The organism is Novipirellula herctigrandis (assembly GCA_007859835.1).
Taxonomy (GTDB): Bacteria; Planctomycetota; Planctomycetia; order Pirellulales; family Pirellulaceae; genus Novipirellula_A; species Novipirellula_A herctigrandis.
The window spans coordinates 2,166,431-2,224,101 of sequence record SJPJ01000001.1 but is presented as its reverse complement, the minus strand read 5'-3'; the positions used below and the strand labels follow the sequence as shown (position 1 = coordinate 2,224,101).

Sequence of the window (57,671 nt, the reverse complement as noted above, 5' to 3'; positions counted from 1 at the left end):
TTCAACTTCGTGTGCAAGTTGGTCGGGACTCTTGCCCTCATTGATACCTCGAACCGTTTGGTCATAGACGCTGCGAATTGCTTCACTGTAATCGTTCAGTACCGCGGTGGCGGTTTGTTCTCCTCGGATGGGCATGGTGTGGCCGGGAACCAAAACGTGTGGCTTAAGTTCTGCCATTTTCGCAACGCTTTCGGACCAACTCAGCACGTCGCGATAGGCCGTCCCCCGAATCGCATATAGATTGGGAAAGGAACTGTAGAAATTGTCGCCCGCGAACAGTACCTGGTTCTGCGGGAGCCAGATGAACATCGCGTCGTCGGTCTCCCCTGGGCCGATGTGGAATTCGATCTCGACGCCCGCGATCGTCGTTTTGAGACCACTGTCTGGAACCTTGACGGTAGGAGCAAGGAACCCTTTTCCACCGTCGCTATCGTCTGTATTGGCAGGAGCAACACCGCGGTTGGTGCTTTCGGACGGCGAGAGCTTCCGTCCGAATTGACGCACATTTCGTTTCGCCTTGACCGGGGCCACCGCTTTGTTCACGCCTTCGGCCGAACCAAAACTCTCTGTGGCGTAGATGTCCGGTCGCTCATCGCCAATGAATGCACTGGCGCCACCGATATGATCGCCGTGACTGTGCGTGTAGATGATTGCCTTGACCGGCTTGTCGCTGTACTTGCGAAACGCCTCGGCCGCTTTTGCGGCACTGGTCGGCCCTTTCAGCGTATCGATGATAATGACACCGTCCGTGCCGACAATCATCGACGTGTTGGCTCCGTGGAACCCAACGGCCGTATAGACGTTGTCGGTGACTTTCACGACCTGCTGTCCGAATTGCTGTTGTTGTGCATTGAGCATCTTCAATGCGATTGTCGGTTCCACCTGGGTGTCCGCGTTAGCAGCTCTGCTCGCAACTCCAAAAGCCACCGCCAAGCCTAAAAGTAGACAGACTGTTCTTGTACTTACGTGCATCTTCTGGTTTCCTTTTTTGGGGGCATCGCGTCCACGTTCACCGAGTTGACGACCTGCCGAAGGTGGGTCGCAGCGGCGGATACCATTGCGGTAGCAACCCGCCGTGTAGCCCGTTCCGAGTGCAGGTCCAGCTCGACTTCCGTAAACGTTTTGGTGTTGGGTGTACCGTACACGCAAGTGAGTGTATGGTACACTCATCGGGGCGTCAATTCTCGCAGAGTGTTTTGTGCTGATTTTTGCCTTCTTGTTTTTGATCGAGAGTTCTTATGACGAACCACGAACGACCTGGATTTCTGATCAGTCGCCTGGCCTATCTGTTTCGGTTGCGAATCGAAGATCTACTGGCGGACAACAATTCTGAACTTTCGGCTGAAGAATCCGCCTTGCTGATGGTTTTGGTTGAGTCTGGGAAGCCACTACGGCGCGGAGAGTTTGCTGGAATCATGTTGCGTGACAAGACGACGATCACGCGTCAGTTAGACGGGTTGGTCGCAAAAGGGCTTGTGCGACGAGAGCCGGATCCAAGTGACGGCCGCGCATTTTTGATCTATCCAACGTCCAAGGGGACTCGGCAAATCAATAGGCTACTGCCCCATGCCAAAGCGCTTCGGCAAAGTCTGAAACGTGGATTGACCGCCGAAGAATGGGCGATCGGCTTGAAAGCCATGGGGCAAATGAAGGACAACTTGATAGCGATGGAATCAAAGAAGGATGCTTAGAATTTGAGGGCTAAGAAGGACGACAGTCCACCGCTTGCCCTGATCCCATGGCTGGTGACTTGAAAGGCGAGATCCGTCAGAACGCTTTGGGGTCGGTGCTAGCTTCGCCCGATGTGGTTTCGATGAGCACTACGGGAAGATCGCAATCATAATAATTGTCACCGCTGGCAATCCGCTTTGATCGCTGCGCACATTCAATGTTCGATAGGTTCGTGCGTCATCATGCTGCCATATATAAGCAAAGCCACACACGGCAAATTCTATTGTGATTGGTGCGGCGACAACGAATGGCAGCATTCCAGTGATCGGATCCGAAATGAACGCTCGCGTTGCCTTTACGCCGCTATCTCAACCTTGCCACGCTTGATCTTAGCGTATCAACGGAACAGTGACGAGAGTTGAAGATTTGCTGGGGCTATGTCTGCTCACTGGATTCCGATAGCTTGTGTCATTATGTTACACCGCTACCGAATACAGTTTCCGCCAGCCGATTCCGAGAAGCTTGAGCAAGATGAAGTCTTCTTTACTCTTGTCGAGGATGGTGAATCGAAGCGTCTGCGATTTCACGATTACGACGAAATTTACAAGCGGCCCGGCTTGTACGAACAGCTTTTTTACGAACGGCTTCGCTGCACGTCTCCGGAAAAAGTAGCCGACCTGCTGCAGCGCGCTCTCGAGACCGTCCGCGAACCGATTAGCGAATTGCGTGTGCTCGATTTGGGTGCTGGCAATGGGATGATGGGCGAAGTGCTCAAGCGAAATGGTGTTGCCCGGTTGGTGGGTGCGGACATTATTCCGGAAGCCCGTGACGCTGCGTACCGGGACCGATCCACGGTCTACGACGATTACTATGTCGCCGACCTAGTGAACCTCGATCCCGACAAGCTCGAGCAACTCCGCGAATGGCGTTTTGATTGTTTAACTTGCGTTGCTGCTCTCGGTTTTGGCGACATTCCCCCACGAGCTTTCTTCAATGCGATGAAGTTGGTGCGAACCGATGGTTGGCTGGCTTTCAATATCAAGCATTCCTTTCTTGATCATAATGAGCAAGGCGGATTTTCACGTCTTGTCCGCGAATTGATTTTCTCGAAATACCTTGATGTCTATCATCTCGAGCTCTATCGGCACCGTCTCTCGATGGAGGGCACACAACTGTTCTACTACGCCTTGGTGGGACGCATGACCGCGTCGATCCCCGAGGACTTTCTTGAAAAGCACGGCATCGAAGAATGAGCCTTGTCTTTATACCGTACGCTTAGGTCTTGAAGCGTAACCTAAGCAGCCTCGCGATTGACTTTCACGTGGGGCGACGCACGATATGCCAGAAAGAGATTGATGCTGCCAGGCCGACCATTGCGGACAAAGTGAGTACGGTAAAGACGTATTGGTGCCCGAGTTCACCGGGCCATCGATCCAGCAGGATTCCCATCAACGGTCCCATGAAGACGTCGGGTGTGTATCCGACGACGGAAACGATGCCCACCGCGCTACCCGTATCTCCAAAAGGCACGCGTCCTGCCTCCATCATTGCATAGTACAGGCCGCGCAAAGCAAATACAGCGGCACTGGTGGCGATCAATGTGATAAAGAAGAACGCGGTGATGCCGGGGCGAAACGCTCCCGCAGCGATCACGGCGCTGCCAATTCCGAACACCAGTAGACTCAACATCGTCATCCGGGCAACGCCAAAGCGATCGGCCATCAGACCCGCAGCGATCGCCGCGAAAGGCCGAACCCACATCGAAAGTGTGCCGACGTGGGCAGCCTGAACTTCGTCAAACTCCAAGACTTCGTGTGCGTATAGCGAGACATCGTCTAAACCCTTGTAGCCGATGTACGCGCAAACCACGACGATTGCTTGAAGCCAGACTGTTGGCATTCGCAATACACGTCCCACTCCGCCCGGTTCGTACCTATTCGGTGAGTCATCGGACGGTTCGTTCGGCGGAGGTAAAGCAAACCACACAAGTCCGGCCGCAGCAAACGTGATCCCCGAAAACAGAATGATTACCTGGCGGAACGCGTCTGCCCGCTGGTCGAACGATGCATTTTGGACTTCGGCCGGCAAGAAGAAGGAGAATAGTACAACCGCCCCGCTGCCAATGGCAGCAGCAACCAACCCACGTCCTCCGTCGAGTATTCCAAATGCGCGACCCGGTAGCTTGGTCCCGCCCCAAGCACGCGTAGCTCGAATCAGCGGTGCCCAAAACAATAGAATTGTGGTGATACCCCAAAAACCATACAGCACTTTTAGCCCCGCCAAGGAAGGTAGCGTTGCCAACGCAAACCCGCCGATAGACGTTGCGACCAACGCAAAAGACATTAGTTTCCGAGCCGAAAACCGATCTGCGATTGGCCCGCCTGGGAAGTACGCCAACATGGCAACCATGCCGTAAACCGAGAAGGCGATCCCCAACTGAACGTTGGTTAGGTGAAATACCTCCAACAGTGTCGGACGGAAGATGCGAGGAAGCACAAACGGTAGAAAGAAGACGGCTTCGCCCGCCACAATGAGCGCAAACATCGCAATCGTTCGATCAGCAGCCGACAATTTTCGATGGAAGTGTTGCACGTTCTGCACCAGTTGAAAACAAGCAATTGGGCGTTAACCATGGGGCTCCAATCGGAAAAAGTCAATCACATTGAAAAGCGAATTGTTTTCACTCGTATTGCCACGAGAGTACTTGCGATCTCGTTTCACAAGTTTCCAGTTGTCATTCAACGGATGTTTTGAGGCGTGCGCAAACCGGCCCTTCTTCGAATCAGAAAGTTGTTGCGCGCGGTGAGTGCATCGACTTCACATAAACCATTTTTGATTCCAACGACTCGTATCGGGCTAGGTCTGCTTCGTTCCACATCACCGACGGCCAACCCAATCCAGACTTCTCCGCAGACGCAACAGCGTGCAGGAATAGAAAGTTTCCGCAAGAAAAGAAGGCAGATTATCGAGGAGGTACCAATTTCAGACTCTCTGGGTGACGTGTCATTTGCTTCGCAAACGTTCGTTTCGGTAAGTATGTCTTTAGACACAACATCGTCGTGTCAACGCTTATAACCCGCACAAACAGAAACGGCGGATTCCCGAGACTGACTTTGGCGGCTTCTTTGGCTTCCAATCACCTCTTTCTTGACGGTTACTCGGAAAATGAATCCTAGGTTTCCTAGGTAGCTTTACTTAGAGAGGTTCTGCATGTTCATACTGACAATCATTGTGGGCGTTTTCGCCCTGATCGCCTTGGCCATGCCGGATTTGGTACTGCTCAGTTTCTTGCTGATCGTGCCAGGGATCGTCTTGATGATGGCCCCCACCGTTTTTGTCTACCTTGCCGCAGCAACCGCAATTCGCTCGATCCTTCCGTACGGCACGGGCGTGACGGCGACTTCTTTTGCACTCTTTGCTGCCGGCGTGCTCGGCTATTTGGTCGCGTGGCCCTTTCAAATGATGGGTGAACGTGAGTATCGAGCGTTGATTCAAGAGGACGTGGTTAGTGCGACGCCGCTAAAGCTGCTTGGACATGTTCGCTTGGAACGTCGTGATATCAGTCACTGGAAACGTGATCAAGAAAAGGAATGTGATCACCTTTGTGCGGCTCTGCTGCTGACACCAGGAGTCAAAAGCGTCACGCTAGCCAAAGGCAAGGATCTACAACAGGTTACGAATTGGCAGCTCGTGCCGCGTGGCAGCGTTTCCGACACAGGGCTGGCTCCCACCAAGCCGGAAGATATTTTTCATCAATATCCGGCCAAAGTGAATCGCGATTTGAATGGAGTGTCGTTTCATGAGTTTAATCAAGCTAGACGAGAACAGCTCGCGGCGGAATGGAATCTTAGGCTTGCGACTCGCGAAACTCTGCTGGCCAGCGATACGGCTCCCGTGCCGGATATGACCATCGCCATTACCCACCTTCGTGAAAAGTCACAGCCGAGCGTTCAACGCGTCGAAGTGCTGGATAAAGCAGGCGTGATGCTCTTTCGCCGGTCGTTGATCAAGCATGCCGTAGTACAAGCACCTTTCTATATTACGTTTCAGGCGAACCTCAGCAACTCTCACTTCGCCATCGGTCGCAAGTTGTTTTCGACCGGAAAACGATACGAGAGATTTAATCCAGTCACCGAATTGATCCAGCACCTATCCGGAATTCGCCACACGCCGTCCGGCGAAGCGCCGCAGCAGGTGAAGCAACTTCTCCAAGCTGCCCTGGACAATCTCGAAGGTAGCCCTCCTGAACTCGCGTTGGCTGTGCCCTGGCTTAGCGGAATAGACAACAGAGCACTATCCGACGAGGACGCCGTACTCGTTCATCGGGTTGTTGGCGATCTTCGGATCCAAAATGTAGGTGAAGCGCTGCGACACGTGTATCCAAAGAAGACGCCATTAGAATTTCGCTCGATTCTTGTGCAGCGGATCATCGCCCCGGAAACCAATGCGACAGACCGGGGCCACTTTGCCTATCTGTTGTCCAAGATGCCAGCGGGTACTTTTGCCGACATGACCGAACAAGAGTGGCAGATCATCAACGATCCGACACTTCGCAAGGATGCCTTACCGTTCGTAGAGCGGCTAGCGGATTTGGGGAAGTCCGGTGTCGAGCCGTTGTTGATGATCCTGCAACACGCCGTAACAACGATGACACATTGGTACATGCGAAGGCCCACGATCGATGTGGTCTGTCGCGGGTTTACACGACTTGGCGCGGACGGAAAAGAGGCATTGCCAACCATTCAATCGCTGTTTGAGCAAAAGCGTTCACCGATCACCAATAGCGCCAACGACGCGTTCGCATGGCGGGTCGCCATGGCACGCATGGGATTAGCAATCGACGAACTGCCTTATCCACCAAGTTGGAAAGAACAGAGTATTGCGAAAATGCGAGAGAAAGTAAGTCGACGTCTCGCGGATTTTGATTCCGATGAATTTAGCAAATAACGTCAAGGTACTCGTTGGCTTCGATCTGCGGGTTTCTCGCACGGTGATAGACGCCTTGCTATAGTGTGCAGTGGACTTTCAAAAAGTGCTGTCGACGTGCCGTGGTATCGTTAGGCGTTGCCGTCAGTTGCAGTGTCACGTGCGTCTCCGATCTTTTAGGGCCTGTACGCTGTAGAGCCAGCAGGATTTTCCGCGCCTATTCTAGTCAACATTCAAGGATGACCTTGGAAGTGGCCAATACCATCGATCTCTCCATTCAAACATCAGGAACCTAAGGTGCAAGTAAAAGAAGCCATCCATGCACGCCGCGCGATCAAACATTTTGACGCCGATCACAAACTGACCGACGCCGAAGAAAAGGAGTTGCTAGAAACGACGATTCAGGCTCCGACCAGTTTCAACATCCAGCACTGGCGTTTTGTAATCCTTCGCGACTCGGACCTGCGAACAAAAATTCGCAAGGAGTATGGAAACGATCAGGCACAGATGACCGACGCTTCGTTGCTGGTGCTGTTCACTGCTGACATGAAGGCTTGGCAGAAATCGCCCGAACGCTATTGGGTAAACGCTCCCCAGGAAGTTGCCGACCTGCTTGTTGGTTGGATGGGACCATTCCATGAAGGCCGCGAATGGTTGCAGCGTGATGAGGCTCAGCGGTCGATTGGCATGGCGATGCAAACGTTGATGCTGGCGGCCCAAGGCATGGGGTACCAATCGTGTCCTATGATCGGTTTCGATATCGAAGCCGTCGCCAAGCTTGTCAATCTTCCTGACGACCATGTCATGGGCCCAATGGTTGCCATTGGAAAAGGAACAAAAGATGCTTGGCCGAAGCCCGGCCAACTTGCCCTTGATGAAGTCGTGATCGAAAATGGCTTCGGGGGCTAGCGAGATGCATTGGCGAGAATGGTACGACGGTCTAATCAAACCGGCTTGGACTCCCGAGCCGACCACGATCGCGTTGATTTGGCAGATTCTGTATCCAATTATCCTGGTCAGTTTCGGCTATGTTTTTGTACAAGCCATTCGCAGGAAACTGCCGTGGCAAGTCTGCATTCCGTTCGCGATCAACTTGATTGCAAACATCCTGTTCACACCGATTCAGTTTGGCCTGCGAAACCTGCCGCTCGCCGCAGCAGACATTCTGATGGTCCTGATCACCATTCCGGTGATGATGTTCTTCGTTTGGAGACATCACCGCTGGGTCGCGTGGGCACAGGTGCCATACCTCGTTTGGGTATCCATCGCCACGGCACTACAACTTTCCATCACTTGGTGGAATTCCTGAATGAGCCGTGTCTTTTAGCGCGTGTCCTGTGGAAGAATTGACCAGCAGGACTCGTGCTGGTTCATTCCAATGTGGGGATAATATGTTTGCGCGGCCGGCGCTGCGAGCAGGATCAACCGCGTGTCCAATCCCGCTTTTTGATGAACCAATCGGATCAGCTCGCGGCCGATACCATTGCCTTGGAAAGTCACGTCGACAGCCAAATCCGACAGATACGTGCAATACGCAAAGTCGGTGATTGCCCGTGCCACACCGACAAGCAACCCCGCTTCATTCCTCGCTGTTACGACAACGTCCGCGCCCGACAGCATCTTCGCAATGCGTGCCGCATCATCGACCGGTCGCCGCTCAGCTAATGTCGAACGACGGAGCACAGCAATGAACTCTGTTGGCGCAACATTCGCTTCGACCGCAAAGTGTATCTGCTTGCTCATTTTAAACCTCGACGACGAATCCGTTGTTCTTCAATTTTACGGCAAGGTTACAGCACGAGCAGTTGATGAACTGAGTCGCGCCGCGTGTAAACATGCCGTAGTTGCTGATGCCTTTCTCGTCGTGCAAATGCCCAAAGGCGTGAATCTTTGGATTGATCCGTTCATCAACGTGTCGGCGCAAAGCAGCACAGCCGACCTGAACGAGTGCCTTCGATTCAACGTCGTGCGTTAGATCCAAGACGCCTTTCGGCGGACCATGCGTGACGAGAATGTCCACATCCTTGGGAACCGATTGCCAAACGACATCCAACCGCGTTCGCTTCTTCATGTACGCCCAATCGTGGAAACGAGGCGTGTAGGGCGAACCAAAGATCTTCAAACTATTCCGCTGAATCATGTCATGGATCAAGAACCGAACATCGGGATACTCCTCGGGACTAATCAGTCCTTGTTCCACTGCGGTCGAGTGATTCCCTGGAACAAACACTTTCGTTTCGATCTCCAATCCGGAGAACCAATTGAAGAAGTCTCTCGCTTCGGGTTCATTCAACCAAGCATTTCCATGCGTCGACTCATCGCCACAGTGGATCACGGCATCGACATCAGGAACTGTCAATTCCCGATGTAGATTGTGAGTGTCAGAAATGAACCAGATTTTCATACCTGTCCTGCGAGAGCGTGACATCGCTAGAGGGCAGCGATGTTGGTGATGGTGAGTTTATACGATTCCGTCTTGATGGCAGTGGGCCTGACGCAGAAAGTTCTTCGTGAGTTCGCATGGTGGTCCGGATCGCAGAGACAAATGGTTGCAGTGTTTTGGGCGATATCGATTCCGAACAGTCTTTCAATCGTCTTGATCGCGTCAGGGGCCGATAAGGATCGGCTCTGTAATGATGAGATGCGACTTTGTGGGATAGTTTCTGTCTTTTGTTCAGTTGGCCTTGTTCGTTGCGGCGTGGTGATCCTACTTTGTTTTGACTTGCAATTGCCCGTCGATAGCGTTCAACGCGTCGCTTTGTGTTGCGTGTTACTTTTTTCGCTTGCGGTGCCGTCGACACGATAACATGCCGCAAACGAGACTGGTCAAGGCTAGTGTGCTTGGTTCGGGCACCGCCGTTGCCATGCGGAGGGTGATCTGTCCATTCTCGAGCAATTGAAAGCCGCTAACGGAAGCCATTTGTCCGTCCAGCATCGCTTCGATTTCGTAGGTCCCGTTGAATAGGCCTTCGGGTGCCATCCATTGGCCTTGACCATCCAGGGTGAGGTCGAACAATTCTGGTTTCCATTCACCTTGGACCAAATCGAACCAGGGACTCGCTTCCTCTTTGATGACCCAGTCTTCATCGAACAGCGGTCCATTGCCGCGCCAATGTCCTGGGTCCCAAAAGCCCCACATGTTGAATCCCATTACTGACTCGTGCTCGAAAGCGGAAGTCAACATGTCTTCGAATATTTCCGCTTGCCTGGTGGCCGAAACGGGGGTGACGTCGTCGCGGATGTCGAACTCGGTGATTTCAATGGCGAGTCCCGTTTCGGCAATGATATCGAGCCGAAGGTCAATCGCCTCTTTCGACAGACTGGTAAACCCAACATGAGCTTGAACGCCGATCCGGTCGATTTCGGCACCCGCCGCTTGTAGGTCATTGATCAAGTTGCGATAGGCGATGGCGTTATTGTCGTTCTGCGAACTTAGAATGTTGTAGTCGTTGATGACCAGGATCGCATCGGGTCTGATTTGTTTGGCCCGAATAAAGTAGTCGGCCATCGCCTCAACATTCGACTGATAGATATCGGCATCAACGAAAGTATTCATGTAGTAATCTTCGTGCAAAGGCTCGTTCAGCACATCCCATGTCGTGATGTTGGGGCCTGCACCGGTGCTGCTGTAGCGAGCCATGATTCCGCCTGAACTTAACCGATCGTTGATCAAAGCGTCGTGAAAGCCTTGAGCGGTTGGACTGCTCGCTGATCGGAATTCGTTAGGGGTTGGCCAGCCATCTTTTTGCCAAACGACCGAGTGCCCTTTTGCCGTCATACCATTCGCGTACGCAACGTTGATAGCAGCATCCGGATTGTTGGGCCCGCTGTTGTTGTAAGCTGTCCATTGCATCCCGTTGGTTGGAACAATGTGATTGAATTGTTCGAGCACCGTGGTTCGGTAATTCACCGTGTCTTGCCATGTGGGCGTGTACCGAGCGACACCAATGGAGGTCAAATTGGGAAGCAAGTTCTGTTTTTGCGTTTCCGACAGTCCGTTGAACTCGGACTCTGAAATCGTAAACAGCCTGTCCTTTACCTGGGTTCCAAATTGAAAAGCGTGGCGAGTCATTCGAACATTGATCGTCGCCTGCGAAAGCGGATTTCCTTGGGCATCCTCTACGCTAACGGTGAGCGAAGATTTACGGTGGGCCAAGGGGCCGGTGACCATCTCGGCACACACCAATCCACCTCCGCAAAAAAACAGAAACGCGAGAAACAGACGCGACGACCCTGTCAGGTGTGAAGTCCAACATCGCATGGGGCGAGATCCTTGGGAATGAGTTGGCCGAGGCGGGGTTCTCGGCAATCGGCCGAACATCGATAGCAGATTACTGAAGCGAGCTTACCCAATTTTACTAGAGCGGTTCCATGATCTCTATAGTTGGATGGGGCGGAAATAAATCAAACCTCATAGTTACGCCATAAAGCAGTGCTATGCCAGACGCGTTGAGTATCGATTTACGAACCGCAAAGCGTCCATCTCCGTTGTAACACCTTGGGCGATTGCCATTAACGAAGCATCATCAGTATGCACGGTATTTTGAATAGGTTTTGGCAAAGTACCGTTATCAATACAATAGGGAGGATCATGAATTGCTTCGCGTGGCAGTTGGCACGAAAGACGGTACCGGTGATGAGGTTTTCTGCGAACAAGCCAATCGTCATTGATGCAAAAAAGCGCGGCTAATGCGTACTTCTTCGAATATTGAACGTTTTATGGAATTTAAAGTTAGGGGCAACCTTGTTGACGTCCATCAAGGCGAAATCTTTGCGGCTGAAGTCTCGGTTGCCGATGGACGAATCACGGCGATTGATCAACTTGACCACGCGGTCGAGAATTATTTGTTGCCCGGGTTCGTTGATTCACATATTCACGTCGAAAGCTCGATGTTGCTTCCGGGGCAGTTTGCTCGAGTCGCCGTAACACATGGCACCGTCGCTACGGTTTCGGATCCGCATGAAATTGCCAACGTTTGCGGTATCGAGGGTATCGAACTGATGCTGCGAAACGCGGCTCAGTCGAAATTCAAATTCTGTTTTGGCGCTCCGGCCTGTGTGCCCGCCACTCCATTTGAAACGGCAGGCGGCCGTCTGGATGCGGATGCTGTCGCCAAACTTCTTGCGGACGACCGAATTGGTTACCTCAGCGAGATGATGGATTTTCCAGGCGTGCTAAATCGTTCAACCGAAGTGATGAAAAAAATTGCCGCTGCTGCACACAACGGCAAACCGGTGGACGGGCATGCTCCTGGTTTGCGTGGCGATGAAGCCGCTGCATACTTTGCGGCAGGGATCACGACCGACCACGAATGCTTCACACGAGAAGAAGCCGAGGATAAATTGGCGGCTGGTTGCAAGATTGCTATCCGCGAGGGTTCCGCAGCGCGAAATTTTGACGCTTTGCACTCTCTAATCGATGACTATCCCGATGCCTGCATGCTGTGCAGTGATGACAAGCATCCAGATGAGTTTTTGGAGGGGCATATCAACCGACTTGTCGTGCGGGCAGTTGCCAATGGTTTAGATCGGATGAATGTACTGAGAGTCGCCTGCGTCAATCCGGTGGAACACTACCATCTCGATGTCGGGCTGTTGCGCGTCGGCGACCAGGCGGATTTTATTGTCACAGAAGATTTAACCGAATTCCACATCTTGAAAACCTACCTCGATGGCGTCTTGGTTGCGGATCAAGGTAAAAGTTTGCTCGCGGTCCCTCCGGCCGAAACCGTTAACAACTTTACGGCGACTCCAATTCAGCCAAGTCAGTTGCAAGTGGCCGCATCCGGGACAACGATTCGGGTGATGCAAGCCATCGGCGGGCAACTGTTTACGAATCAGATTCAGCGACCGTGCCGAGTTCAAGACGGAAATGTGGTTGCCGATGTTGCACGCGACATTTTGAAAATCGTTGTCGTCAATCGGTACAAAGATGCTTCTCCTGCAGTCGCGTTTGCTTCAGGATTTGGGCTAAAGTCGGGTGCGTTTGCGTCGTCGGTTGCACACGATTCCCACAATATCGTTGCCATTGGAACCAACGATGAAGATTTGTCAGCGGCAATCAACGCCGTCATTAACGAGCAGGGCGGTTTGTCAATTTCTGCGGACGGCCAAACGGATGTATTGCCGCTGCCGGTTGCCGGTTTGATGTCAACCGATTCTTGCGAGTCGGTTGGAAAGGCGTACAGCAAGATGGACCAGCGATTGAAAACTGAATTGGGGTCATCGCTTCGTGCACCCTACATGACGCTATCCTTTATGGCATTGTTGGTCATTCCGTCACTAAAGCTGAGCGACAAAGGCCTTTTTGATAGCGACAAGTTTGAATTTGTTCCGTTGTTTGTTGAGGAGAAACCAGCCAAGTGATTTCGTCTTAGCTCGTCTCCTTTCCGGCGTCGCGTTGCTCCAGCATCTGGGCGACGATGCTGATGGCAATTTCGGCTGGCTGATTCGAGCCAATGGGCAAACCCATCGGACAAATGAACTGCGATGCAAGATCGGCATCAATTCCACCTTCCTTTAACTCCCGCACAATAGCTGCTTTTTTCGACTTACTTCCAATCACGCCCAGGTATGCTGGCTGAATGTTGTTTTTGAAAATGCACTCAAGAACAGGTCGATCAGTCGAGTGCCCCATCGTCATACAGACCACAAAATCTTTGGAAGAAAGGTTTTCTGCGTACTGTGATAGTTTGGGGGTGCAGATCTTTGTCAGTCGTTTTTGGTTTTCAATTTTGTCGATCCATTCTTGTCGGGGGTCCAGGCAAGTCACTCGACAATCAAGCGTCAACAATAGTTGGATCAGCGATTGTGCCACGTGCCCGGCACCAAATACAACGATGTGCCAATCTCTGCGGTTGTAGACTTCAAAGAAAAGTTTTACCAATCCCCCACAAGTCATTCCAATGTCTCGTTTGAGGTGCCAATCAACGATCTGGCGATTTCGCGAAACATCGTCGATCATGGATTTGGCGAATTCGATCGCACGGTGCTCTACTTTTCCTCCGCCAACGGTGCCATGAATTAAACCCGTTTCATCAACCAACATTTTTGATCCCGCATCTTGCGGTGTGCTGCCGGTTGATTCCACCATCGTTATCGCAACAAACGGCGCACCAGTACCGGCAATTTTGGAGAGCGCTTCGATGTGGGTTAGTTTGTTTTTCAAAGTTGAATTGCTTTCGACGTTCTGGCCAGGACCCTAGGAAAAGTCATGGGCTCGCTCTCCGTGACGCGTGGGGAAGTACGTTGATTAAGATTACTGTGTAACCACCGGCTTTGAAATGCAGGGATCTGCAAGCCTTTCTATCAACATTCCATTTCCGTTAAACAACGCAAAATCTCTTCTCCGGTTGCGGGCAACTTTAAGTTAGGATCCTTTTCACTCGGTAAATACGTCAATGCATTTTTGACTGCGGCCCAAACGGCAATTCCCAACATTAGCGGTGGTTCACCGACCGCTTTGCTACGACGAACACAATGCAAATTGTCGTCGTTGGGGAACATCGCACAGCGGAAATCAATGGGAAGATCAGTGATGGCCGGAATTTTGTAAGTCGTCGGGGAGTGCGTCAAAAGTCTTCCGCCGTCGTCGTAGACAAGACTCTCAGCCGTTACCCAGCCCATGCCCTGAATGAATCCGCCCGTTATCTGGCCCATGTCCACTTTGGGGTTAATTGATTTTCCAATGTCCATCAGCAAATCCACGCGTTCGACCGAAAGCTCGCCCGTGAATCGATCAATCGAAACCTCGGCGACTGCGGCGCCTTGGGTGTAATACAAGAAGGGATTGCCGCGTCCCGTTTCGCGGTTGAAATCGACACCGGGTGTTTTGTAAAACCCTCGCGCGCCCAAATCGATTCGCTCCATGCGAGCCTTCCGCGTCAGTTCGGCAAATGTCATCCCCGCGTTAGGTTGACGACGATCGCGAACCATTCCGTCGGTGAAGGCAATGTGTTCGGGCGAAGGAATCAAGCCGTCTTTCGGCGAAGCAAGCAATTCAGCAGCAAAATTGGCCAAACGTGATTTGATGATGCGGCACCCATCCACAGCGGCCGCGCCGTTAAGGTCGGTGCCCGCCGAAGCCGCTGTTGGCGACGTGTTGTTGTTCTTTTCGGTTGAGGTCGGCATCACAATGACGCTTGGGAACGGAATGCCAAACTCGTCGGCCACGAGTTGCCTAATCTTGGTGTTAAGCCCTTGCCCCATCTCGGTTCCACCCGTGGAGACTTGAACCGTTCCGTCGGTGTAGACATTGATCAGAGCGTTGGCTTGATTGAGAAACTTGGTCGTAAACGAGATGCCGAATTTGACCGGAGTCATCGTGATTCCATGCAGTCGCAGTGAATCGTTCTTGTTCTTTTGGTCTAAGCCCGCAATGCGATCACGATAATTCGACGTTTCAGCCAGCGTCGTCATGATCTCCGTCAAATGGTTGCCCGTGTATAGCTGGCCATACGGAGTCACGTTGCGATCTGTGTCTCCGTAGACGTTTATCAAACGCAAATCGAGCGAGTCGATTTTTAATTTTTCCGCAACTCGCTCGATGATATTTTCCATCGAGGCGATCGCTTGTGGTCCGCCGAAGCCGCGAAACGCAGTGTTGGGCGGGAAGTTTGTTCTGCAAACCCGTCCATTGATTTCAATGTCTTCGATGTAGTATGCGTTCTCGGCGTGCAATAACGTTCGTTCCATCACCGAAGTCGAAAGGTCAGCCGCCGAGCCACCGTCTGAGAAAAAGTCAACCTTGAGTCCGACGATGGTGCCATCCGATTCAAATCCAACATGCCAATTGCACCGATAAGGATGTCGCTTGCCCGTGACACACATATCGGTGTCTTTGTCGTACACGATTCGTGCAGCGCGTCCGGTGCGTTGTGCAACCAGCGAAGCCATCAGCGCCGGGATGACTGCTTGGGTTTCTTTGCCACCAAATGCACCGCCCATGCGTTTGCAAATGCAAACGACTTGATGCATGGAAAGCCCCAAGACTTCCGCAACCATGGTTTGGATTTCCGTCGTGTTCTGGGTCGAAGAGTGAACGACCAATTGGTTTTGCTCACCCGGAAACGCAACCGCGGCTTGCGACTCAAGATAAAAATGTTCTTGTCCGGCGATTCGAAATTCGCCCGACAGTTGATGGGTTGCCCCGGCGATGGCCTTAATGGGATGACCACGTTTGATTCGTCGCGTGGGACCAATGAAATGCTCGCTGGCGATCGCGTCATCGATCGAAAAGATTGGATTTTCCGGCTCGGCTTCGATCGTGACTAAATTGCGGGCTTCAGCCAATGCTTGTTCGGTTTCTGCGGCAATCACGACTACTGGCTGGCCGACGTATAACAATTCCTTATCTGCTAGAAACGGTTCGTCGCAAAACAGTGGTCCGAAAATATTGTGCGGCCCAACATCCTTTGATGTCAGCACGCACGCCACGCCTTGGGCATCGATGGCTTTAGAAATATCGATGGATTTGATGGTGCCATTGGCCACCGGTGAACCGACAAAGCCGACGAACAATTCGTCAACACGGCACGGCAAGTCATCAATGTAGGAAGCTGCACCGGTAACGTGGCCGACTGCCGAATCGTGTGGAATCGACTTGCCGACAGCTGTTCCGCCCAGGATCCTCTCGGCTGTTTTCGAAGAATCGGTGTTCATGCGAGTGCTCCTGCGGCCCGGACTTCATGAAAGAACTTCTTCAACACGTTGCGGGCCAGTTGCAACCGATATTCATCGCCGCCTCGGACATCCGTGATCGGCGCGATTTCTTTCACCGCGATATAACCAGCTTGTTCCATCGTATTGAGGTCAAACGTTCGACCGATTAGAAACGACTCCGTTTCCGGCAGTCGCAAAACGACGGGTCCCACGGCGCCATAGGCAATCGCACAGCTCTCAATCGCTTCTCCATCAAGCTTCATGCGAATCGCAGCAGTGAAGCTGGAGATGTCCAAGTCTTTTCGCCGAGAGATTTTGTAAAGTCGAAGTTCTTCATCATTAGACGGTAAAGGAATTTTGACTTGTGCCAACAATTCTGCTGGCTGCATATCGAATGTTTTGTAGCCCTGATAAAAGTCGTTGATGTTAACTTTCCGAGTGCCCGACTTACCGACGATTTGAAGTTCGGCACCAGTAACGAACAGAAACGGAAGTGAGTCCGCGATCGGTGAGGCATTAATAATGTTGCCACCGATGGTTCCGACGTTGCGAATTTGGGGCGACCCGAAAACGGAGACAATTTCATAAAATTGCGGTAGCCTTTTTTCGACTAGGTTTTCAATGTCCGTCCATGTGGCGCAAGCACCCGCAACAATGGCATTGCCAGCCAACTTCAGGTGTTTGAGAGCCGAGACGCGATTTAGATCCATCCAGATTTCGGAGTGACAGAATCCTTTGTTGAACTGTACACCAACATCGGTGGCGCCGGCGACGATTTTTGCGGAAGGGTTGTCAGCCAAAAAGTTGGTCGCTTGCTCAAGCGAAGTTGGGCAATAGATTGTTTGGGTAGCTTCACCAACGACGTGTTCAATTCTGATTTCGTCATCGGAAATTCCGCTCATTGCTGCAACCATCGGCGCCGGCGGAAAACACTCGTTTATTTTCGGCGAACGGTTTTGACTGCACTGAAGACCGGCTTTGACGATCGGTGTGTAACCGGTACAGCGGCACAGATTTCCCGTCAAACCACGCCGCCATTGGCGTTCGCTTGGCTGATCGTCGTTTTCAAGCATTCCCGTCATCGCGACAACGAAACCGGGCGTACAGAATCCGCATTGTGAACCATGACAGTCGATCATCGCTCTTTGAACGCTATTCAGTTGGCCACTCGATTTTTCATTGTCGGCAATACCTTCCACCGTCACGATGTTGCAGCCATCAAGCTGGTAGACAAAGCGGATGCAGGAGTCGATGGCGGCGTACTTGAAAGTGGGCTTGGCCGAAGCGGCATCAGCGATTCCGCACAGCACCGAGCAGGACCCACAGTCGCCTTCGGAGCAGACGATTTTTGTTCCGCATAGAGCAAGTCGTTCGCGCAAAAAATTCGACAGGGGAATAAACGCGTCGGCCCCGCTCACACGATGTTGTCGGCCGTTGACAAACAGAAGAATATGGTCGCGCATTTTGTCTTTTGCTCTAAAGTGAATTCCTACCAATATAATGCCAATATCGTGAACTGACGACAACGCATTTTATTGGATGTAATTCATCTCCGAGAAGTCAAAAAGCGGAAACGAGTACTTTCGTTTACGAAAAGTGAATATAGATCGCCTCGGCGATCCGGGTTGTTAGTCGAGATCGATACTGCTTGGTCGAACGTAATTGATGTGACCGCACTGCAAGTCCATCAGCCCAAACACAGAAGCCACCTCAAAAATGAGGTGGCTTCGATGAACAACAGTGACGAGAAGGTTTTCTTTAGAACTCGGATTCTATCGTCTCTTTGGAAGCACGGGTTCCCAATGACCCCCACAAACCGAATGGACTGGCGTTACCCGGTTGAGGATACCCATTACCATAGCGGACTTTTGGTGAATTTTTGTTGCCCGATTCAATACTTTCGGTGATGAACTTAACCGCTCCGTCACCCATCAGAACGTGAACGCCACCTTGGTGTCGGCTCGAGGCACCAATTTCACCCGAGCTGGAATCGCCGCCGCCCAAACAAACAGGCGAATTTGGCGGCAAGATTGTAACGAAGCTGGTGTAAATCGGGGCACCGTCTGCCCAGCGTCCGCCGCGTGTTTGGTTGCCGCTCATGACATTGTTTGCGGTTGGCGACCAGAATTGAGGGCGAAGTGGGTCAACGTAACCTTCGCATGGTAGCGTGCCACCGTGCATCGCGCCCCAATCGTTGGAGCTTCGTGGTGCAGTTCGCGTGTCCCGATCGCCGAGATCCGTTGCCAATTCGGCTGCCATGATCGTGTTAGCCAAGCCGTCTAATGTGTCGCGGAAACTAGTATATCGCCGATTGATGAACATACCTCGACAAGATCCCATCGCATCCGCTTCGATCCCGGTAGACCACTGGTTATTCGTAAAGTTAATAATTCCGGTGTCAACACGGTGAGTGGCGTCGCCGATACAAACCCCATAGTTGGCACGTCCCATTGTTCCAGCGCCGACGCCAGGATCACTTGGGCAGCGAAGTGTAGGAATATCCGTCATCCAAGGCGTATAGCCGGTTGTCCATGGAGCTGGGCCCATGGCTGGCCACGGATCTGTAGGTACGCCATCCGCCAACGGATTGGAGATTTGTTCCCACATCGCTTGTTGTTCAAAGAAGGGTAGCAGCGGGATCAGGTACGACAATCGGAAACGGTTGTTACCCTGTCCACTAATGCGATAAGTCCCTCCGGAATTGACACCCGGAGCGTTTAACTTTCCGTATTGATAAGTTCCTCCTAATTGCATTGGCAACTTATTGTATGCGGAATGATAGTTGTGAAATGCGAGTCCAAGTTGCTTAACATTGTTGCTGCAGCTCATTCGTCGAGCCGCTTCACGTGCAGCCTGTACGGCAGGCAGCAACAAGCCTACCAGCACGCCGATGATGGCGATGACGACCAAGAGTTCCACAAGCGTGAAAGCACGACGTGGAGGGTTTTTTAAGTTCATATTAGTACCTTTTGAAACAGTTATATCATTACGTTAAAGGAGCGACACTGATTGAGCATCGCGAGTACAAAGCAAGGAAAATCGGGACATTCAAAATTGATTAGATCACTGGTAATTCTTGGCGTCTTCCTCCATTTGCTTGTCGTAATCATCATAGACAGCTTGCTGCTCTGCTTCGGAGCGAACATCGGTCACGACAACCGCTTCACGTTCCGAGCATCCTGGCGCAGCTGCAAAAATCCCCAATAACAATAGGCTTTGCAAAAACAGTTTGGTCAATTCAATACTCCTCGTTGGTAAATACTTCAATCAAAAAACACGTCGACCATATGGTGCCGGGTGATTCACTCTTTTCACCATGGATGACACTGTTACCCAAAGTGAATTTGTCACTCTCCAATATCTAGGTTGCACAAAACACTTTTCTAGGACTTACAGTCCTGCTCGCATCCGCCCTTGCTCAAGTTTGTTGAGCATACTTGAACTTCCTAAAGATACGTGACAGTGTGAGCCACATATAACAAGGGGGCGGGCATAAATGCTACTTCCTGAGTTGTTGTTTAGCAAGTTAGCTTCTCTGTAAATCGCATACCACCAATCTCACTTCGTTTTCACCCAATAGAGGGTGTGCCGTTTAAGTGGAGATGATTTTGGCTTTTGTTAACAAAGCGGTGGTTTCTCAAAGGCAGGTGCTTGGCAAGAATCGTAACGATCCAATGCAGTGGAGGTGATAGTTCTTAAACCTCCAGACGCGCTCATGAGTTCCGAGGGAAAAGAGTTTTTTCCAAACAATATTTAGATGCCGCGAGCCGGTGGGTGCATCCGCCGAGTCCGGTTGGCGGAGTACAGGTTCGTCGCGTTTTCAAATTAATAACATCGGCAACGATCGGTCCCGATATTAGCTAAGCCATGTGAAACGTTTGCCGGTGCTTGTGTCGTCCGGCGTCTAGATGGTGAGCAATGATTGAAGAGATAGAGAGTGGAGGGTTTTCGTTGCGCGTCGATACGCCCGAAGTAACCCACCAAGACGCTCACGTTTTATCCGGCGAAATGTATGGTACTACAAATACTTGAGAGTCCTTGGTTTGCTCTGTTTTGTACCGGTTCAGTGTTTTTGTATCGCACGCTATCGTCGGTGATTTCTAATCGGAAAGACGATAGAGATCACGATGAAAGATGTGGCAACATATCTAAGATTGTTTGAGGCGGAACTTCGCCATTGGAGTAGCTGGGTGGCCAACCAGAACGGTGATGTTGAGGTCGATTTTCTGACATGCGGCATGAAGGCAGAGGATTACAGAATCAAGAGCGAGAAAGTGATGACTGTGGGTGCCCCCCAGATCGGTAGGCCAAGTTCGTACTCGTTGCCTCTGGGATCAACATCAGGCATCTTCCTGGGCTGTAGAATAAATGTCATCGGAGTCGAAGGGTGACCCAATTTCGTACGACCGTTTGTTTGAATGATCGTGCTTGTGGCCGTTTCCGTGACGAAGAAAGGGGGGGACGCTAACGCAGAACCACATCTCATTTCGGCTGAGTGTTCGGGCGTGACCGTGTGGCTTCAATGTTTCCAAGTGCTTTTACGGCTCTGCTTGAATCTTTTTGATGCACCCCTTGCTGGATCGATAGATTCGTTTGTCCCATGAACTGAGCTGCTACGCCAAACTCCATTTTTGGCGTGCCGGATTCGTGAGCACCAAGGTCTGGCTGGTTCTCGTCGATAGCCTCACAGAAATTCGGGATGACAACCCCTGCATCAATACCTTTGCTCTGTGGTGCCAACTGGAACATGCCCATTTTTGTTTCGGGATCAAAACCTACCCCTTGGGCGTATTGCGGTATCCCCATTTGGCCCTGTGCTTCATGGGTCTCCGGTACAGCAGCCGACCAGAGGTCATGATTAAAGTCGTTATCAACATGACGGTTGTTGTCGGCGATACTACGGCGATCTTCCTGGCGAACGTGAAGAATGTTGTTACGCGTGGTGCAGTGTTTGATAATCCTGCTGTCGCCACCCAATCCGCCTGCGCCGTTGTTGTCTTTCTGGAAAATGGTGTTGTTGAAAAAGTACATGTGGCCCGTCATCCAATTCTCGCCGCCCGCGTAGCCCATTTTGATGAACGGTCCGTGCGTCATGTCCCAGCTGCTGCCCGGCGGGCTGAAAGAACTTCCTGATACATTCCGCCATACGTAGAGCGGGCCTATGGATACTGCCGCGTTAGCGATGGGGATGAGTACCTGTTCGGCATAGTTGTTCCATATCCGAACGTTCTGATCGCCACCCTCTGCTTCAATGCCGTCGTCCCAGCAATTGGCAATGTAGTTGCAGTAAATGTCGCTGTCAGCTCCAGGGAAACCCCGATAGCCGCCGTTGGATCCAGCCCCCATTGCGTCGTTGAAGTAATGATTCTCATCCGACCAACACTCGTTGTATCGAATGACGTGGTTTCCCGCAGAGTTCCAAAATACGACCGTTTGTGGTCCTCTTGGGTGCGTCGATTCGGCGTGTTTCTCGGCCCAGCTGTTGGTGTCCCACGAAGGGTGGTGCAGCTTGCAGCGTTGGATAATGACATTATGGAGATCCTCGTTGTTACTGAAGACGCAGGCCTGGTAGTTCTTGCCCCACCCCTTTTCGCTCTCGCTGCCCCATTTGCTGATGTCACAATCTTCGATGACGATGTGATGGCCGCTGAAGATCCGGATACCATGTTCTTTCACATTCTTAATAGTGAAGCCGCGAAGGATGACGTAGCTGCCTTGCACAGCGATACCAATATCGTCTTGATTGTCTGTGTCGATCGTGCAGCCCGTGCCGTCGTATAGTATGTAAGCACCCGGGCTACCGGATTGGTCGATCCCAAGCGTCGCGTCGCGATCGGCAACCTTGACAGTCGATTGCACGGGGAAGGACTCGGTCCACGTCGTTCCTTGGCATTCGGTCCGCTGCCCAGTCTGTTCGAGGGATAGTTCGATATCGTAAGTCGTTCCCGGTGCCAGATTCACCAGACTGCCTCGGTAATCGGCTTTGCATTCCGGCGTGTCCACAGGATGGTAGCGCAGTGGAAGGCCGGCCAACCATCGTTGTTGACCGCTGCGACGATACCTCACCCTCACCTGGCGTTCCTCGCTTCCTTCCGATGGCGACCAGTAGATGCCAATACAGTGGAACGTCGGAACCAAAACGACGCCGCTCTCTTCATGGGGCTGCGGATCCGTGTCTGGATTTTTCGCGTTTACAGTCAGAGTAATCGTGGTAATGAAGGCGAAGATCATGAAGTGTTTGGTTGTGATCTGCATGATGTCTTCCTCGATTCGTAATCGTACTCGCTGTCACAGCCAACTTCAACGATCACCGACCCCACAGCTTACGGCAGCAGCAGCAGGAGGTTACTTTTCAGTTGTCGACTCTACCTTTTTTAGCGAATGCCGAATTGCTCCGAGTAGCTTTTTGGATGCATTGACGGAAAAACGATAGGTATCGACTTTGTCTTTGGTCTTGTTTTCCAGTTGAAGAAATCGCTGGCCTTTTTCGGATGCAAACGTCACCGCCCAGTCAGCATCCTTGAACCCCGTTTTGATTTGGATTCGCTTTTCCTCAGGCTCCGCCTTCAACCCATTCTCGAAGACTTTGATGAATTCCATCGTTTGGTTTTTGTTCATCATCAGCATTCCGCCCGCTTGCGGCGTTGTTTCACTGGGTTTTTTCGGAACCATCAATGAGATTTGGACTGACGGATCAAACCCCTCCCAATTGGTCGGATTTACATGGGTATAGCCGGTTCGTGGTAGCCCCATATGAACGAACGGAGATGGGTCACCAAGCCAGCTTGCGTCTCCGACGACAACCGAATGAATGCTCGGGTCAAAGGTATCGTCATTGGGATCCCAATCAGCAGCGAGCAGGGATCCACGAATCATGCAGAGTATCAGTAAGCAGCCAATCATGCGTTTCACAGAACGCTCCTTGTTTCGATGTGGAAATGGTCCAAAGAAGAGATTCAGAAGAGACTCAAACGTCGATGCGATCCCCGACAGTCCACTCTCGACAGTCCACTCTCGACAGTCCACTCTCGACAGTCCACTCTCGACAGTCTACGCGAACTTCAGAAAGAGAGTGCCGGCGAAGCCTTCGACGTTTAACAAGGATAGACAACACCGTGACCCGGTCCAATAGGCTTCTGCAATCCAAGATCGCTTTTTTAGGTATGCAATTCACCGACATTGGTTCGTTTCTCGGTTGAGCGAACGCCTTTGCATACGGATCCCGAATACCAGCATCGTCCTAAGCGAGAATGGCAAGTAAGAAGCAGGATACCCCGCCGGAGTCGATGCTTAAGGGTTGCCGCCAGAGTTTGAGGCTGCCCCGTGCGCGTGTGAGTGAGCTTGCAAACAGGACGACCTTGTCGATCTGGGAACTCGCTTTCCGCTACAATTGAATGCATGCGCTGTGTGATGGCACAGAATGATGACACAACATGGTCAAGTTGTGATTCAGAGAATAGGGAACTGCTGATGAGATTCGAGAATCTATTGGTTGCGATGGCGATCCTAACGACCCCCTTCGTTCCGGCGAATGCTGTCGATGGTTTGGGTATTTCCAGTTGGTCAGGATGGCGTCCGGGGCAGATTTCACGCTCAGACTGCCCCGAATTACGTAGCGTTCCGCTGATCCTGAACTGGGGGAAATTAGAGCCACAACCGAATGAGTATGAATTCGATCGATACATTGGAAATCCGTTGCGTGAAGCAGCAGAAGACGATCTGTATGTGACCTTGATGGTTTGGGTTCGGCCGGGAACGCCTGAGTGGCTCTTTGAGATGGGCGTCCCGCGAGTGTACACCGATCGTGAGGTCGATCCGCTCGGCCAAAAGATGAGCAAAGAAGATAATCTGCATCCCTACTACCTGCACTCTGGGTATAAAAGACGATTTTTCCAGCTGATTGATGCCTTCGGTCAGTATGTCAGCGAGTTACCCAAGGAGTTGCGTGATCGAATTGTCTTCGTCCAGAGTGCCGAAGGTTCGACTGGTGACGGCCAACCCTATAAAGGGGATCCGCTTGAGAAACGCTATGCGATTTCAAAGAATGTGTGGAACGAATATCGAAAGGAAACTTGGATACGATATCAAGCGGCATTTCCCACAATCCCCATTTTGGTCAACTCCGATGCAAACACGTCTGGGGAGATGGACTGGATGTTGGACCATATGGATGTCATCGCGCTGAAACATGGCATGTTCAGCCACGGCTATCACGTCAGCGACAACAAACAACGACTGGAAAGATTTACGGCGTTGGAAGCCGCCGCCAAAAAACGTGGCGTGCCCATTTTGACACGTGGGGAAATGGATGGCGAGATGTTCGTGTACGAATGGTCGACGCGAAACATCCCGCAGGCACTTTACTGGTCTGGTTTATTCGCCACTCATTGCCGGCTCGACATTTGGAACATTCCCAGCAAGGCACTGCATAATAGGGCCAACGCCCCTGCTTTTGACTTCTTCAATAATTATGCTGGACAACACGATCCGTCAACTTCGCTGCGGGCCTTTTGCGCCCTGCGAGATGGCCTAGACGCTTCGGATTTCCAGCGATTTTCGGCCACGGAGTTCGGCGGCAAACCGGGGAAAAAACGGGACGTCCAGCGTTACCTCAATATTGCCGAGTCGTTCGCCCCGTATGGTGCGCAAATGGACGATCCGAACAAGGCTCTGGGTGGCGGCATGATCAATCGGAAACGTAACGGCTACAACGATATCGGCTGGGGAATTCTGGCGGGCAACTACTGCCGTTTTCTGGTACAGGTCGAACCCGGTTCCGGTGATGTGGGCCGCTGGCACATCGACGATTCCATCTACGGTCGTTTTGCGAGAGCTTTTGAACACACCTCTGGCAAAACACAAATGCGTTTCGAACTGGATAAGAATTTCCAAGGTGAGACATTCAAAATCAACGTGACCTATCTCGACCAAGGTCGTGGCGTCTGGTCTCTTACCACTTCCGATTCGTCCAAGAAAGAATTGGTCCACAACAAAGACAGCGGCCAATGGAAAACTGTTGCGGTCGACATCCCCCGCAAGCAGTTTGGGGACACGCAACTGTTGCTGAATTACGAAAGTGGGGAGGACACGGTCTTTCACATGATCGAAATCGAACGTGGTGATGGTGAAGCCGGTATTCATGGGGGCTAATACGCGGTCATGATTGGTGAGGCTGGTATGTCGCTATTAATTCGCAACATCCGAAAAAGCGACTATGATCAACTCTTCGAGTCTGAATGGAGGGCGACTGCCAGTGTATAAAAACAAAGGGTTTGGCATGAGATGCCTGTGCTTACTGTTCACGATTCTGCTTTGCTCTGCCACTCGGTATGTGGTTGCGGAATCCTATCATGTATCCGCGAACGATCCCGACGCATCGGATGATAACATCGGAGCGTTCGACAGGCCCTGGGCGACAATCTCTCGGGCCGCTGATGTTGCGAATCCTGGCGATGTCGTGATCATCCACGCCGGTGTTTATCGGGAGCAAGTTCGACCGAAACGCAGCGGCACGCAATCCCAACCGATCTGTTTCGCTGCCGCCGATGGTGATCAAGTTGTGATCAGTGGAGCCGACGTGATTACCGACTGGGAACCGGCCGCGGATGGCATTTGGAAAAAGAGAGATTGGTGTTACCAATTTCGAACCCATCCAAACGATGACTTTCACCGGCTGATCGGACGTTGCGAACAAGTGGTCGTTGATGGAAGTTTACTCACGCAGGTCGCCACCATGGACGACATGCGATCCAATACGTTTTGCGCAGCGACCGACGAGGAAACGCTGTACGTGCGATTGTCCGGCGATGCCGACCCAAACGAGCATTTGGTCGAGGCGAGTATTCGAACCCAGTGCTTTGGGCTCGGGTATAGTGACGATGGGATCGATCATATCCAGCTTCGTGGTTTGACCATCAGGCATGCGGCCAATACGGCTCAAAATGGTGCGCTGTATGCCAAAGGCAACGATTGGCTCGTCGAAGATTGCACCATCGAGTGGACCAACGGCACCGGCGTCGCGTTTCGCGGTGATGACATCACGCTTCGGCGCGTTCGCTCCCATCACAATGGCCAACAAGGCGCACGCGGGTATGGACGTGGCTTTCTGCTAGAAGAGGTCGTGCTGGATCACAATAACTTGAAGGGTTTTGACCAGGGCTGGGAGGCGGGCGCAATCAAAATCAGCCGTGCTCGTGACGGAATTGTCCGTCGCTGTCGAGCTGAATTCAACAAAGGTAACGGGTTTTGGTTTGATATCGACGTCCGCGATGTGCTCGTTGAGGATTGTGTCGCCAGGGACAACGCCAGGAATGGCATCTTTGTAGAGATCAGCGGTGGGTTTGTGATCCGCAATAATCTTTGCGTCAGAAACGGACTGGACGGCAAATGGGGACGAGGCGGAATCGGGATCGCCGAAAGCGATGACTGTCTCGTCGAACGCAATACTTGCATGGAGAACGCTAACGGCATTGCGATTCGAGAACAGGGACCTCGCAAGTTTCCCGATATGGACGGCGTTCCGGTTTCCTACCACGTACATGACTTGGTCATTCGTGACAATGTTTGCGCTTCGAACACGGAGTATCAGGTCGGATATTGGTATGACAACCCGTTCTTCGGACCACACTCATCCTCGGATCAGGATGCGAAGCAGCAGGCCTATGATCCGGACAAGATGGCAATCCGGTTAGAACACAATCTCTACTGGTGGAAAAGCCCGCAGCGGTTGGCCGTGCTTGGCGTTCCTTGGAGGCCGAAACACAAGAAGTACGACGAGCTTGCCAAGTGGCAACAAGACCGTGATCAGGATCGTTGGTCGATAGTTGCCGATCCCGATTCCCTTCGTGAGCCAGCGCAGTTTGGATCGTCGCTAAGCTTGCAAGAATCGGATTCGCAGTATCGACCTAACAATACGATCATTCTGGCTTGCGACCGCAACGATGGATCGCATCTTCATGTTCAGAACATCCACACGACAATCGAACCTCAACAGAGGTTCGTAAAACGCGATGGGAAATGGATTGGTGTTGAACCCGATTGGGAGGGCGAGTCTTACAACGTGCAAACGCATTATTTGCCCGCATGGTCGATCGAAGTGCACTACAACGACGACGGAGTCGATGCCCAGGGAACGTGGAAACACTCCCGACTAACCGGTAGCGACTATGCCGTATTTGTGGGCAAGCATGTCCCCGCCGGGCTCTCACTACCAATTGGTTATGCGACTCGCGACGAGCCTGGCTGCATGCTGTCTCGCAAATTCGATCCCGATCGTGACGCAGTCAACTTTCCTGGTCACGAATGGCACACGCAAGATTGGGACTTTGTGGAAGCAAAGATGACGTCCATTTTGAATTCCAAAGGAATCCGCCAGCCATGGAAACTTCACCGCCGCCGGACGCTTGTCTCGACGTTAGCCAATTGGATCAAGGACACTCGTTTGCAAACGCATGCGGTCGAGAAGAATTTGCATCCGGTCGATTTTCTCGATGGCGAGAGCGGGTATTGTGGCGGTGCGGCTAATACCTTGGTCGCCATGTGTTCGATCCTGCAAATCCCGGCGCGGTACATCGGTACGTGGGATCACGGGTTGGTGGAATACCAGGATGATGACGAGACATGGCGGTTGGTGGAGAACCAACCCGATGTCTTTTTGACGCAGACCGAGCAGGATGATGGGGCCAAACAGGCCGATGGGGATGACGAAAAATCAAGGCTTCGGCAAGCTCGCAGCATCAACGCTGTGTACGACGTTGGTTTGATCGATGTCCTGGCCAATCCTGCTGCGTTGGGGCAACCGGAGTTGCCAAAGCTCGGTTGGTACTACAACTGGAGTTGCCCGTTTGTTTACGACGAACAAGGTGTGAGAAAGGATGCGGATCTGTACTGCCGTCCGCAATCGCTCCACGATTGGGTCTTTAATCTGTACACCGGCTACGGAGGCTATGAGAGCAAGTACATCCACCGGCGCGGCTTTTTCATGGCTGAACGATTCAATAGTGTTTATGAATTGGCGGCACTTTATTCGCCGCGTCGCCAAGACCTTCCCTATGTATGTGCCAAGCGAGATAAAGACAACAACATCATCTACCTGACGCCTTTTCGAGATAGCTACTATCAGGACTGGGACAACAAAACGAGAATCGACTCCGGCCCTGGCAATGCCGTCCGGCAACAATTCTATCTTTCAGATCTCGATGGTGTGAGTAAAGTGATCGCTGCCATCATGCTTGGGCCCGATGGACGAGTCGATCACTTAATACCAGCGGATGGAGGCGACTGGTACTACGAAGTGAACGGAAACCGATATCCGTTGAAATCGCATGGTGGATTCAATGTTGAGCCAAACTACAACGGAACAGGGATGACGGTGCACAAGTTCGAGATTGTTCGATCGGACTTGAAATTTGCAGACCAACTTTGATGTGCTTCACTGCTGTGGAGTCACCAGATCACCAAGGTCAACGATTTCACCGGGTTTGGGTGTGATTGGAGCGAATGCTTCGCCAAGCAGTGGCCGAGGGTAGTAGCTGTTGTATGTCTTGCGCATCCATTGGCCTGAATAAGTTTCACCCGGCGTCACTCGCAACGCGAACGTTCCTTTTTTGACTTGATCGGTGTTGCGAATGTAGTTGCCTAGAAACGTGTGCGGGGCGACAGCACCATCCACCAAAATTCCGAAGTCGCGGGAGGTTTCGCCGTTGCGACCGATAATGCGGCCACGAAGCGTCGCAGCAGGTTTCATGACAACCGTCAGTGGTTTGTCCGTCAGTGTCGTTTGAAGAGAACCGATCAAGCCGAGTTCGTCGTGATGAAACTGAAAGAATTCGGATCGTTCGTGGTGCAAACCATGCAGAGCAAACGTGGCGGGCAACTCCTTTTCGTTGTACTTTGTGAGTTGTCGATGAACTCGAGCACCTGCTACTGGATGGCCCGATTCGTCGACAAGAGTGACGTTTGGGGGATCGTCTTTGTGGATCGTCGCGGATAGTTCGAGTGTTTCCTCGGGACTTCCCCCCCTCGTCAACACGACTGCAGCCATGTTGAGCTGGCTGATTTTTTGGTTTTTTGCGGGCGACAAGCGTGGCGTCGTGATGATCCCAGGTTGCGTGATTTGCCAATGATCGCCGTAAGCATATCTGGCTTCCTCGGCCGTCCAGTCGGTGCGGCCTGGTTCAAAAAACTCTTTCGGATTGACCATCGCTGGGCGGTCGCGGCGACTGCCGCGTTTGACGATCACGGCTCCTGGTCCATTGGGAATGATCCCTTCGTAAACACCTGGTTGAACTCGCACCGCAGCGTCAAACCGGTTGGTCACTTGATGAAGTGTTGTATCGGGAACACGTTGCACGGTGATGGAGTAGACTTCACGGTCGATCGGCGCTCCCTCTGCGTCCAGGAGCTTCAGTCGATAAGGCACCGCGGCTTGAACCTTCAAGCGATTTTTCCAGTCGGGGAAAAGGGTGAATCTCTTGGATACGATTGGCGCATGGAAAGAACCGACCAACGCGACGTCGTAACCAGGGTCGTGATAGTCAGGGCCGAGGCCCGAGATGGCGAATCGTCCCTCGTCATCCGTGACAAATTTCTTGCCGGTCATTCCGTCCGAAGCGTTGTGATTGGCAAGGGCCACCGTGACACCACTGGCGGGAGGCCCGTTCCCAAAACCAAGGCCGATGTTTACTTGACCCCGAAGCGTGATTCCAGCAGCCAATTGGTACGTGAAGCTAGATCCCCTCAGCACCACACGAGGCTCTTCCTCGAACTCGTTCGCTGCTCGGATAACGTCCTCCATTTCACGCACGCCGACACTAAGCTTGGTCAATCGAACGTCGGGATGGGAGATCTCCATCTCGATCACATGATCCTTGGGCAATCCATCGAATACGAAACCGCCTTGTGCGTCAGTCGTGGTCTGCGTGGTCAGGCCGGGAATTAGCCACGGTCGATAAAACGTTTCTTGAAAGTTGGTGGAGTAGCCAAAGAAGCTGGGTTTTTGGTTGCGCAAGAATTCGCAGTGCTTGTCCAGATCGCGGTCTCGGGGCGTGTTGATTGCAGTTAGCGTGACTAGCGCGTCCGCCAAAGGTTTGCCCTCCGGTCCCACCAATGATCCACGCAGTAACGTGGGCTTGGTCATGTGTATGGCGACGTCCTTCGAGATGTGGGGATTCCAATGCGAACGCAATCCCCGATCCTGGCCCCACGTTTTGATCCATCCCGGAGTCAAGCCATCCTTGGTGGCGACTAGAAGTGCTTCCCACCGCTTTTGAACGCCCGATGCCGGAGTCCATGTTAAATCTGAAGCATGGAATTCGAACCGTCCCAAGTGATCGGTCACCGCACGCACATTGCCAAGGTCCTTGACCGATACGTCGTTCGCTTTTCTGATTTCGAACAACTCAATGTTACTGGCTGCATAGACGTGTGCCCCAGCGAGGGGCTGTCCATCGGGCCCGAAGACCATCCCGCGTTGAAGCGTTGGGTCTTCCTTGTCAACCTTCGGAACCTCAGTCCAAGCGATGCTGTTGTTCACTTCGGGGGCCTGCCCACCGGTTTCATCTTTCGCCCCAACCGAACAGCAAACACAACATAGAAATAAGTGAATCCCAACAACCAAACAAATCATTGGCTTCCGCATCATTGGCACCTTAATCAGAGACAAGTCCAGTGGATGTCAAACCGAACCTAACCGGCATGCCACCAATCATACCGGTTCTGGATTGGTGTTAGAAGGAAAACGCCGAAACTTCTTCGGCATCGTTCCTTGGTCCGGCCTTCAATGCCAATTCGTCTGCCCGACCTGCGCCCACGAGTGGTCGATGGTCTTGGTGGATGTCGGAACATTCATTGGATCATCGATCGCATTGCTTCGGCAAAGCCTTTGCCAATCTGCGCCATGATTCCTGCGGAGCCCAGGTAATGGAATTCAAAGTTCGATGTGCTTTGTCTGAGAATCTGTAGCTCGCGTTCATCAAAAGTTTCTGCGTAGATTTTTTCGATCCTTGCCTGGCCAATGTCGCGGCTTAGCACGCCTTGTTTCATCTCGGCATTGATCTTGTCTGTCTTTGCCTTGAGTAATTTTTCACGGTCTCTCAATTGGGTCACTTCCATGTCCCAGTAATTTTCTGTTAGCACCGCAATCACGTTGCCTTCAAATTCGGGCATGGTTGCGGGGGCTGCCATTGCATCACGAAAATTCTGGTGGATGGCTTTGTAACGTTTCTGGTCCGGACCGTAATGAGATGTAGCGCCACCGACGCCCATCACACCAATCACAACTGGAAGACGGGGGACGTCGAGGTCATTGCGGATATCACGGATAAATTGCGACAGCAGTTGGCTGTATTGGTCGTATCCACCCGACTTTTCTCGGCTGGGATAGCTGCCGCGATCAACCATATCGTTCCAACCCTGAAACCAGACGAGCCCCGACAACTCATAGCCCTGATCTGTGTCGTATTCGGGATAGACCGTTGCGATGTCGGCCAGAACCGCTTTCACATGGCCTAGCATTAAACGGTAGTAGTGCCCTGTACCAGCTACCTTGTCCGCCTTTATTTGGGCGATGTCCTTGCCCTGTTTTTTGAAGTCAGCTAGCTGGGTCTCGTTGAACTCGTAGTCACCGGCACTCGGCGGACGGAAGTCGGTATGCAGACTCTTGCCGCCCCACGCCGTTTTGATGATCAGAATTGGTTCGTCGAGAAGCGTTTCCATCGTGAGCCCAAACGTGAATTCGGGACCGATTTTTGGCCCATTCGTGTTGGCTCCAAAGCCTACCGTTAGTCGGCCCCTTTGTTCTTCGTTCGCCGAGCCGATCGACGAAATCCAAGTCTTTTGGCAGGTTCGGTCCGTGCCGTCCGCATCACGCATCATGTCTAATAGTGGTGCTGTTTTCGGATTAAGACGCATGGCATCTATCGTGCGAACATGTGCGTGACCTTGCATGTTCGATTGACCCGCAAGAATGAACACCCTCAAAGGCTTCTTAGCGGGATTTGATGTCTCGTTTGCCTGGCACTTTTGTGAGGCGAACAACATTGCGACGAGTGTGATGAACAGAATGGGTATCTCGCGTCTTCTAACAGTTGTCATTTTCAGCCTTCAATCGTGAGTGTATTAGCGCAGCGTCTAGGACCTTCATCAATGCAGCGGTCACATGCCTATTGTTGCATCCGATCGGGGCGGCGGATAGCCAAGCATCGGTCGCCTGTCATCCAAGGGATTTGCTCGACTCATCGATCAATCGCCCCATACTCAAAATAGTCAATTCGCACTTCTGTGTTACCAAAAGTCAACAGGCCCGGACGAAGACCGTAGAAACTACAAAACGGATGGATTGTCGAAGGTTATTGTGGAGAATCGGCGATCAAGGAGTCGACTCGGCGATCGATCCTTGTTACGCGTGTCACTGCCAGCGGTTGTCACGGCTTTTGCGTGTCCGCCAAAAAAGCTTTGATCGCTTGCGTGATATTCCTTGTCTTGATCGGATCACGAGCATCGGGATGCGGCGAAGCGAGCTGCCCTGAATCATTGTCAAAGTACTGCCCCGAGGCTGACGCGAATTCATCGTCCAATGCCGCGCGAGTCAAAATTTCGGCACCGATGCGAACGTCTTTTCCTGCTATCCCAAATGCTTGCTTGACCATCTTGCTGGCGAGCAATGAGCCGGGATTGACCGCGATGATGGCTGGCGCATCGTCCCCGAGGGATGTTGCCAGTTCGCGAGACCACATCGTCAACGCAAGTTTGCTCTGCGCGTAGGCTTCGCCTTCAGCCAGTCGGCGTTTCCCCGTTAGTGCATCCATATCGACCGGAGCTTGCGCAGCGGACGAGAGATTGATGACTCGTCCGGTCTTGCTTAGAAGCGGCAGTAGTCGCTGCGTAAGCAACCATGGCGCAATGGTGTTGACCGCGAATCGCACATCGAGTCCGTCCGGCGTGATGGGGTCTGGTGCTACATAGACGCCTGCGTTGTTGATGAGTACGTCAAGATTGCGATGTTTCTCGGAAACCGCCGTCGCAAGTGATTCGACCTCCGACATGCGAGACAGATCAGCGACGTAACTTTCGATTGGTGCACCAGCGGACAACGCAGTCAGTAATTGCTCTACTTTCTGAAGTTTGGAAACGCTGCGACCATGCAACAAGACATGATGGCCAAGAGACACCAGCATCCGGGCCGTCTCTAACCCGATGCCATCGGTTGCACCTGTAAGCAAAATTCGTTTCATTCTTCTGTCGCTCGTTTGGAAAAGTTTTTAAATGGAACACTTGGTCGTGTTCAGCGTGTTCGCATGGAACACGCTGTTGCAACCTCGATTGATAAACGGGAACGAGGTCGTGCCAATAGTCGGAACCACATTCATCTTGCAAAGTGTCTAGAAGACGAATGCTACGTTAAGATCCGATTTGCAGGGTGCATTAGTTTTCGACAACTACTTTTCCCATCGCTTTTCCGCTCCCCAATCGAGCGTATGCTTGGCCAACATCGGCAAGCGAATAGCGATTTTCATCAAGCACAGGTTTCAATCCGCCGGACTCAACAATCTGAGCCAAGTCTCGCAGGATTGCTGCGTGCTCTTCTCGTTTGAAGTTGTGCAGCATCGGAATCAGCATGAATACGACGTGCAACGATAATCCCTTGAAGTGGGCCAACGTTAGATCTAACTCGCACATTGAAACGGTCGTGGCAACTTGGCCGTTAAGTGCAGCCGCCTCGAACGAGTTCGTCATGTTTGCACCGCCAACGGAATCGAACACGATCTCAAACCCGGCACCATCGGTATGTTTGGCAACGTACTGCGCCACCGTTTCGGTTTTGTAGTTGATGCCGGTTGCACCCAATTGCTCGATCAACGCCAATTGTTTATCGCCACCACCGGTGGAATAGACATCGGCACCCCAGTGTTTTGCAAGTTGCAACGCGACGTGGCCGACACCACCTGAACCGCCATGCACAAGTACTTTCTGTCCTTGTTTGATACCCGCACGAGTTAAGCCTTCATAAGCTGTAATCGCAACAAGCGGCAACGCAGCGGCTTCTCGCATTGACAAGTTTTTCGGTTTATGGGCAATTAAGTTGGTGTCCGCAACCATGTACTCAGCCAACGTACCGGGTAAATCAGCCAACCCGCCTGCACAGCCATAGACTTCGTCGCCGACTGAGAAGTCCTTGACGCTGTCGCCGACGGCCTCAATCGTGCCGGCAAAGTCCATCCCAAGTATGGCAGGTGTGTCGGGAGATAAAGGCAATTCCTTACCCATGTTGCGGATCATTGTGTCAACAGTATTCACGCTCGAAGCCGCTATCTTCACCAGCACATGACCGGCTTTGACAACAGGTTTTTCAACATCCGCAGCTTCAAATTCTGCGTTTTCGCCATAGGCGTTGATAAGCATCGCTTTCATGATTCGATTTCCTTCTTCGTCGAGTTGATAATTGGATAAGTGTTTGGTAATGGACGAGGATTGCTTGCTACCGGATTTCTTGAACGCCGATAACCAAATCGTTCCAGTTGCGTTGATTCTCTATGTCGAGCTGCATGCCTTTCTCGTCGGCGATGGTGAACCACTTGTTGGCCGGAGTCTTGCTAGTGGCTTGATACCGTCAGCAACCCTCTGCCTTGAATGTCTTATAGCCTTCGTAACGCATTCGGATCATTCTCTGCTGTCGGTTAGCAGAACTCTCCTGTTTGGAATCTTGCGACGGAGCAGCAGTGTGCTAATACTAGGGGGATTGTTTCGAAGGGCAAGTACGCACATTTATGACACGTAGGCACAGAATGGATACTATTGGGAAAAAGCGGCACATCAATTACGACCCACCCGCTTGCCCGGTGGAGGCAACGCTCGAATTAATCGGAGGCAAATGGAAGGGCATCGTCCTTTACTACTTGCTCGATGGACGGCTTCGTTTTAGTGAGCTCAAGCGAAAGATCGGTTGTGTCACGCAGAGAATGCTGACGAAACAACTTCGCGAACTTGAAGCCTGTGGTTTGGTGAACCGAATTGTCTATGCCGAAGTTCCACCGCGAGTCGAGTACGAACTGACCAAAGAAGGAAAGTCGCTCAAGCCAATTTTGGATTCACTGAAGACGTGGGGAGAATCCCACGCTCTGAGACTGCATGAGAAGCGTGCTGTCGCCCAAGGGAATGATGCGTAAACTGTTCCCGCTGTAAGACACAGCGATATTATGGTTGGGGTGCAACCCAAAGCATTGTCTTTCGGACGACACTCGCATGCGTCGGAGATCCCAACAACTGGTATATCGGAATTGACGCGGTGAGCGAGTCTCAACGTTTTTGCGGCGCCCGCGATTGGTCGATTGAAAACCGCAGGCGAATGAAATCGATGACGTTGTCGTTGTACGCCGTTGCATCGAATGGTTCGTCGGCATGAATCGCAACTTCGACAGCCACCAATTTGTCCTGATCGCCGTTTGTCCTGAGCGCCGTTTGTCCTGAGCGCCGTTTGTCCTGAGCGATGAGTTGAGCAGGATATTCTAGCGGTTGTTTCGCAATGCTATTTAGGTGACGACGGGATGTCGTCTTCCACCACGATTCGGAAACCGACATTCAATACCCGTTGGTACGTTTTGTAAGGTATCCGATAACTACTGGTCGCTCGCTGGGGGCGGTCTCGCCAAGAACCTCCCCTGACAACTCGGCATCCGTCATCAGCCACTTCGTCACCCAATCGGGCGTAGGGCAGATAGCGGGAACGCGTCCATTCGGAAACGTTACCATGCATGTCAAATAGCCCCCAGGCGTTGGGTTGATAGCGACCGCGAGTGTCGGAGAATCGCAGTCCGTCATTGACCGAAGAGATGCGGGGAAATGGATTGCCCTTTGATCCGCTGGAGGTTCGATCCGCCAAGTTTGCGTGTGCCGCAAAATCGTCTTCGACAAGCCCGAAATTCATCGGTGTGCTAGTACCGGCACGACATGCCCACTCCCATTGGGCTTCGGTTGGCAATGATACTTTGCGTCCAATGCGTTCACTAAGCCAATCACAGAACTCGATGGCATGCTGCCAGGAGACTCGAACGACGGGTTGATCGGGACGATTCAGCGCGAAACCACGCCCGTTGTGATCCTTGCCCGACATGTCGGCATAGCGGCTGTCGTGTTTGGGGTCAAACAACGTGAATTGACGGTTCGAAATCTCGTAGGTGCCGATCCAGAACGGGCGATCGATGACGTTTTCGAGTGCCGGTTGCTCATCGGTTGGCCCATCACTTGATCCCATCTCGAACCGTCCATCCGGGATGCGGGTCAGGTGCAAAAGGATTGGATGGCTGCCTTCGGTCGGTTGATCCGAGTACTGGTAAGTTAACGGGTACGCTTGGTATCGCCAGTTTGACGTGTCGACTTCGCCTTCGGGACGTACGTAGCCGATGGTCAAGGTCGTAGTGACTTGCTTCGCGCCCTCTTGTTGCTTCACGCTGTCTTGTTGCGTCACGCTGTCTTGTTGCGTCACGCTGTCTTGTTGCTTTGCAAGCGCTGTTTCGGCATCGAAGGGCCAATCCGGCAATCGGGGAAAACGGAGGTCGATCGAATCGGGGACATCAGGAGTGATGAATTTGGGTTTGGGCTTGCTTGCCATCTGTTCGGCAACGGCACAGTATTCTTGTTCAGGATTTGGCGAGCCACCTTCGTACAACTCCGCCATTTCCAGGCGTCGCTTCAATTGATCACCGAGTCGCCAATCGCCTGGATCCCAGCGTCCTCGATAAGGCGCGTTTAGGTCGATCCAGGTGTAAAGTCGGTCCCATGCTTCTTCATTCAATTGAACATGGTGATGGCCTTTCTTAAGCATCTGGATCAGTTCGCTGGTCGAGGCGTGGTATTCCAGCGGAGTTGTGATGTGATAGTCACTCTCGGGGCCCGGTCGGCGCACGTATTGTTGTAAAGCTTGGTACGCGGTGGCTTTTTGATAGTCCGGTTCGTCATGGTCGGCTACAAAATTCGGCCGTTGTCGCTCGCTGCCGTCGTGACAGCCAACACAATATTTGTCCAGGACGGGTTGTACTTCGTGGTGAAATCCGAAGGGTCGGGCGTCGCCACGCCATGGTTGAATCGAAGAGGGGGCACGGCGAGCCGCCTTGTTGAAAGCGTTGGGAGTAACGGAGTTCTGGGATTCATGACATCCAATGCACGAGACACGTTCGCCCGGCATGCCGACCAACCAACTGCGCATAATCTGCAACGCGCGGCCTTGTTCATCCAAAGGTTGAATGGATATTGGCGTATTTGCAGGGATGGTAAAACTCGCCGAACCGTCATCTTCCACCGGCACGGTTCCCAGAATGCGTTTAACGTCCCAGCTACTTTCAACGCCGACGCTGGCATGGCCGCCGGTTTTGATAAAGCTATAGTGATACGAGAAAAGTCGCAGGTCTTTTACCGTGCCACGTGGGACACCGTCCAGGCCCGGTCCCTGATAGATGTCGGTTAAGAAAACGCTTGCCTGTTTTTCCCCAGGAACGATACGGTCTTGGATGACCGGTGGACGAGTTGTGGTTTGAAAAGGAATCGGTTCTAAAAGCGCGCTGCCTTCGACCTCTTTGATCAACGTCATGTTGTCAAACACATCGACCAGATAAATTCCCCACAACGAATCGTGGGTCAGCTTCGCAGAGACCAAGAAGTACTTGTCACTCAGTGGATAGGGATGTAGGAACTGAGGCCAAACACCATCGACCAATCGGTCGATCACATCGGGTTTGACTTCCTTCTGCCAACCAGGGATTTCCTGCACAACGCCCTCTGCTTCGCGGCGTCCTTTACTGGGATCGAGGATCAGCAACCGTCCACTGCGAGAAATGCCGTGGTGTCCGGTTGCAATTCCAACCACCTTGGAAGGATGCGTGGGGATGGGGCGAGCAAAGAAGAATGAGTTGGGGAAATACGAATTCGATCCATAGTGTTCCATCTGGCCGGTACCATCAGGATTGCAGGTCATCAGGATTCGTGTGAAATAGTGCGGCGTGTCAGTGTATTCCCAACGCAAATACATCAAACGTCCGTTGTGATGGACGCAGGGTGACCAGTCGCTGTCTTGTTCAAACGTCAAGCGACGTAGATGCTGTGTCTCCGGATTCAGCAGATAGAGGCTGGCCATCGGTTTGCTGCCGTTTTCGCAAGGCAGGCCTTGGAATGGCGCCGTCGATGTGGTGGCGATTCTGCCATCGGGTAAATAACAAGAGTCAAAGAAATCGACGTCCGGCAAGTTGTTCGGGGTCATCTGCTTTAGCCCACTGCCGTCGACGTCAATTTCAAACAATGCCCATCGGTCATGGTCACCAATCGAACTGAACATCAGACGATCCGCAGAGAAGTCCAGGTCCATCTCGCACAAAATTTGGTCGGCCTTGGGTTTGTAGAGTGTTGCCATCTCCGTTTCACCGCGTAGATCGCTGAGTATCGCAATCTCGTTCTGCCACCCATTGTGCCGGAGGGTGTCGTGTGTGTGGGAATTCAGTGTTGGCTGTCCAAGTGAGCTACTGATAACACTTCTGGCCGAAGTGCCAAAATCGCGTTTGACTAACAGCAACTGGTCAAAGTCTAAAAGCGGATTGCGAAGCAGCACGCTGCGTTGGAACTTTCGGAAATCGTCCGCTGTCTTTTTCAGGTAGCTTCGTTCAGGACGTTTTCCGTCCAATAGAAGTTTCTCATAGCGTTGGATGTCTTGCTCGAACAGTGTCAGCCGACTATTGATCTGTGACGGATCGTCGAAACGGTCGGCATCATGTTCCAATAGGTCTGCAACCCCTCGTCGCAAAGCGGCCAAGTTCATTGAGCGGAATTCACTGACGTCATCCGCGAAGTCGATGACCTGTTCATAGAGAGCAAGCCAGCGAGGGTCCGACGCGGATACTTTTTCATCGAGTAGTTTGTCATAGGATGCTTGCAGCTGTTCATGGTACGGCTGAAGCTTCTCAAGTTGACGTGTTAAGATACCTCGCTCGGATGTATTGCGAGTACCGGCGCCAAACCAGCTGATCAAATTCTTGCTTTTGGGGAATTCGGTTTCAAAGCGATGGCTGAGTTCAGGATAGTCGTTGCGAATTTGCTTCCAACACCATTCCGCGTCGCCAATATCGCCCTCACATGACAAACGAAAACTAGCTCCGCCTCGCCAATTGTAGAGTTTCAGAACCAACACGTTTTTACCTTTCCGGAGATTCAATCGATCGACCGGGGCGTCCCCTTTGATGTCTAAAAGAATGTCCGAATCGACCAGCTTTGTTCCGTTGAGCCACATCGTCAGACCATCATCGTGGCTGATGTCGATGGCGAGTTCACGGTCAGCGTTTGATGTGATTTCTCGCGCAATGTAGCATGAGCGTTCTGGCGTCAGCGAAAGATTGGTCCGTTTTCCCGATTCCCATTTGCGCTGTTCGCTCCACAGGGCTTTTCCTTCTGCATCGGTTGCTTTGGCGTCAAATTCTTTAAGCTGAGAAAGGTACGGTTGATTGGCTTCGGCAGAAGAGTCAACGGTTTTTGACAGATGCCAGCTTCCAAAACGTAGCCCTTGAATGCTGTCAGACGTATTGAGTGCGGTTCGAGTTGCAGCGACGGTCGCGGCCCACGATGATTCTTTTTGATAGTCGCGCCACGGGCACTCCGCAGCGTAGGAGGCTAACGACGCTAAGGTCGCTGTGATGAACGTGGCGAACAATAGCGTGCCGATGATGAGCCGCATTGGCGGCGTTCTGACTGGTGCAAACATGGGAAACGTATCCAAAAACAAGTGAATGGGCGGGCGTCGTTTGCAGGCCGGATTTGCCTGCAAGCGACGGGTTGAGGGGGGAAGGTCGGTGTTAACGTTGCGCATCGGCCACCGGAGGCGTGTTGGCATGCGATTGCTCAAAGGTCAGTCGCGGGCGAAAATTGGGATGCTCTCGGAACTTCAAATTCTTGCGGCCGTAATAGGAACCGTGGAATTGCCCGTTCGAATCGATCCAAGTCGTGATTCGAATTCTCTCTGGGAGCGTTAGTTGAACGTCATAATGGTTCGGTCCGAGGTAGTCTTTTAATCGGCTGGCAGGCGTCCCCAAACTATAAGGCGGCAGGTAATGGTTATTACCACTCTTGGGATGGTTTTCGCCGATAATCGGAATCAAGTCACGCTGAAGAATATTCTCGTAACTGAGACTAAACAGCTTGGTGCGCTCGCCGGATAGATCCAAGTTTCCTTCACTTTTCTGACCTTCATGACATCGTACACAATGTGCGTCAAGAACCGGTTGCACATCCACCTCATACGCCAGCGGTCTAGCACCCGTTTTCTCGCCCGGTTGCGGGCCGGGTAGGTCCGGTTCTCTCAGCATCGCCAGCGGAGTCTGTGCCGCGACTGTCATCGAAAGCTCATTGGCTCGTTCGTGACAGCCAACGCAAGCCCGGACTTCACCGGGCCGATAGTTGACAAACGTGCGTTCACGTTGCACCTCTTCATAGTTTTCATCCAAAGCTTGGAAGAAGATGTTCTTATCGGCTTGGACCAGGAAGTGAGCGGAACCATCGCGGTCGACGGGAACCACGCCGTGTTGGATTTTCAAACCCAAGTGCGTGTCACAGGTAACTGTCGAGTGTTGTTGGTCGTAGACGTCGCCTTCCCAAAAACGTCGGGCTGCCCAGGGACGTGGCACGTGTTCATTGATGCGGATGTACTTGACGGTGCCATGTTCGACGCCATCCAAGCCGCGATAGATGTTAGAAATCACAACCCTAGCCAAACCTTGCTCTGCCAAATGCGGGTCCGCGGTCTCGTGAGAGAGCGATCGTTTGTGTTGTGCTTGCACGGGGATCGGCATCCAGCAGGAAAATTCGTCGTCTTGGTGCAACAAATGTTTTTTACCCTCGGCATCAATCAAGTAAAGACCGTATGCGTCGATTGCATTCCAATTTTTCGATCGGTTGAACGAGACCAAGAACTCTTTGGCTGAGAGCGGGTAAGGGTCCATGTACAGCGGACCTTTGCGTGTGTTCCCTTTGCCGTCACGACCAGCTTGTTCTTCGGGCGGAATCGGCTTTGTCGCGCCTCCCGGAACATTGTCCCAGCCCCATTGGTGACGCGTATCGACCTCGGGGGTAACGTAGCTGACCGCTTCGCCCGTGCGGTGGTCTTGGCGACTATCGATCAGCATCACCGTACCGACGCCCAAGGGCATGTGAGGTGCTCCGATGGCGACAAACAAATTGTTGTCGTATGGCATAGCGCGGCCGACGTTAAAGACCGATGGAAAAGCAATGCTCATTCCATAAACCTCTTCGGAACCGGTGCCGTCGGGCCGCATTGACCAAAGCCCCTTGTTGGTGACCGATCCGTTATCCACGTATTCCCAACGTGTGTATAGGATGCGTCCATTGTTCATGATGCTTGGTGCCGATTCGCTGACGGAATTATTCGAAAGCTTCTCGATATTGCCGCCATCGGCGTCCATCCGATAAATGACCGAGCTGGTTAGTTTGTCAGGACCATCACACAGGATGCCATATTCGCAGCGAGTTGACGTGAAACAGATACCGCCATCGGGCAAATAGCATGGATGCATATCATCGGTGTGGTGGGCGTAGTGTTTCCACCAGTCGAGATTGTATTTCGCGATTCTCGCTTCTTCGTCAGCGGGCGGAAACGTCAATTGGCGCAGTCCCGTGCCGTCGATATTGACTTCCCATATTCGAAAGCCAACATCGAGCTTCTGTTTCCAACCAAAGACAACTCGTTGACTGTCAAAGGAAAGGTCGCAACGGCCGAAAATGCCATGAGATAACTCGGGTACCAAATCAGTGACCGTGCCATCGTCTAACGACAGCAGGCAAAGGTTCCCGCCAAAGTCTTTGCAGCCATCAATGAAGTCCGTGTAGTAGTGGCTCGATTGGAATGTATAGCGTTTGACAAACAGAATCTGCTCGACCGACGGAAGCAATTTTCGCACCGCCGATCGGGTCGCAGCCACGTCGTTACTAACAGGTCCCGTCAAATCAACGGGACGCGGAAACAGGTGGACGAACGCGTCCGGATCAGGGACGCTGGCTGTCTTCGAAATCACAACGCCAGCCATGTGCGGAGCGGATCCAATCGCTTGTAACTGAACCGTGTTGTCTCCCGCCGTCAGATGAAACGGGCCACAAGATTCCCATTGCAGGTCGCTGGCAAAGAAACCGCCGGTTTGTTGTTGGAGGATTGGTTGCGGATGTTGCTTGCCATTGAGCGAGAGCCGCATGGGCCGTTGTTCGCCGCTGGTGTAAAGAAAGTGCAAGTAGTAATCCCCGCCATCGGGAACATCGGCACGCCACTGGAGCATTCCCTTGGCTCCATGACAGACCACCAAACCATCCCATCGGTTTTCGATAGGCACGACGATGTCGGACTTCTCCGAAAGCTGTCTTGCCGCGATTGTGATCGTTTGCCCCGTCGCCGCACAAACCATGCTGAAAACGAAAATCCCCAGTGCGCAAAGCGTTGCAGTAGCTCGTCGCGGAGTCATAATCGCGTTCTCTGCAGAGTGGAGGGAATGGTTGTTTTGTGGTCACACGATGCAAGGCATCTACGGCTTGACGACCGCACGCAATGCCTCGCCTGAGGCCATCAGACGAAATGCCTCATGGATTTGATCCAGTGGTAATTGGTGCGATACCAGTTTCGCAGCTGGAACTTGGCCGCTCTCGAGTAATTCAACTGCTTTTTCGACATGCCAGGGAGCGGAATCACTCGTTCCGACCACCCTTAGCTCGCCATAGTGAATGGCACGGCTGTCCAACTGGATCGTCGCTGCCGATGCGGGCAACGATGCAAACAGGACAACCGAACCCCGTTTTCGGACCAAGTGCATTGCGTCTTCCTGTGGCTTCGCCGCGGGCGCCGCGATAATCACGACATCTGCTCCTAAGCCATTTGTATGCGCCTTTACGCATTCGGATAAATCGTCGGTGGCCGGATTGACCAACACATCAAAGCCGAATTTTTCTGCCTGCGCAAGTCGAGCGTCGCTGATTTCCGACAGAATGATTTTCTCTGCGCCAAGGCTTTTCGCAACACACGAATTGATGATGCCAAGCGGCCCAGCCCCCATTACCAGAACCGTGTCGCCTTTTTGGAGATCGGTTTGGCTGAGCGAATTCACGCCACAACTAACCGGTTCTGCTAATGCTGCATGTTCGGCTTTCATCGAGGGTGTCTTGATGACATGCCCGTTTCGTAAGGCACGTCCCGGGATGACCACGTATTCGGCCATGCCACCAGGATAAGAAAAACCCATCGGGGCCAAATTGGAGCACAAGTTGGGCCAACCGTTGTGGCAGTAGTAACAGTCGCCACAAGAGATACTGGTCGCCATCACAATACGGTCGCCTAGGCCGAAACCGCCGACCGCATCGCAGCCGATTTCTTCGACCAAGCCGGTCAATTCGTGGCCCATCGTCATCGGTGGCTTGATGCGCGGGTTGCCATGCCGAAACGTTTTCAAATCAGTACCGCAAACAGCACAAGCATCAACCTTGACCAGCAATTCATCATTGCCGCACGTGGGTTTTGCCAGCTCTTCAACGCGGATGTCTTCAGGGCCGTGATATACAATCGCTTTCATGATTCTCTTTCAGTTGGTTCCGCGGCCAGTTCGTGACCGCTCTCCGGCCAGAACTTGGCCGGAGGTTCTTTCCCGAAGGGAGTGTGACGCAAACCGAGCGACCACTACGCTTCGGGAGCCTGGTCCAATAGGGTCTTGGTTCCGCCACCGCTGCCCAGACGTTTGCAGCCTTGTTCTAAGTAGCCTTTCGCGGTCTCGTAATCTCGTATGCCACCGGAGGCTTTGACGCCCATCGTGTCACCGACGGTTTTGATCATCACGTCGATCGCTTCGGGGGTGGCAGGGCCGTCACCAAAACCGGTTGATGTTTTGACATAGTCGGCGCCCGCTTCACGCGATATCTCGCAAGCACGCGCGATCTGTTCGGGGGTCAAGTAGCAGGATTCCAAAATCACCTTGACCTCGACACCGCCGGCCTTTTTGGCCTCGGCAACGACCGCTTCGATATCACGGCGGACCCAATCTTCGTCGCCCGAGAGAAACTTGCCGACATTCATTACCATGTCGAGCTCTTTGGCGCCGTCTTCGATTCCTAGTTTGGCTTCCAATGCCTTCACTTCCGGCTTGCTGTCGCCATGCGGAAATCCAACGACCATCGATGGCAACACGTCGGAACCTGCTAGTTCCTTGGCAACCAACGGCATGTCGCTCGGGCGCACACACACGCTGGCAACGTGATACTTCTTGCCAAGCTCACAGTTTTCGATGATTTCTTGGTCGGTGACGTTTGCTTTCAAGGCGGCATGGTCGATCGTCGCCGCAACTTTCTCTTTGGTCCATGTAGTCATGATTCGTTTGTTTCCTTGAAGAGTATGTTTCGAAATTGGGGGAACGAGTCACTGTGTCGTAAATGATGAGCGGCACGGCGCTAGCCGCCGGGGACCCCGTAAATACCCGCGGCTGGCGGCTCACATGAGAGTGCGTCAATTCACATTGACGAGACAGTGCCTAGTGCATCTCACGGCCACCGGTGATGTTGATCGCTTGGCCGGTCATGTAGCTGGCTTTCTCGGATGCCAAATAGCATGTCATTTGGACAACGTCATCGATTCTTGCCAACCGACCTAACGGCACTTTCGCGGTGAACTTCTTGGCGATTTCCTCGATCGGCATGTCCATGTTTTTCACATAGTCCGCCGACACGTTGTTCCATACGCCCGTCGCTTCGGTAATTCCGGGACAAACGCAATTGACGCGAACGCCATTGCCGGCCAATTCAAACGCCAACGCTTGAGTCAAACCAATGATGGCGGCCTTTGCCGAGGAGTAGGCACTCATCAGCGCCGAACCCGTTTTGCCGGACTTGCTAGAAAAGTTAACGATGCTGCCGCTGCCGTTTGCTTTCATCAATGGTACGACTTCTTTAATGAACAGGAACGTGCCTTTGCAATTGACGTCGAAGACAAAATCCCAAGTCTTCTCGTCAATTTCTTCAACCGCGCTGCCCGCGCCGGTCACTCCGGCAACGTTGATCAATACGTCGATTTTGCCGTACGCCGCTGTGGTCGCCTCAACAACTTTTTTGACTTGGTCATGTACGGTGACGTCGGCTGCCAAGGCTTTGCAGTCTTCTCCGAGTTCTTTGGCAATCGCATCCAGCGACGTTTGATCCAAGTCGGTTACAAAGACCTTGGCACCTTCCGCAATCATGTGTGCGGCAATGCCTTTGCCAATACTTCCTGCGGCGCCGGTCACCAGCGCCACTTTATCTTCGAAATCCACAGTTTTCTCCAGGTGGTTGCAGGGTGAGCTATTGGAAACACGCACGGTCCAACAACTCGTACTTGTTACTCGGTGATCTTGAGTTGGATCACTGTCAGTGAGTCTGGTTTGTCGGGCTCGTTGCCGTCATACGGCAAGTCAATGTTCGAGGCATACAGGGTCGTGCCGCGGACGCACGGTTCGGAGGGTTTGTCCAATTTGCCACCTGCACCGTCCGAGTTGGGGTTCTGAGCGACTGTCTTAACGCGGCCCGTTCTTGGGCTGACCAAATGGATTGCATTAGAGAAGAAGTCAGCAACGACCAATTTCTTGATGGCAGGCACATATTTCATGCCGTCGGTGCTGCCGATTCCGTCCCCCTTTACCAGCACCTTCAATGGTTCGGCAAGAAAACCGTCTTCTTTCAAGGGCGCGGTCAGAATCGAGGCTTCGCCGAAGTTGCATACGTACAAAACGCCCTGAGGCGAAATGGCCAAGCCGTTGGCGCCGATGTCGGATCGCCAATCATCCGCCTCGGTTGTAAATTTAGCAACCAAACGCGGATCGGCTCCATCGGGCTCTAATTGCACGGGATTGTCCGCCGACAATTCATCCAGTTCGAATTTGTAAAGCCCCGACACATGTGGCTTCGCATCGTTGATCAAACAGGTCTCGGTGACGTAGATGCGTTTCCCATGGGCTTCGACTGCGTTTGCAGCGATCAGGCCAGTCGCAACCGTTTCCACTCGAACGGCCTTATCGTCTTTCATGACGACACGCAGCAGACGTGATTGGTGAGCGTTGTTTGCGCCGAATGTTTGGTTGTCGGCAACGTACAAGTTACCATCCTTGCCTTGCGCGATGCCCAATGGAAAGACGCCATCGGTTTCAGGATGTTTGGGCAGATCGATCAATTTTTGAAGTTGATTGTCCGCGTCCACTGTCCAAACTGCAGGTTGTGCAGGAACCTGTAAGTTCAGCATGCTCAGGTATATCTTGCCGTCTTTGGCAACCGTCATCCCGTCGGGAGTGGACGTATTCTCGGGCAGGACGATCGACGTTGGTGCTCCGTCGACTTCAATCTGTTTGAGCGTGGTTGCCGCGAGGCACACTTGGCTGCTGATTGCCAAAACGAAGAGCAGAAGAAAGTTGCGTACCATGGTGTACCTCGTGGTTGATGGATGTTACCGATTGGTGGGGAGTGGTGGGTGTGTTGATGGAGTGTTTTTTGAGCCTGGACATGAGCCTGGGCCGACTGTCACGCTGTCGCGACGATTTGGCGCTGAGGGCCTACCAAGGCATTCCCCGGCTGCTTCGGCGACCGGCCCTCCCGCGAGCGAGAGGGCAAAAAGCCGCGGAACGTTGTTCACAAGCCGACGGAAACTCGCTCATAGGCCGAGGAAATTGTCGTTGATTGCTTTGTCCGAATGGCGAACTGCCGAGTCCGTGTGTAGGTTGGCAACCTCCGTGATGATCGCGCCTTCGGGGCCTCCGAATTGCCAGTGACGTGAACGCAGTTCGGCCAGTGGAACGAACATGCCTTGCGTGGCAGCAACAACATGATGCGTTGTTGTGGTTCCGTTGCAGTGGACCTTCGGGATCTCGATTTCGGGAAACTCTGCTACGTTGTTGTCACCGATGCCGCCGATGTAGCTTTTGCCCCAACGGACTAGCCAGCCTTCGTTCTTAATGATCCCTAGATCGCCTTCCAAGTGCCAATGTTCGGGCAGCATTTGACCTGGCAACAGGAACAAGTCCATCAACATGTATGCACCATCTTCGCTGTTGTGGTTTTCATACATCAATGCGGCCAAACCAAGCTTTGCATAATTGCCCGTGCCGTAGTCGCTGACCCATAGCTTTTCCCGAAACTCGGGAAACAACGGATAGCCGAAACGTTTGCACATCGCCATCAAGCCGTCTTTGGCTTTCTCCTCGTCGAACTTGCTGTCAGTGTAAAAGTCAGCGTTTCTCATTGGCGCTGCGTCGGCCACTTTCATGTTCAATGCCAAAGGAGCTGCGGCTGCCAACGCGGTTGCCTTCATCAGAGTTCTTCGCTTCATAACGATCATCCTTTTGTTGGGCTCGACTTCGCGAGCTGGGCTGTTGAGAGTCAATGGGCTGTTGAGGGGTCAATGGGAATTCCAAAGCGGACACAGTGCATCCAAAGTAGCAAGGAATCGCTTGCGTCGTTCGGAGTAAACCGTATGTCGCTGTGTATTGGGTTCGTGACGGCGATTGATTCTCGTCATCTTGGCACAGGCAGTGGCTAGGTCGCGATGGATGCCGTGTCCCACCGCCGCAATCATCGCCGCCCCTAGGGCGCCAAGTTCTTCAGCGTCGGGTACCAGTACAGGAACGTTGAAGATGTCAGCGAACATCTGGCACCAAACCTGACTATGCGCGACTCCGCCCGTCATGCTGATAATGTTTGGTCGAGAACGGAATTGCATCAAACGATCCCAATGCCAATGATGCATAAAGCAAACACCTTCAAAGACTGCGCGGGCCATCGCGGCACGATCGGTTTGTCCCGTGAGTCCAAGAAAGGTGCCGGTCGCGTTGGGATTGACAGGACTGCCGTACAAAAAAGGCAGGAACATCGGGTCAGAGATTGTCGGCGAAGCCTCCCCAACTGCCCTGTCGCACCACTGATAGACGTTGGTGCCCTGAAGGCGTTGGTCGACGAGCATCTGGTCGACGAACCATTCCAGGTTGCTGGCCGAAGTTGCACTGCCTTCGAGAACTAAGTAATAGCCATCGATCGCGTAGCGGGTGACCATGAACACGTCGGCACTGCATAGCGGCTCGGGCGTAATGTATTGGTTGTTTCCCCATGTTCCGCCAACCATGACCATGCTCTGCGGGTCGATACATCCGGCGGCCAACCCACAAGCATCGATATCGAAAGCGCCACCGTAAACGGCTGTGCCTTCCGCTAAACCTGTCTCACTCGCTGCGCTAGCGGAGATGCTCCCTGCTGGTTGCGTGCTGCGGACGATGGCGGGCATCAGATGACGCGCCGACTCGATTTCGAACGCTTGGAACAACTCATCGTCATAGTCACCTGCGGGAACATCTAGCAAACTGGTGCCGGAGTAGTCGGTTAGCTCGGCTCTTGCTTCGCCCGTCAGCCGCATCCGTACATAGTCTTTGCACATCAATGCCCAGCGGCTTCGATGGAGTGTTTCCGGTTCGTGGTCAATCATCCATCGCAGCAACGCGTTGGGCTGTGCCGGCCAGTTGCACTGCAGCGTCTTTGGACGCAGTCTATCGATGACTCCGTCCTTGTTCCATCGTTCAACATATTCACGAGCCCGCGAATCGCTGCTACTGATCCCTTTGCGAGTTGGTTTTCCCGATTCATCGACAAGGTAAAGCCCGTTACCGTGGCCGGTGCAGGCAACGGCAACGATATCGTTGGCGGCTACCTTGGCTTTGGCGATCACTTCGGCAATGGCCTGGGCCGTCGCGTCCCACATTCGATCAGCATCGATTTCTCGCCAATCGGAGTGCGGCATTTCCAATTCAATGCTACGGCGCGCGATCGCCAATTCTTTGCCAGTCGTTTCAAAGAGGGCGGCTTTGGCGACCGTGCCGCCGTTGTCGATCCCTAATAGGTACTGACTCATGATGCCGCCTCCACCGCTGGGGTTTCCGAGCTGGAGAACTCTTCAACGTCGTCCTTTCCGCGGAAGAGAAGTAAGAACGCGACCAGCAAGGCAACCGAACCGATCGTCATTGTTTTCCACACTGGGGCCCACGAAACCACGCCTTCGACGGTGTTCTGTTGGATCATCCATTCGTTGACGAAATTGCCCAACAGTAGGCCAACTCCGAACGTCACCAAAAAGATTGCACCCTGCGCCTGAGCACGGATTTCGACGGGGGCCTTCTTGTCAATGTAAATCTGGCCACCCACAAAGAAGAAACCAAATATTAGTCCATGGACCAAAATGGCAACGAAATATAGTTCTGTCATGTCAAACATGTCGCCCAACAAAAAGGATGCGTAACGCGCCACCAACGCGATCAATCCCATGACCATTGCCCAGCGAATTCCCACCTTGGCTAGTACCAACGGGATCAACAGCATGAAGAACATCTCGGCCAATTGGCCCCAATTCATTGTGATCGTAATGTATTCGAAACCCTCGTCGCTAAGGAACTGAGAGCCGTAGGACCAATACGATGCAAAGGGAATCATGACCAGCAGCGACACAATGATAAAGACAGCGAAATCAAAGCTTTTCATCAGAGAAAATGCCCGCAACCCCATCACGTCGACGAGCGATGCTTTTTGACCCTTGGCTTTGGGAGGCGTGTCGGGCAATGTCAGAGCAACCATTGCACCGACAAGGCTAGTTGCGGCGCCGCAGTACATTGGCAAATTTGTGCCGTCAAACTTTTCCGCTAAATTCAGTTTGATGGCTACCAAGCTGAATAGCCCAGCAGCGACCCAGCCGATCGAACCAAATACTCGTATCTGAGGAAATTTCTCGGTAGGCGAATGTGCCATCGCGATCGCGCTGGTCAGTCCCCACGTCGGCATGTAGCACAGCATCTGTAGCAACAGTAGGATGAAGATCACCGTTGGGTCGTCGACCGTTGCGGCGACTGCAAGCAGTATCGCGCCCAATAGGTTCAATAGGAACAACAGCTTTTGACCCGCAAAGTGGCGGTCGGCCAACATCCCAATGATTGGCGAGACAAGACACCCCAGAGGCATTGAACTTAGGATCAACGCTCGAAACGTCCCCTGGACTCCATTCTGATCCAAGTACGCTGCCAGCGGAACGAACCATACGGCTAACATCATGAACTGAAAGAACATCATCGCACTCAATTGAGTACGAACCTTCAGCGACATCGTGTGGTTTTCATTCAATGTGGGTTCCATATCACTCTCCTTAATGCATTGCCAGGCCGCCCGAGACATCAACCGTCGCACCGGTCATATAACTCGCTCGGTCCGAAGCCAGAAAAACAACCACATCTGCAATCTCTTGTATTTTGCCGAGACGTCCCAGTGGAGCACGCTTGTTAAATGCGTCAGGGTCGGCGTTGTATGCGTCAGCCACCATTTCGGTAAGCATCAAGCCGGGGGCAACGCAGTTGACGCAAAAACCTTTCTCGGCCAATTCGCGAGCCAACGAGATCGTGAAGCCGATGATGCCTCGCTTACTTGAGTCGTAGGCCGTTTTACCGCTGCGACTTCCGCGGAAAGCCGCCTGTGACGAAATGTTGACGATGCGCCCCGTACGGCCCACCGCTTCCAGATGACGAACGAATTGTTGGCAACATCGAAACGTGCCGCCCAGGTTCACGTTCATCGTGTGCATGAACGTTTCCGAAGCCAACTCGGTGGTGGGGCTGGTTGGGCAATATGCCGCATTGTTGACCAACACATCAACGGTCCCTAGTGAGGACTCAAGTTGGTCAAAGATGCCAGCCACTTGTTGGTCATCCACGACATCGCCACCGACGGCGATCGCATCGCCACCGGCTTTGCGAATCGACTCCACGATCGCTTTCGCTTGCTCAGGCTTGCTTCGGTAGTTGACACCGACCTTGGCTCCTTCGGCCGCCAATGTTTCGGCAATCGTTTTTCCCAAACCACCGGCAGCGCCCGTCACCAACGCGACTTTCCCTGAGAGTCCGAGATCCATGCTCTATCCTTATTGTTTAACGAGGTTGAAGGACGTCGCTGTCACTTCGCAACCTGTTTGTGTTCAATCGCACTTGCTACATCAGGATCGGCAGTAAAAGTCGACCGACAAGCCTAACACCAAGACGGTTTGCTCGATTCGAGTCACCCTTTCTCACTGCTTTATTCCTGACTGGTGATTCTCCCTTGAAAGACCAAGTATTTCCAGTACGATAATTCGTAAATAATGTATGGATTTTCGTATGGCTAAGCCTCGCAACATTTTATTGCTGATCGAGACCTCGAAGGCGTTTGGGCGCAAACTGCTGCAGGGGATCGCGCGTTACATGAGTGAGGGTAACTGTGATTGGGCCGTGTATGTCGAAGAGCGGGGCAAACGAGAGCGGTTGCCGAGTTGGGTCAACCACTTTGACGTCGATGGCGTGATTGCGCATTCGTCCTCGGGAGCCGTTGTCGATGCACTGCGTCAACTTGATGTGCCGATGATTGAAACCGACATGTGTGGGATGGATCGAAATGTGCCAATTGTCTACTCGGACGAGGATGCTTTGGTTGACGCTGCGATCGATCATTTCTTGCCACGCGGTATTCGCCGTTTGGCGTGGTGCCAGATCGTGGACCGAGATTGGTGCCGTTTTCGATATAACGCTTTCCAGCGTCGGCTGTGTGCTCGTGGGTTGGAGTTGGCGGCTCACTATGTGCCCAAACGCAAGCGAGCGATTCAGTGGTTGCATCAACGAAGCGAGTTGGGCGAGTGGTTGGGTACGCTTGAATATCCGACCGGAATTCTGTGTTCGAACGATTTGTGTGGAACGCGGTTGTTAGAGGCGGCACGTTTGGCTCGAATCTCCGTGCCTGATCAAGTCGCCGTCGTTGGTGTTGACAATGATCCGGTGTTGTGTGGAATGTCTTGGCCTCCGTTGTCTAGCATCGAGCAAAACGCCGAACAGATCGGATATTTATCGGCTGGCCAGTTGCAATCGATGCTAGATGGTGGACCCTGGCCGAGCAAGCCGATTTGGGTGCGTCCCACGGGTGTAGAAACTCGCCGATCTTCGGACATCATCGCTATCGGCGAACCGGATATGGTCAGTGCAATTCAGTATATCCGCGATCACTCGCTCAGCGGTATCAACGTGAATGATGTCGTTCGTCACGTCTCGGTGAGCCGCTCACATTTAGAGAGGCTTTTTCGCGAGCACGTGGGACGTAGTCCCAAGGCTGAAATCCAGCGAATTCGATTGGATCATGCCAAACGGATGCTGCAAGGCAACCAATCGATTGCAAACGTCGCGGCAGCCTGTGGATTTAAAACCAGTCAGTATTTTGCCAATGTCTTTCAGCGAGAATTTGAAATGACTCCCGGCCAGTGGCGGCAACAACACGGTGGCCTCTAGCATTGTGTGCTGCGCGGTCGATGTTGTAGAGATGCATGTGAACTCGCTGGAGAAGAGGTTTACCACTCCGATCACGTCCAAAGGCGGAGTATTTCCAAAGCAAAGACTCGGGACATGCTCCTTGCTTAGAAGATTAATGGATGGCCCTTTCTTGTTTCGTCGCCGGCAGGTTCTGCTCCAGAGATCCGATTGGGTATTTAGGAGGAATTGGTATCTACCAGATCTATTCGGGATTGGACAAAACAGATCCGATCGGCCTGTCGCCAGACAATTCTAAATGCGGTTGCGAAGTGTATGACAAACAGGATGTAACTGTAACCGGATTTGCTTTGCAGCCTGAACGAACTGCAATGCCTCCGGGTGCCGGTGAAAACGCAGAAATCTTACTGCACGAGTTGGAAGTATTCCAACGATTAGTGAACATTATGGACCTTGCGGGATCAGGTGGTGCAAACCTTCAAGAAGCCATAGCAACTCCAATCGCCGAGGGAATAGACATTTTCGGGATGCCGGCCGCTGGAAATGAAGACATCGTTCAAGCAATTAGCAATATCTGGAGTAAAGAAAACGGTGGGATTTTAAATAGGCGGTCGCAGGTCATTTGGGTAAAGGTAAAAGCCAAGTGTTGCACCGTTCCACTGTTTCCAATGTTTTCTAGCAACTATTATGCGACGTACGAAAAGTGGTATCGATGTCCTCAGCTGCCAATCGACATGACCGACAGCAAATCAATTGATAGGCTGCAGACCTTGTTACAAACCTGCCAACAGCAAGGAAAGTCAGACTTTGATTGCAGGAAAGAGATGGGTAACGCAAAGGGGGTTTAGTTTTTAATCCATTGCCTCGTAATATCGCTTAGGACCGTTTAAGGTCGCTGGGCGTTCATTAATTTTGCTGTTATTTTATGTTCGAGTCAGCTGTGGAATCATCGAGAAGTTTGTTTGTGGTACCTTCATGACGGCTAAGAAAGTTCTACTGTTGGCGTTTGCTACCTCGCTGCTAATCCCAGTTTCCTTTACTATAAGATATTGGGTTGATTTGCTTGGATTCAATAGAGAGAGGAATATCGCACTTGCAAGTTCAGAGCGATATTTGGACCAATTCCAGGGCGACCTGTTGACGCGGGCGACGGCAGTACATCGCGAGTTGCAAAACATAAAATTCCCAATGGACCCTGATCCAAAGTTGGTTTGTGCTGTTTTTTGGAAGGATTCAAATTTTGTTGGCTTGGACCTTGGCATTCTGTGCTATCACAATGATCCAAAAGCTGTTGAGGTGATTGGAAATGATGGGGAGTCATTTGTCTGCAATTTTAGCGAAGGCGACGGCTTGGTTCGCTCCGCGTCAATAGGCCTTTCCATGGAAGCTCTATTTGAATGGGAAGTTGGCGATGACAGATTGGCAGTCATGGCCAATTCCGAGATAGGCGTAGTATATTTATTGGATGACGACTTAAATCGTGTAGGTAGTGCGGTCAAAGTGGAGTAGAAAAGGGGAAGGGGGTCGTTTTTCGGGACTTGGTTTGATATTCTCTAGCGAATACGATCAATCTTTCTTTAGCCAACTGATGGTATGCCAAGAATCAAACGTGCCGATGAAGCAGGCTACATCTACCATGCCCTTAACCGGGGCAATGCGAAAAATGTGCGAAAAATGCCCCCCTTCCCCTTTTCTTTCCGGGACGCGAACAAGAACAAGACGTCCGAGACGATTACGGGAACGATGAGCGGTTACGGATTCAACGTCGGCACAAGCGGCTACGATGATGAAGATCGCTTGGTCAATTGGAACCGCTCCGATAGCAATCTCGACCAATCGTGGAATCTGTCGCTTGTCGGCGACTGGAACAATTTCACCGAGAACGCCAGCGTGCAAAGCCGTACCCACGGCCCCACGCACGAGATCCTCAGTGCCGCCGGCCAAGCGGTTCAGCACGACGCCAAGGGGAACCAAACGCTACTTCCCACTAGCCTCTCGCCGCTAGCCACGAGCCTCTCGCTTCATTGGGATTTTGAGAACAAGCTGCTTGGGGCGGACACGGACAATGACGGCAGCGACGATGTGACCTATCAGTTCGACGCATTGGGCCGCCGAGTCGCTCGCGACGACGGGACGACGGTAACAGTGTTCGTCCAAAGTGGCCAGCAAACGATTGCGGATTACGTATCGGGAGCGGTGCCTGCTTCACCGACCTACACTTATGTCTACGCCAGTTACATCGACGAACCGGTGATGCGAGGCGGAACGGGTGGCCTGCGGTACTACCACCGTAACCAACAGTACAGCATCATCGGCATAAGCGATGGTGGCGGCGTAGTGAAAGAGCGTTACGCCTACACCGCCTACGGCACACCTACGATCCTCGATGCTGCCGGTGTTGTGCAAGCCGTGTCGGCTGAGAACAACCGTTACCTGTATACGGGCCGCGAATGGGACGCGGTGCTTGGGCTGTGTCACTACAGGGCGCGGATGTACGACCCGGTTCTTGGCCGGTTCTGCTCCAGAGACCCCATCGGGTATGTCGATGGGACGTTGTCATACGGATTTCTTGTCAAGGCAGTTTTGAAAAAGCTTGATCCGCATGGTTTTTACGCAACGACAGATAACGATGTGAAGGTTGCATTAGGATGTCTCAAAGAAGAAGTGAAAACTCTTGATGATCCAAGGTTTCCGCCTGGAACACTGTTGCCTGGTCAGTGCGCAAAGCGTCCGTTCCATCTAGCAATGAAACAGATGGTGTTTGACGAATGGGGAGATCTGAATGCAGATATCGTTGTTTCAATGATTTCGCCGATTCTTGGCGATGGTGTTACCGGAGCAGTAAAGGAGGCGATTGCATCCGAGATTGCGAGTGCAGTGTTTAGCGGCGATTCGGAGTTGACAGCTGAGGAAATCAAGGACCTGGTGACTAGCATTGTAACAGCTCACCTGAATGATGAAATCAATCCGTCGTGGGATGTTGAACAATCAATTCAGCAGATTGCAGATCAGATTTCAGGGCTCGTACCGACGGAGTTTGAAAACTGCAAATCCGTTGTTCTAACCGGCGATGGAAGTGGTGAGAAATCTACATGCAGATTGACGGTGTGTGCACAACCGCATCCTACACAGAAGCTTTCAATGATTTTTACTGTCAAAAGTGGCTTTTGCTCCTATAGCTGCGTTCCAAAAGGGAGACAACGTTGCTGCTGTGGAACGAACTCAACTGTTACTCTGGGACCAACAACAGGTTCAGCGTTGAATATTGGTTCCGATTGCAGTGTTCAATTAGGAGCGATTCGATGAATCGTCTCGTATTGGTGTGGCTCGCGGTGTCGGCTTTTTCCAGTTGGTGCCATCCTTTGTTTGCTGTGGACAATTTTTGTCTTCAGGTACGTTCTGTGTGCGTTAGCGAGAAAAGGGATGAATTGTTTAAAGCATTTAATGATTCGCAGGATGCTCTTTTCATCGAAAAGATGAGTTCTCCATCGGGAAGTGCGCGAAGTATTGTCTCGTGTGTTTCTGCTGACTTGAACGGGTCATTGCTTGTTGCCTTTTCACCATACCTCCAGTATATGATTCCAGACATGGGAGAAATAGTTCGAGTAAATGCCGACATGTCTGCATTAGTCGAAAACGTGCTTGAATTTGAACAAGTGTCACATCGTCTTATCTTTCTTAGATGCTTGACTGACGATCGGTTTGCAGAGGAGTACATCCATCTAGTTTGCTGGTCAGGCCGGTTTGTGCAACGAGAAGCAAATGGTTATCAACGGATTGCAATCAACTCACTTCTGGGGCGATTAGAGGCACCTAATAATGAACCATGGCGGACAGGTTTACAAGCATTCATTCTTGCTAGATTACTTCACTTCAAACAGCCTGAGTTCATCGCTGCCGATGTGGAGTCAATTTGGGAGTTTAATGCTTGTGTCGCGAAATTTGCGAAGCAACACCGCTTCAAGTTGGCAAATGACTCGCTCGGTTGGGTATTATCAGATGAGGGGGTAGGCATTGACGAACTTCCGTACTTGCATCTACCCTCTCGTCCCGCTAAGTCTTTCGAGGTCGATTGCAACTGGCTTCTCGATGAATAGAAGAGGGAACGCTTCGGAAGAGGAAAAGGGGAAGGAAGAGGAAAAGGGGAAGGGGGTCGTTTTGTAACAGTTTAGTCCCCGGCCATCGGAATTCGCATTCAGCAGCGATCCGCACGATGACCGAACAAGCATTCTAATTTGGAAGTCTTCATAGTTTGTTGTTGCAATGGGATCATTCAAACTACCTTACGTCGCATAAGACAAACGGGCTGCGGTGGAAGGGTGCGGCAAGTTCGAGTCCGCGCAGCATCCAAACCAATTCAATCAAGTTGAATTGCTTTCGCAGTAGCCCTTCTTGCATCGCTATGCGGGCGATGTTGACCGTACAAGCATCTATCAAAATCGTTTGACGCCAACTCGTCGATCGACTTAAGAGGAAAGAAGGGGCCATCCAAACTCTATTGCCTTACTGCTTGGGATTTGCTAGAATTCTCGCTCATCAAGTCTTGTCCAGGAGGTCGTTATGCCGCGCAAACCACGCTATGAAGTCGCTGATCCCGCAGAAGTTCAGGTATTCCACGCAGTTCAACGCTGTGTAAGACGTGCATTCTTGTGTGGCGAAGACCCGTTTTCCGGTCAATCCTATGAGCATCGCCGTGGCTGGATTCGTGATCGATTGGAGTTTCTGGCGGGGATTTTTGCAGTCGATTGCCTGACCTATACGGTGCTCAGCAATCATCTGCACCTCGTTTTACGCAGTCGGCCTGATGTGGTTGCTCAGTGGACTGATCAAGAGGTGGCGAGGCGATGGCTGAGGCTGTTTCCTCATCGACGCAAGAAAGATGGGTCGCCCGAGGAACCGACGAAGCCGGAAATTGACATGATCGTCAATCAAGCCGAAGTGTTGGACGAACGACGGCGGCGTCTCAGTGACATCAGTTGGTGGATGCGATGTACGGCGGAGAACATTGCTCGACGAGCAAATCGCGAAGACGAGTGTACCGGGCGCTTTTGGGAAGGCCGATTCAAATTGCAAACT

The 57,671-nt window shown here is 52.3% G+C and carries 42 protein-coding genes (1 of these 42 cut by a window edge); 15 read left to right on the top strand and 27 right to left on the bottom strand.

Features of this window, described 5'->3' with window-relative positions:
* On the bottom strand, positions 1 to 972 hold the 5' portion of the coding sequence (locus CA13_RS07940; RefSeq protein WP_146403516.1) for an alkyl sulfatase dimerization domain-containing protein. 414 nt of this gene lie to the left of the window's left edge; the window shows 972 of its 1,386 coding nt (coding positions 1-972); it begins with the start codon at positions 970 to 972; its stop codon lies beyond the left edge, outside the window.
* A 266-nt stretch (positions 973 to 1,238) separates the two neighbouring features.
* Here CA13_RS07940 and CA13_RS07935 point away from each other — a divergent pair, with 266 nt between their 5' ends.
* The gene (locus CA13_RS07935; RefSeq protein WP_146395386.1) at positions 1,239 to 1,691 is read left to right on the top strand and encodes a MarR family winged helix-turn-helix transcriptional regulator; all 453 of its coding nucleotides are present in this window, start codon (positions 1,239 to 1,241) and stop codon (positions 1,689 to 1,691) included.
* A gap of 417 nt (positions 1,692 to 2,108) precedes the next feature.
* Positions 2,109 to 2,924, top strand: coding sequence for a class I SAM-dependent DNA methyltransferase (locus CA13_RS07930; protein WP_419194070.1), 816 nt, complete (start codon positions 2,109 to 2,111; stop codon positions 2,922 to 2,924).
* 64 nt (positions 2,925 to 2,988) lie between these two features.
* Here the strand turns inward: CA13_RS07930 and CA13_RS07925 are convergent, their stop codons facing one another.
* Entirely contained in the window at positions 2,989 to 4,215 is a 1,227-nt protein-coding gene (locus CA13_RS07925; RefSeq protein ID WP_146395385.1) for an MFS transporter, read from the bottom strand.
* Positions 4,216 to 4,881: 666 nt separating this feature from the next.
* On the opposite strand from CA13_RS07925, the gene CA13_RS07920 reads away from it, so the two are divergent.
* From CA13_RS07920 to CA13_RS07910, 3 genes are all read left to right on the top strand, one after another.
* Entirely contained in the window at positions 4,882 to 6,618 is a 1,737-nt protein-coding gene (locus CA13_RS07920) for a hypothetical protein (protein ID WP_146395384.1), read from the top strand.
* Between the two features lie 276 nt (positions 6,619 to 6,894).
* A complete protein-coding gene (locus CA13_RS07915) occupies positions 6,895 to 7,506 on the top strand; it encodes a nitroreductase family protein (RefSeq protein ID WP_146395383.1) in 612 nt (203 codons plus the stop codon).
* Between the two features lie 4 nt (positions 7,507 to 7,510).
* Positions 7,511 to 7,906: a TspO/MBR family protein gene (locus tag CA13_RS07910; RefSeq protein ID WP_146395382.1), complete on the top strand. Its 396-nt coding sequence runs from the start codon at positions 7,511 to 7,513 to the stop codon at positions 7,904 to 7,906.
* Positions 7,907 to 7,920: 14 nt separating this feature from the next.
* On the opposite strand, the gene CA13_RS07905 is transcribed toward CA13_RS07910, so the two are convergent.
* From CA13_RS07905 to CA13_RS07895, 3 genes are all read right to left on the bottom strand, one after another.
* On the bottom strand, positions 7,921 to 8,340 hold the full coding sequence (locus tag CA13_RS07905; RefSeq protein ID WP_146395381.1) for a GNAT family N-acetyltransferase: 420 nt from the start codon (positions 8,338 to 8,340) through the stop codon (positions 7,921 to 7,923).
* 1 nt (position 8,341) lies between these two features.
* Positions 8,342 to 9,001 (bottom strand): metallophosphoesterase, encoded by a 660-nt coding sequence (locus CA13_RS07900; RefSeq protein WP_419194069.1) that lies wholly within the window; start codon positions 8,999 to 9,001, stop codon positions 8,342 to 8,344.
* Between the two features lie 366 nt (positions 9,002 to 9,367).
* Entirely contained in the window at positions 9,368 to 10,858 is a 1,491-nt protein-coding gene (locus tag CA13_RS07895; protein ID WP_419194068.1) for an endo-1,4-beta-xylanase, read from the bottom strand.
* Between the two features lie 458 nt (positions 10,859 to 11,316).
* Between CA13_RS07895 and ade the strand changes: the two genes are divergently transcribed.
* Entirely contained in the window at positions 11,317 to 12,963 is a 1,647-nt protein-coding gene (gene ade, locus CA13_RS07890; protein WP_146395378.1) for an adenine deaminase, read from the top strand.
* Between the two features lie 7 nt (positions 12,964 to 12,970).
* Here ade and xdhC read toward each other — a convergent pair whose 3' ends face one another.
* From xdhC to CA13_RS07860, 7 genes are all read right to left on the bottom strand, one after another.
* A complete protein-coding gene (xdhC, locus tag CA13_RS07885; RefSeq protein ID WP_419194067.1) occupies positions 12,971 to 13,765 on the bottom strand; it encodes a xanthine dehydrogenase accessory protein XdhC in 795 nt (264 codons plus the stop codon).
* A 140-nt stretch (positions 13,766 to 13,905) separates the two neighbouring features.
* Positions 13,906 to 16,257: a xanthine dehydrogenase molybdopterin binding subunit gene (gene xdhB / locus CA13_RS07880; RefSeq protein WP_146395377.1), complete on the bottom strand. Its 2,352-nt coding sequence runs from the start codon at positions 16,255 to 16,257 to the stop codon at positions 13,906 to 13,908.
* Positions 16,254 to 17,720, bottom strand: coding sequence for a xanthine dehydrogenase small subunit (locus CA13_RS07875; protein ID WP_146395376.1), 1,467 nt, complete (start codon positions 17,718 to 17,720; stop codon positions 16,254 to 16,256). Before CA13_RS07875 ends, xdhB begins: the two co-directional genes overlap by 4 nt.
* A 295-nt stretch (positions 17,721 to 18,015) precedes the next feature.
* Positions 18,016 to 19,215 carry a DUF1559 domain-containing protein gene (locus CA13_RS07870; protein ID WP_146395375.1) on the bottom strand — a complete coding sequence of 400 codons (1,200 nt, stop codon included), beginning with the start codon at positions 19,213 to 19,215 and terminating at the stop codon, positions 18,016 to 18,018.
* A gap of 105 nt (positions 19,216 to 19,320) precedes the next feature.
* The gene (locus tag CA13_RS34850; RefSeq protein ID WP_419194066.1) at positions 19,321 to 19,494 is read right to left on the bottom strand and encodes a hypothetical protein; all 174 of its coding nucleotides are present in this window, start codon (positions 19,492 to 19,494) and stop codon (positions 19,321 to 19,323) included.
* 1,245 nt (positions 19,495 to 20,739) lie between these two features.
* Positions 20,740 to 22,512 (bottom strand): right-handed parallel beta-helix repeat-containing protein, encoded by a 1,773-nt coding sequence (locus tag CA13_RS07865; protein WP_146395374.1) that lies wholly within the window; start codon positions 22,510 to 22,512, stop codon positions 20,740 to 20,742.
* A 90-nt stretch (positions 22,513 to 22,602) separates the two neighbouring features.
* Positions 22,603 to 23,169, bottom strand: a complete 567-nt coding sequence (locus tag CA13_RS07860) for a hypothetical protein (protein WP_146395373.1) — start codon at positions 23,167 to 23,169, stop codon at positions 22,603 to 22,605.
* Between the two features lie 558 nt (positions 23,170 to 23,727).
* On the opposite strand from CA13_RS07860, the gene CA13_RS07855 reads away from it, so the two are divergent.
* Together CA13_RS07855 and CA13_RS07850 are read left to right on the top strand one after the other, a co-directional pair.
* On the top strand, positions 23,728 to 25,407 hold the full coding sequence (locus tag CA13_RS07855; RefSeq protein WP_146395372.1) for a hypothetical protein: 1,680 nt from the start codon (positions 23,728 to 23,730) through the stop codon (positions 25,405 to 25,407).
* Between the two features lie 127 nt (positions 25,408 to 25,534).
* Positions 25,535 to 28,681 carry a right-handed parallel beta-helix repeat-containing protein gene (locus CA13_RS07850; RefSeq protein WP_419194065.1) on the top strand — a complete coding sequence of 1,049 codons (3,147 nt, stop codon included), beginning with the start codon at positions 25,535 to 25,537 and terminating at the stop codon, positions 28,679 to 28,681.
* A 6-nt stretch (positions 28,682 to 28,687) separates the two neighbouring features.
* Here CA13_RS07850 and CA13_RS07845 read toward each other — a convergent pair whose 3' ends face one another.
* The 4 genes from CA13_RS07845 to CA13_RS07830 all read right to left on the bottom strand — a co-directional run bounded on the left by CA13_RS07845 (position 28,688) and on the right by CA13_RS07830 (position 34,665).
* Complete coding sequence (locus CA13_RS07845) at positions 28,688 to 30,898, bottom strand: hypothetical protein (protein WP_146395370.1); 2,211 nt, start codon at positions 30,896 to 30,898, stop codon at positions 28,688 to 28,690.
* A gap of 203 nt (positions 30,899 to 31,101) precedes the next feature.
* Positions 31,102 to 32,349 carry a sialate O-acetylesterase gene (locus CA13_RS07840; protein ID WP_146395369.1) on the bottom strand — a complete coding sequence of 416 codons (1,248 nt, stop codon included), beginning with the start codon at positions 32,347 to 32,349 and terminating at the stop codon, positions 31,102 to 31,104.
* A 329-nt stretch (positions 32,350 to 32,678) separates the two neighbouring features.
* Positions 32,679 to 33,488, bottom strand: coding sequence for an SDR family NAD(P)-dependent oxidoreductase (locus tag CA13_RS07835; protein WP_146395368.1), 810 nt, complete (start codon positions 33,486 to 33,488; stop codon positions 32,679 to 32,681).
* Positions 33,489 to 33,678: 190 nt separating this feature from the next.
* Positions 33,679 to 34,665 carry a zinc-dependent alcohol dehydrogenase family protein gene (locus tag CA13_RS07830; RefSeq protein WP_146395367.1) on the bottom strand — a complete coding sequence of 329 codons (987 nt, stop codon included), beginning with the start codon at positions 34,663 to 34,665 and terminating at the stop codon, positions 33,679 to 33,681.
* Between the two features lie 374 nt (positions 34,666 to 35,039).
* On the opposite strand from CA13_RS07830, the gene CA13_RS07820 reads away from it, so the two are divergent.
* Entirely contained in the window at positions 35,040 to 35,420 is a 381-nt protein-coding gene (locus CA13_RS07820; protein WP_146395366.1) for a winged helix-turn-helix transcriptional regulator, read from the top strand.
* A gap of 359 nt (positions 35,421 to 35,779) precedes the next feature.
* On the opposite strand, the gene CA13_RS07815 is transcribed toward CA13_RS07820, so the two are convergent.
* The 10 genes from CA13_RS07815 to CA13_RS07770 form a co-directional block, all read right to left on the bottom strand.
* Positions 35,780 to 39,991 carry an SUMF1/EgtB/PvdO family nonheme iron enzyme gene (locus CA13_RS07815; protein WP_419194064.1) on the bottom strand — a complete coding sequence of 1,404 codons (4,212 nt, stop codon included), beginning with the start codon at positions 39,989 to 39,991 and terminating at the stop codon, positions 35,780 to 35,782.
* Positions 39,992 to 40,082: 91 nt separating this feature from the next.
* Positions 40,083 to 42,752, bottom strand: a complete 2,670-nt coding sequence (locus CA13_RS07810; protein WP_146395364.1) for an HzsA-related protein — start codon at positions 42,750 to 42,752, stop codon at positions 40,083 to 40,085.
* A 60-nt stretch (positions 42,753 to 42,812) separates the two neighbouring features.
* Entirely contained in the window at positions 42,813 to 43,850 is a 1,038-nt protein-coding gene (locus CA13_RS07805; RefSeq protein ID WP_146395363.1) for an alcohol dehydrogenase catalytic domain-containing protein, read from the bottom strand.
* Between the two features lie 104 nt (positions 43,851 to 43,954).
* The gene (deoC, locus tag CA13_RS07800) at positions 43,955 to 44,638 is read right to left on the bottom strand and encodes a deoxyribose-phosphate aldolase (protein WP_146395362.1); all 684 of its coding nucleotides are present in this window, start codon (positions 44,636 to 44,638) and stop codon (positions 43,955 to 43,957) included.
* A gap of 160 nt (positions 44,639 to 44,798) precedes the next feature.
* Positions 44,799 to 45,572: an SDR family NAD(P)-dependent oxidoreductase gene (locus CA13_RS07795; RefSeq protein ID WP_419194063.1), complete on the bottom strand. Its 774-nt coding sequence runs from the start codon at positions 45,570 to 45,572 to the stop codon at positions 44,799 to 44,801.
* A 65-nt stretch (positions 45,573 to 45,637) separates the two neighbouring features.
* Complete coding sequence (locus tag CA13_RS07790) at positions 45,638 to 46,711, bottom strand: SMP-30/gluconolactonase/LRE family protein (protein ID WP_146395360.1); 1,074 nt, start codon at positions 46,709 to 46,711, stop codon at positions 45,638 to 45,640.
* 228 nt (positions 46,712 to 46,939) lie between these two features.
* Positions 46,940 to 47,614 (bottom strand): cupin domain-containing protein, encoded by a 675-nt coding sequence (locus CA13_RS07785; RefSeq protein ID WP_146395359.1) that lies wholly within the window; start codon positions 47,612 to 47,614, stop codon positions 46,940 to 46,942.
* Between the two features lie 69 nt (positions 47,615 to 47,683).
* A complete protein-coding gene (locus tag CA13_RS07780) occupies positions 47,684 to 49,183 on the bottom strand; it encodes an FGGY-family carbohydrate kinase (protein ID WP_146395358.1) in 1,500 nt (499 codons plus the stop codon).
* On the bottom strand, positions 49,180 to 50,451 hold the full coding sequence (locus CA13_RS07775) for an MFS transporter (RefSeq protein WP_419194062.1): 1,272 nt from the start codon (positions 50,449 to 50,451) through the stop codon (positions 49,180 to 49,182). Before CA13_RS07775 ends, CA13_RS07780 begins: the two co-directional genes overlap by 4 nt.
* 10 nt (positions 50,452 to 50,461) lie before the next feature.
* Positions 50,462 to 51,220 carry an SDR family NAD(P)-dependent oxidoreductase gene (locus CA13_RS07770; RefSeq protein ID WP_146395356.1) on the bottom strand — a complete coding sequence of 253 codons (759 nt, stop codon included), beginning with the start codon at positions 51,218 to 51,220 and terminating at the stop codon, positions 50,462 to 50,464.
* 241 nt (positions 51,221 to 51,461) lie between these two features.
* On the opposite strand from CA13_RS07770, the gene CA13_RS07765 reads away from it, so the two are divergent.
* The 5 genes from CA13_RS07765 to CA13_RS07745 all read left to right on the top strand — a co-directional run bounded on the left by CA13_RS07765 (position 51,462) and on the right by CA13_RS07745 (position 56,692).
* Positions 51,462 to 52,616, top strand: coding sequence for a XylR family transcriptional regulator (locus tag CA13_RS07765; protein ID WP_419194061.1), 1,155 nt, complete (start codon positions 51,462 to 51,464; stop codon positions 52,614 to 52,616).
* A 140-nt stretch (positions 52,617 to 52,756) separates the two neighbouring features.
* Entirely contained in the window at positions 52,757 to 53,443 is a 687-nt protein-coding gene (locus CA13_RS07760; protein ID WP_146395354.1) for a hypothetical protein, read from the top strand.
* Positions 53,444 to 53,570: 127 nt separating this feature from the next.
* Entirely contained in the window at positions 53,571 to 54,104 is a 534-nt protein-coding gene (locus tag CA13_RS07755) for a hypothetical protein (RefSeq protein ID WP_146395353.1), read from the top strand.
* Positions 54,105 to 54,188: 84 nt separating this feature from the next.
* Positions 54,189 to 55,901 carry an RHS repeat domain-containing protein gene (locus tag CA13_RS07750; protein WP_146395352.1) on the top strand — a complete coding sequence of 571 codons (1,713 nt, stop codon included), beginning with the start codon at positions 54,189 to 54,191 and terminating at the stop codon, positions 55,899 to 55,901.
* Positions 55,898 to 56,692, top strand: coding sequence for a hypothetical protein (locus CA13_RS07745; RefSeq protein WP_146395351.1), 795 nt, complete (start codon positions 55,898 to 55,900; stop codon positions 56,690 to 56,692). The genes CA13_RS07750 and CA13_RS07745 overlap by 4 nt, the downstream gene beginning before the upstream one ends.
* Before the next feature lie 181 nt (positions 56,693 to 56,873).
* Here the strand turns inward: CA13_RS07745 and CA13_RS07740 are convergent, their stop codons facing one another.
* Positions 56,874 to 57,083 (bottom strand): hypothetical protein, encoded by a 210-nt coding sequence (locus tag CA13_RS07740; protein ID WP_146395350.1) that lies wholly within the window; start codon positions 57,081 to 57,083, stop codon positions 56,874 to 56,876.
* A gap of 72 nt (positions 57,084 to 57,155) precedes the next feature.
* Between CA13_RS07740 and CA13_RS07735 the strand changes: the two genes are divergently transcribed.
* The coding region (locus tag CA13_RS07735) for a transposase (protein WP_473087434.1) at positions 57,156 to 57,671 on the top strand (516 nt) is incomplete at its 3' end.

Bases quoted from the DNA above. Each gene is read 5' to 3' on its own strand.
- CA13_RS07935 (WP_146395386.1), top strand. From the start codon at position 1,239: ATGACGAACCACGAACGACCTGGATTTCTGATCAGTCGCCTGGCCTAT.
- CA13_RS07930 (WP_419194070.1), top strand. From the start codon at position 2,109: ATGTCTGCTCACTGGATTCCGATAGCTTGTGTCATTATGTTACACCGC.
- CA13_RS07925 (WP_146395385.1), bottom strand. From the start codon at position 4,215: ATGTTTGCGCTCATTGTGGCGGGCGAAGCCGTCTTCTTTCTACCGTTT.
- CA13_RS07920 (WP_146395384.1), top strand. From the start codon at position 4,882: ATGTTCATACTGACAATCATTGTGGGCGTTTTCGCCCTGATCGCCTTG.
- CA13_RS07910 (WP_146395382.1), top strand. From the start codon at position 7,511: ATGCATTGGCGAGAATGGTACGACGGTCTAATCAAACCGGCTTGGACT.
- CA13_RS07905 (WP_146395381.1), bottom strand. From the start codon at position 8,340: ATGAGCAAGCAGATACACTTTGCGGTCGAAGCGAATGTTGCGCCAACA.
- CA13_RS07900 (WP_419194069.1), bottom strand. From the start codon at position 9,001: ATGAAAATCTGGTTCATTTCTGACACTCACAATCTACATCGGGAATTG.
- CA13_RS07895 (WP_419194068.1), bottom strand. From the start codon at position 10,858: ATGCGATGTTGGACTTCACACCTGACAGGGTCGTCGCGTCTGTTTCTC.
- ade (WP_146395378.1), top strand. From the start codon at position 11,317: ATGGAATTTAAAGTTAGGGGCAACCTTGTTGACGTCCATCAAGGCGAA.
- xdhB (WP_146395377.1), bottom strand. From the start codon at position 16,257: ATGAACACCGATTCTTCGAAAACAGCCGAGAGGATCCTGGGCGGAACA.
- CA13_RS07875 (WP_146395376.1), bottom strand. From the start codon at position 17,720: ATGCGCGACCATATTCTTCTGTTTGTCAACGGCCGACAACATCGTGTG.
- CA13_RS07870 (WP_146395375.1), bottom strand. From the start codon at position 19,215: ATGAACTTAAAAAACCCTCCACGTCGTGCTTTCACGCTTGTGGAACTC.
- CA13_RS07865 (WP_146395374.1), bottom strand. From the start codon at position 22,512: ATGCAGATCACAACCAAACACTTCATGATCTTCGCCTTCATTACCACG.
- CA13_RS07855 (WP_146395372.1), top strand. From the start codon at position 23,728: ATGAGATTCGAGAATCTATTGGTTGCGATGGCGATCCTAACGACCCCC.
- CA13_RS07850 (WP_419194065.1), top strand. From the start codon at position 25,535: ATGAGATGCCTGTGCTTACTGTTCACGATTCTGCTTTGCTCTGCCACT.
- CA13_RS07845 (WP_146395370.1), bottom strand. From the start codon at position 30,898: ATGATGCGGAAGCCAATGATTTGTTTGGTTGTTGGGATTCACTTATTT.
- CA13_RS07840 (WP_146395369.1), bottom strand. From the start codon at position 32,349: ATGACAACTGTTAGAAGACGCGAGATACCCATTCTGTTCATCACACTC.
- CA13_RS07835 (WP_146395368.1), bottom strand. From the start codon at position 33,488: ATGAAACGAATTTTGCTTACAGGTGCAACCGATGGCATCGGGTTAGAG.
- CA13_RS07830 (WP_146395367.1), bottom strand. From the start codon at position 34,665: ATGAAAGCGATGCTTATCAACGCCTATGGCGAAAACGCAGAATTTGAA.
- CA13_RS07820 (WP_146395366.1), top strand. From the start codon at position 35,040: ATGGATACTATTGGGAAAAAGCGGCACATCAATTACGACCCACCCGCT.
- CA13_RS07815 (WP_419194064.1), bottom strand. From the start codon at position 39,991: ATGTTTGCACCAGTCAGAACGCCGCCAATGCGGCTCATCATCGGCACG.
- CA13_RS07810 (WP_146395364.1), bottom strand. From the start codon at position 42,752: ATGACTCCGCGACGAGCTACTGCAACGCTTTGCGCACTGGGGATTTTC.
- CA13_RS07805 (WP_146395363.1), bottom strand. From the start codon at position 43,850: ATGAAAGCGATTGTATATCACGGCCCTGAAGACATCCGCGTTGAAGAG.
- deoC (WP_146395362.1), bottom strand. From the start codon at position 44,638: ATGACTACATGGACCAAAGAGAAAGTTGCGGCGACGATCGACCATGCC.
- CA13_RS07790 (WP_146395360.1), bottom strand. From the start codon at position 46,711: ATGGTACGCAACTTTCTTCTGCTCTTCGTTTTGGCAATCAGCAGCCAA.
- CA13_RS07785 (WP_146395359.1), bottom strand. From the start codon at position 47,614: ATGAAGCGAAGAACTCTGATGAAGGCAACCGCGTTGGCAGCCGCAGCT.
- CA13_RS07780 (WP_146395358.1), bottom strand. From the start codon at position 49,183: ATGAGTCAGTACCTATTAGGGATCGACAACGGCGGCACGGTCGCCAAA.
- CA13_RS07775 (WP_419194062.1), bottom strand. From the start codon at position 50,451: ATGGAACCCACATTGAATGAAAACCACACGATGTCGCTGAAGGTTCGT.
- CA13_RS07770 (WP_146395356.1), bottom strand. From the start codon at position 51,220: ATGGATCTCGGACTCTCAGGGAAAGTCGCGTTGGTGACGGGCGCTGCC.
- CA13_RS07765 (WP_419194061.1), top strand. From the start codon at position 51,462: ATGGCTAAGCCTCGCAACATTTTATTGCTGATCGAGACCTCGAAGGCG.
- CA13_RS07760 (WP_146395354.1), top strand. From the start codon at position 52,757: ATGGCCCTTTCTTGTTTCGTCGCCGGCAGGTTCTGCTCCAGAGATCCG.
- CA13_RS07755 (WP_146395353.1), top strand. From the start codon at position 53,571: ATGACGGCTAAGAAAGTTCTACTGTTGGCGTTTGCTACCTCGCTGCTA.
- CA13_RS07750 (WP_146395352.1), top strand. From the start codon at position 54,189: ATGCCAAGAATCAAACGTGCCGATGAAGCAGGCTACATCTACCATGCC.
- CA13_RS07745 (WP_146395351.1), top strand. From the start codon at position 55,898: ATGAATCGTCTCGTATTGGTGTGGCTCGCGGTGTCGGCTTTTTCCAGT.
- CA13_RS07740 (WP_146395350.1), bottom strand. From the start codon at position 57,083: ATGGCCCCTTCTTTCCTCTTAAGTCGATCGACGAGTTGGCGTCAAACG.